Here is a 53,248-nt window from a genome sequence, read left to right on the forward strand (position 1 = left end):
GGCAAGAAGGACCTGACCTTCTCCACCTGGCTCGCCCACAAGGGCGGCACCGGCAACGTCGCCGCCGCGTTCGTCGGAGCGCCCGTCGCCTCCGGCGCCTCGTTCTCCTCCGGCTACTGGCTGCTCAACCCGAGCAACCTCTCCGGCTACACCAAGTCGGTCGTCACCAACTCGGTCAACGCGGGCGCTCCCTACAACACCGAGATCGGCGCCGGAGCGACCGGCGCCCCGACCGTCGGCGCGCGCACCCCCTCGGGCCTCTCGCTCTACACGACCGTCATCGACGGCTCGACCGGCAAGCTCACCGTGTACGTCAACGGCGCGCAGATCTCGCAGAGCACGATCGCCCGCGACGTCTCCTCGTTCGGCCCGTCGCTCGTCGCGTACATCGCGCGCTCGACCTACAACGACCCGGGCTGGAACGGCGAGATGGACGACTTCGCCGTCTACGACAGCGCCCTCAGCAGCAGCTCCGTGCAGGCGCTCTACTCCTCGCAGGCCCTCGACCGCGCCGTCGCGTCGGTCACGGTGCCCACGGAGGCGACCGCCGGCTTCACTGTGCCCACCACCGCCAGCGGCGTCGGCATCACCTGGACGTCGAACAGCGCGGCCGTGGCCATCACCGGCGGCACCGCGATCGTCACGCGCCCCGCCGCGGGACAGCCGGACGCCACCGCCACCCTCACCGCCACCTACAGGGTCGGCACCGAGACCCGCTCGGTCGACTACACGGTGCGCGTCGCCGCGCAGCTGGACGACGCGACGAAGGTCCAGCGCGACCTCGCCGCGATCGCCGTCCCGAACGTCGGCGACATCCGGACGAACGTCTCGGTGCCTACCACCGGCACGCTCGGCTCGAGCATCGCCTGGAGCGTCGTCAGCCCGAGCGGAGCGACCGTCCGCGACGGCAGCACCGCCGGCACCCGCACCATCGACGTCGACCGCCCCGCGACCGGGAGCCCCGCGATCGACGTGGTCGTCCGCGCGACCGCGACCAGCGGATCCACCACCCGGACCCGCGACTTCACCCTCCGGGTGCAGCCGCTCCCCGCCGGCACCGACGACACCGAGGCGTACGTCTGGGCGTTCTTCACCGGAGAGGGCGACGGCGCCGAGCGCATCAGCCTCGCCGCCTCGAAGGGCAACGACGCGCTGAGCTGGAACACGCTGAACGGCGGCAAGCCGGTCTTCACCTCGAACCTGGGGACGATGGGCCTGCGCGACCCGTTCATCATCCGCTCGCACGAGGGCGACAAGTTCTTCATGCTCGCCACCGACCTGAAGATCGACGGCCTCCCCGGCGGCTTCGACACCGCGCAGAAGTCGGGCTCGAAGTACATCGAGGTCTGGGAGTCGACCGACCTGGTGAACTGGTCCGCCCAGCGCCACGTCAAGGTCTCCACCGACTTCGCCGGCAACACCTGGGCCCCCGAGGCGTACTGGGACGACGAGCTCCAGACCTACGTCGTGTTCTGGGCCTCGAACATGTACCCGACCACGAACACGGCCGATCGCGCCTCCGTCACCTACAACCAGATGATGTACGCGACGACCGAGGACTTCACCTCCTTCTCGGAGGCGAAGCCGTGGATCGACGTCAAGCGCGGCGCCGGCAAGGGCACCATCGACTCGACGGTCGCGAAGGACGGCGACACCTACTACCGCTTCACCAAGGACGAGGCGTCGATGACCCTCCGCGAGGAGAAGAGCACCGACCTGCTGGCCACCGTCTCGGGCTCGCTGCCCGGCACCGGCGGACCGGCGGACGAGTGGTCGCTGGTCAAGGAGAAGGTGGCCTCGGGCCTGCCCAACGGCGAGCCCGGGAAGACCTTCACCAGCGGTGAGGGCCCCAACGTCTTCCCCGCCAACGAGGGCGACGTGAACGGCCTCGACTGGTTCCTCTTCATCGACCAGCCGAACTACCACGACGGGCCGAACCACTACATCCCGTTCGGCACCGACGACCTCGCGAACGGCGACTCCTGGCAGCCGCTCGGAGCGAAGCTCCGCACGGGCCTGCCGCAGAACGCCGACGGCGGCAAGCCGCGCCACGGCACGGTCATCCCGGTGACGCGCTCCGAGTACCAGAAGATGCTCGAGGGCTACGCCCCCGGCCTGGCCGTCGCCTCGGTCGCTCCGCTGACCGCGACGACCACGGCCGGCACCGCGCCGGTCCTGCCCCGCGCCACGATCACGACCGCCGCCGGCACCACCAGCACGGTCGACGTGGCCTGGGACGCCGTCGCGCCCGCCGCCTACGCCACGGCCGGGACCTTCACGGTCTCGGGTGTCGCGCAGGACGCGTCGCGCATGCCGGTGCAGGTCACGGTCACGGTGCAGTCCTCGCTGAAGGTGAGCGCGACCGCCACGTCGCGCTGCGTCGCCGGCAAGGTCGTGCTGACGGTCGTCGGCAGGAACGGCGACACGGTGCCCATGGACGTCTCGATCAGCACCCCCGAGGGCGTGAAGACGATCGCCGGCGTGAAGCCCGGCGCCTCCGGCTCCGCCGCGTTCACGGTGCGCTCGACGCAGCTCGCCGCGGGCGAGGCGACGGTCACCGGCACGGCCACGGTCGGCGGCAAGACCGTCACGGCCACGGCCACCGCGCCGTACAGCGCGCGCAGCTGCGGCTGACGCACGGCACTCCCCGGGAGCCCGTCGCACCTCACCGGTGCGGCGGGCTCCCGTCGTCGTGCGGGGGGAGCCGGGAAACCGCCCTGACGCCGAGACGCCGCTCCCTCGGCGGCGCCTCGGCGGACGGCGCGGTGCCGCGGCGCGCGGGCGGACCCGGGACGGCCCGCCCGGCGTCATCCGGTGACGGCTGCCGGTCCGGCTTCGAGCAGGTCGCGGACGCTGCGCGGCTCGCGTCCGAGGAGGCGCCCGAGCTCGGGGCCGGTGCCCGCGAAGAAGCCGCGCTCGGCCGCCTGGTGCATCCCGAGGGTGAAGCGCACGAGGAACTCGGGCTGACCCGCCGCGACGCGCGCGGCGACCCACTCGTCGTCGCCGAGGACGCGCAGCTCGACGGGTCGCCCGCCGACCTCGGCCGCGATCCCGGCGATCTCCTCGAACGTCGGAGCCTCCGTCGCGGTCAGCGTGACCGGCCCGTCGTGCGGGCTCCCCGAGAGGAGGAGCCGGGCGGCCGCCTCCGACTCGTCCTCGCGGGCCGTCCACGAGACGCGGCCGTCGGAGGGGACCTCGATCACTCCGGTCTCCCGCCACGGTCCGAGGAACAGACCCAGGCTGTGCGCGTAGAAGCCGTTGCGGAGCGACGTCCAGGCGAGTCCGGACTCGGCGAGCAGGCGCTCGGTCGCCGCGTGGTCCCGGCCCGGGCCGAAGGGGGTGTCGGCGGCGGCGCCCTGGTGGCTCGTGTAGAGGACCCGTCCGACTCCGGCCGCGACGGCCGCCTCGACGGCGGTGCGGTGCAGGGCGACGGCGTCGGCCCGCGGATCGCTCGAGGAGACGAGGAGCAGCTGATCCGCTCCGTCGAAGGCGCCCGGGAGGGAGGCGGGGTCGGCGTAGTCGCCGACGCGCACCTCCACTCCGCGGTCCGCGAAGCGGGCGGCCTTCGAGGCGTCGCGGGCGGCGACGGCGATCCCGGAGGCGGGGACGGTGTCGAGGAGGTGGTCGACGGTGGCGCCGTTCAGAGCGCCGGTGGCACCGGTCACGATGATCATGGGGAGAGCCTTCCAATGAAGGGGTATCAGCGATACCACGACGAAGATAACCACGGAATTCCCTTGATAGCAACAATGCGCTACCGTCGATACGTGATCAGCCCCACTCCTCCGACCGACACGCGCCTGCGCATCGTCGAGGCGGCCGCCGGCCTCCTCCGCGACGAGGGCCCCGCCGCCGTCACCACGCGAGCGGTCGCCCAGGCGGCCGGGCTGCAGGCCCCGGCGATCTACCGCCTCTTCGGCGACAAGGACGGCCTGCTCGAGGCGGTCGCGGAGCACGTGCTGGCCACCTGGGTCGACTCCAAGGCGCGGACGGTCGAGGCGGCCGTCGCCGGGGGCGTCGACCCGGTCGAGGACCTGCGCGCGGGCTGGGCCGCGCAGGTGGAGTTCGGCCTGGCCAACCCCGCGCTCTTCCGCCTCCTCAGCGATCCGGGCCGCGCCTCCGGATCGCCGGCCGCCCTCTCCGGGCGGCGGGTCCTCGCCGCCCGCGTGCAGCGCGTGGCCGCCGAGGGCCGCCTCCGAGTGCCGGAGGAGCGCGCCGTCGGCCTCATCCAGGCGGCGGGCACCGGCGTGGTCACCACCCTGCTCTCCACCCCCGCCGCCGACCGCGACCCCGGTCTCGCCGACGCCGCGCTCGACAGCGTGCTCGCGGGGATCCTCACCGACCCGCCCTCCCCCGGCGACGGCGGGCGGCTCACCGCCCTCGTCGGCGCCCGGGCCCTCGCACCGGAGCTCGCCGGCCTCACGCCCGCGGAGCGCCTGCTGCTCGCGGACTGGCTCGACCGCGCCCTCGCGGCGGCCGCGCAGGAGTGACGGGCACGCAGGAGTGACGGCCGAGCAGGAGTGACGGCCGCGCTTCCACCACAGGAGTGACGAGCGCCGTCCCGCCGCGGGGACGACTGCGCCTCCGTCCCGCAGAGGCGCGGGCTTCGCGGCTAGGCGCGCCTGCCGTCGGGCGGGAGGATCGACGCCTGGATGAGCGGCACGGGGAAAGGAGGGCATGTTGAAGCTGTGGAGCGCGTCGAACGCGTTCCTCCACCTCGGCAGCGTCAAGGAGTACGACTTCCTGCAGAACGTCTCCGAGCTCGTCGGTGACTACGACCGTGAAACGACCTCCGCCAGCTACAACAAGGGCGTCCGCTCGACCTCGACCGCCTTGAAGCGCGAACGGATCCTGACCGTGGACGAGCTCGGAGCGATGCCCCGCGGCCGCGCCGTAATGCTCTCCACCGGATCGAGGGCCGCGCTGCTGCGCACCGTTCCCTGGTACGAGGGCACGAAGGAGAAGGTCGCAGCGATCAAAGCCTCCATCGCCGCCCACGACCCCGCGACCGCGCCGGTACGCGGCGCCGAGCCGGCTCCTGTCGTAGCGACGGCCGCGCAGCCGGTCGTGACCAGCGCCGAGCCGGTCGTGGCGAGCGTCGAACCGGCTCCGGCGATCGACCTCGCCGCCTCCATGCGGGCTCTGATGGAGAACGAGGACGCCAAGCGGACGGAGGCGCAGCGTGACTGACGACGATCCCCTCGCGGGCGGAGACGTGCAAGAGGCTGCGGGCCTCTCAGCCGCAGTCGACGGAGAGGGCGACACCGCGGCCGCATCGATGCTCGGCGCGTTCGACGTCGACGCGATCGCCGCGCGAGAAGTCTCGGACGTCATCACCGGGATCATCGCCGGGATGACGAAGGAAGCCTTGGAACGAGCACTGACGCCCGAGCGGGTCGAGCTGATGCAGGCCCGCGCCGAAGCGGCCGTGCAGCGCTCGTTCGAAGAGGACTCCGCCCCGACCCTCGTCTACGGATCCGCGGACGAGTGGCTGCGGAAGTACTGGCGCTACACGTACCGCCGCCGCGTCTCCGCCAAAGGTCAGGGAACCGGACGCTGGCGCGCCGACTGGTGGACCGTCGATGAGGCCGCGCAACGCATCGAAGCGCTCTGGCGCAGCTGGGAAGCATCCCGCCTCGACGCAGGACTCGGGATCAGCGCCTGGTGGATCAACCACGCCGAACCACACATGGCCGCCCTGCTATCCACAGACGGACCGTTCACGGGAGCGACAGACGAGAACCTGCCGGGCGAACCGTTGCCTTGCAGGACCCCGCCCGTCGGAATGTTCGACACCGATATTCAGATCTAGTAGAAGCGGTTCCAGCCCCTCCCCGAAGGGCATCGATCTTGGCAATCTGCTCACTTCCGGGCCGGTTCCGGCGCGGGGTGAGCGGGCGCGGCCTGCGCGACGTATCGGAGGCTCACGGCTACCGGACCAGCCACCTCGACATGCATGCGAAGGTGCTGCTCTCCATACGGATCCGTTCGCGACGTCACCGGCCAGTCCTCGCGCCGGGTCGCTGCGCCGGTGGGGCGTCGGTCAGTGGACGGGGCACGCCGAGCGGTGTGCGCTCGGAGACGTGTTCTCGGGCGCGGACCGGCTCGTCGCTGACGAATGTGCTTGTGCTACGCGCTGCGGCGGGAGATGAGCGAGTGCTCGACGACGATCTCGCTCGGGTGCGCCGGAGGGCCGTTCCGGATGCGCTGAGCGAGGAGGTCGACGGCCGTCTTGGCGATCTGGCGGCTGCCGGGATCGATCGTGGTGAGGGCGGGTATCGCGTAGGCGGCGGCGGTGACGTTGTCGAAGCCGACGACCGCGATGTCCTCCGGTACGCGGATGCCGCGAACGTGCAGTGCGTGCAGTGCCCCGAAGGCCAGGGTGTCGTTGAAGCAGAAGACGGCGTCCAGAGGGACGCGGGAGTCGAGCAGCTGCGTCATCGCGACGGCGCCGTCGGCGTGGTGCCACTCGGTGGCGACCGCGACGAGGGCGGGGTCGAACGGGATCGCGTTCGCCTCGAGGGCACCGCGGTATCCGTCCAAGCGGAGTGCTGCGGCGCTGACGGATCCGCCGGCGGGGTTGCTGCCGATCGCGGCGATGCGCCGGTGTTGGCGGTCGATCAGGTACTGCGTGGCGGTGGCCGCGGCGGCTGTGTTCGCCATGGTCACGTGATCGACCGGGCCGTCGAAGATCCTGTCGCCCAGGAGAACGAGTGGGCGGTCCCCGACGAGTACTTTCTCGTCTCCGGGGCCGAGTGCGTGAGGCTGGAAGATCAGTCCGTCCGACAGCTGGCGGCTGGAGCCGGAGAGGACGGCGATCTCGGCGTCTCGGCGCGCTCCGGTCTGCTGGATGATCACGGTCCAGCCGTGCCGCTCGGCCTCCGACATGATGACCGTCGCGAGCTGGCCGAAGTACTCGATCGCGAGATCCGGGATCGCGAGGGTGATGAGCCCGGTCTGGCCGGTGCGCAGTCCGCGCGCGGAGACGTTGAGTTGGTATCCGAGATCGCGGACTGCCTTGAGGACGAGATCGCGGGTCTCGGGTCTGACGTTGGCGTTGCCGCTGAGCACGTTGGAGACCGTGCGAGCGGTGACGCCTGCAGCAGCGCCGACATCGGCCATGGTCACCGGGCGGGTTCGCGATCGCGGCATCGGCATTATTCCTCCCATGAGCGTTCCCCGATCATCCCAGGTCGACGGTCGGCGAGAGGCGCACGGTCACCCAGGCGATGGCGGGGATCCGGAACGAGAGGACGCCGTCGGACAGCGCAACGGCGAGGAGTCGCGGAGTGACGGTGTCGGGGAGCTCCGCCGAGTTCGTCGCGAACGGGTCCTCGTGTCGGAGGATCAGCGCCTCCGTCACGGTGAGGGCGGGGAACGCGGTGAGGTCGACCGTGGTCTCCGTGACGCCGTCGGTCGCGCGGTTGACGATCATCAGGTCGAGGGAGCCGTCGGCGTGTGCCGCTGCGGCGAAGGCGAGGACGGGAGCGGAGTCCTCGCCCTCTCCCGTGCTGTCCGCCTCGACGACGGTCCGGAGCGCGGTCGCGCCGGCGGAACGCCGTGCCTGGGCGAACGGCCAGAAGGTGCTCTGCCGCCAGGCGGGGCCGTCCGGCTCGGTCATGATCGGACCGATGACGTTCACCAGCTGAGCCATGCTCGCTGCACGGACGATGTCGGCTCTGTTGATCATGCTGATGAGCATGTCGCCCACGACGACGGCGTCCGCTGCCGTGTAGCGGTCCTCGAGGAGTCGGGGCGCCTCCTCCCATTCGAGCCCTCCGGCGACGCGCTCGTCGTGGGCGACGAAGTCCCACACGTTCCACTCGTCGAAGGAGATGGCGATCGGACGCTCTGATCGCGTCTGTGCGCGCACCTGTCCGATCGTGTCGGCGATGGCGGTGATGAAGCGATCCATCGCGACGCCGGAGGCGAGGAACGCGGCCAGGTCGCCGTCGTAGCGGAAGTACTGGTGGCAGGACACGAAGTCGACGTGCTCGATCGTGTGCAGCAGTACCTCCTGCTCCCAGGCTCCGAAGGTGGCCATCCGGTCGTTCGAGCTGCCGCAGACGATCAGTTCGAGGCAGGGGTCGAGTGCGCGCATGGCGGCGGCGGTGCGGGCGGCGAGACGCCCGTACTCGTCGGCGCTCAGGTGGCCGATCTGCCACGGCCCGTCCATCTCGTTGCCGATGCACCAGAGACGGATGCCGTGCGCCTCGTCGGCGCCGTTCGCGCGCCGCTCGTCCGAGAGAGTGGTGCCGCCGGGGTGGTTCGCGTACTCCAGCAGGTGCAGGGCCGAGCGGATTCCGTCGGTCCCGAGGTTCAGCGCCATCATCGGCTCGACGCGTGCCGCCCGGCACCAGCGGACGAACTCGTCGACCCCGAAGCGGTTCGGCTCGACGGTGTGCCAGGCAGGATCGAGCCGGACGGGACGGTCCTCGACCGGACCGATGCCGTCGCGCCAGTCGTACGCCGAGACGAAGTTACCGCCCGGGTAGCGGACGGTCGTGACCCCGAGCTCCTCGACGAGCGCGAGGACGTCGGTGCGGAATCCGTCGGCGTCGGCACTCTCGTGCGAAGGATCGAGCAGGCCGCCGTACACGCCTCGGCCCAGGTGCTCCACGAACGATCCGAAGAGCCGCGGATCGATCGTCCCGACCGTGAAGGCGGGGTGCACGATGCCGTGCGCTCGGTGGACGGGGTGCGAGGTCATGGCCATTCCGTTTCATCGATGAACTGGTGCGCACAGTATGCACGCCTCGACCAGCACACCGCGATCCGAAAGGGATGGTGTCGAATGTTGACGGGGTCGGCCCGGCGGCTCTACTATCGCCGACAGCGGTCCTCGATTTCATCGATGAAATGCCTGCACCAGGTGGCCGAGTCAATGAAGACAGTGAAAGCGAGGCACGTCGTGAGGCGTCACAGCACCCGGATCAGCATCGTCGCAGCGGTCACAGCCGCGACTGCGGCCCTTCTTCTCAGCGGCTGCACGCCGTCGTCCGCGGGAGGCGCCTCGGCCGGGAACGGCGGCGACACCTTGACCGTCTGGCACTACTACTCCGTCGACGGCCAGACCGCCGGACTCGAGGAGCTCGCGTCGGACTTCGAAACGACGCACGAGGGGGTCGCGGTCGAGAACGTCTACGTTCCGTTCGACCAGCTGACGAACAAGCTCGTGCAGGCCGCGGGAACGGGCACCGGCCCCGATGTGGTCGTCTACAACGCCGCCGATACCTTCACCCTCACCGAGGCGAAGGCCATCGAGCCGATGAACGAGTGGTGGGACCAGTACGCCGACGCCGGGCAGTTCCCCGACGCCGTCGTGCAGAAGGTCGGCGACGACGTCATGGGCGTGCAGGGCTTCGTGAACCTGATCGGCCTCTGGTACAACCAGGACATCCTCACCGAGCTGGGTGTCGAGGCTCCCACCACGTTCGAGGAGCTCGAGGCGGATCTCGCCTCGGCCACGGCCGCCGGCAAGGACGGCATCACGCTGACCGGCAAGGCGAACTCCGAGGGCGAGTGGCAGGCGTTCCCGTGGCTCTCGCGTGCCGGGTGGGACTACGCCGCACCCGAGCAGCAGCCTCTGCAGGACGCGTTCGCGATGGTGCAGGACTGGACCGCGAAGGGCTACCTGACCAAGGAGGCGGCGACGTGGGACCAGACGGTCCCTTTCCAGCAGTTCGCCGCGGGGAACACGGCCTTCGCCGTCAACGGCAACTGGCAGATCACCTCGGCCGAGAAGGACGCCGCGTTCGAGTACGGGGTCGTGCCGATCCCCGTCGGTGAGGGCGGCTCGGTCTACCTCGGCGGTGAGGTGCAGAACGTGGGCGCCTTCTCCGAGAACAAGGCGCTCGCGCAGGAGTACCTCGAGCAGGAGTTCTTCTCGAAGCAGGGGCAGCTGACGCTGCTCGACGCCTTCGGCTCGATCCCCGCCCGTGCCGATGCAGCTGCCGACGACAAGGTCGGCAGCGACCCGATCCTTTCCCAGTTCGCGGCGATCCTCCAGGACGACGGCCACACCTCGCCTGACCCGGCGATCCCGTCCGAGAACGTCGCGAAGGTGCTGCAGACCGTCGGTGAGTCCTGGAGCGCGGCGGTCGCCGGCAGCGGGACCCCCGAGCAGCTCTCGAGCGACCTGATGACGACCCTGACGCCGCTGCTCCAGCAGTAGCAGACCCCGACGAGAGAATGGAGCGACCGTGAGCAGCACCTCGACCACGACCCGGAGACGATCCGGCGTCGGCGGCGGCCGACTGGGCTTCGCCGCACCGGGAGGAGTGCTGCTCGCGGCGCTGTCGCTCTACCCCATCTACCTGCTGATGAGGATGAGCGTCAGCGAGGTCAGCTCCGGAACCCTCAACGGGGACTGGCCGTTCGTCGGCGTCCAGAACTTCCTCGCGCTGCTCGAGGGCTCCGACCTCGGCGGCGCCACGCTGCGCACCGGGGCCTTCGTGGTCCTGGTCACGGTCGTCGGGGTCGTCGGAGGACTCGGAGCGGCGATCGCCCTCCGGTCCTCCCGACTGGGCAGTGCCTTCCTCCTCGGGATGATGGTGTTCATCTGGGCCATGCCGCCCGTGGTGAACGGCAGCATCTGGAAGTTCCTCCTCGCCGATCAGGGTCTGGTCAACACGCTCGTGCGGGCGACCGGCCTCTCGGCGGAGGGCGTCCCCTTCCTCTACGACGCGAGGTTCGCGCTGCTTTCGGTCGCGATTGTGAACGCCTGGGCCGTCATCCCCTTCAATGCGCTGGTCTTCCGGTCGGCTCTGCTGGGCATCGACCCCGAGATCCTCGAGGCGGCCTCGGTCGACGGCGCGAGCCGCTGGCAGGAGATCCGGAGCATCCTCATCCCCGCGGCGCGGCCGACCGCCGTCATCCTGGCGATCCTGACCGTCGTCTACGCCTTCCGCAGCTTCGACTTCATCTACGTGATGACCGCCGGCGGCCCCGGAGACGCGACGTCCACGCTGCCCTACCTCAGCTACTCCCAGGCCTTCGTCCAGCACGACTACGGACTTGGTTCCGCGACGGGCATCATCGCCCTCGCCATCGTGGCGGTCCTCGCCGTCGTCTACGTCCGATCGACCAGGAGCGAGTCCTGATGAGCACCCTCACCGCCCCCCTGACCCGCCTGCGAGGCGGCGCTGCGACCCGCGTCGCGCGACCGTCCCGCACCCGGGAGCCGGTCGCCTTCACCGTACGCGTGGTGCTCTACGTCCTGTACGGGCTGCCCCTTGTCTGGATCGTGCTCACCTCCCTCAAGCGCCAGGGCGACGTCGTCGGCGGAGCGATCCTCTCGGCGCCCTCCTTCGACGCCTATGCGGAGGCGCTCGCGAACCCCGCCCTCGCGACGGCGCTCGCCCAGTCGGCGCAGATCGCCCTCGGGACCACTGCACTGGTGCTCGCGCTCGGCGTCCCGTTCGCCTACGCGCTGCGCCGCGTCGACGGCGTCGTCGCCGGTCTCGTCCTCGGGCTGCTGATCTTCCTGCAGATGGTGCCGCAGACGGCGAGCATCATCCCTCTGTTCGCGATCTTCAGCAGGCTCGGTCTTCTGGACACCACCGCCGGTCTCGTCCTCGCCGATACGGCGATGTTGCTGCCGTGGGCCGTGCTGCTGCTGCGACCGTTCTTCGCCGCGGTGCCCGACGCCATCGAAGAGGCCGCCTCCATCGACGGGGCCGGTCGGCTGCGCACCTTCTTCGCCGTCGTCGTCCCGATCGTTCGAAACGGCATGGCGACGGTCGGCTCGCTGATCTTCCTCGTCGCCTGGGGTGAGTTCCTCTTCGCGATCAACCTCTTCCTCTCTCCGGTCAACTACCCGATCAGCGCTCTCATCGCGCAGCAGACGTCGGGGTACGGGATCGACTGGCCCGGGCTGATGGCTCTCGCGGTCATCTCCTCGCTGCCGCTGCTGGCCGTCTACGTGCTGTCGTTCCGGCTGCTGCGTGAGGGCCTCGCCGTCGGCAGCGTCAAGTAGCAGTCGTCCTTCCTCTCGTCCCGCGCCACTCGTGAAAGATCCCGTCATGACCTTCTCCCCAGCCCTGCCCGTTGACCCGGCCGCCGGGACCCTGACACCCCTCGCCATCGACCGGGTCCAGCTGGACCCGGAGGGGTTCTGGGGACGTCGGGTCGCCGTCAACGCGACCGCCACCTTCGAGCACAACCTCGGCTGGCTGGAGCGCGCCGGATGGCTCCGGAACTTCGACCTCGCCGTCGAGGGCGGACTCGCCGTAGGCCGTCAGGGACGCGAGTTCGCCGACTCCGAGGTCTACAAGACCCTCGAAGGGCTCTGCTGGCACACCGCCGGACGTGAGGACCCGGAGACCGAATCGATCATCCGCGCTCTCACCGCCCGCATCGTCAGTGCGCAGGAGAGCGACGGCTATCTCGGCACCCGCTTCGGCCGGCACGGTCAGGCTGAGCGTTACAGCGACCTCGAGTGGGGCCATGAGCTGTACAACGCCGGACACCTCCTCCAGGCCGCGGTCGCGCGACTGCGCACCCACGGTGAGGACGGGTTCACGCAGGCCGCGCGCCGTCTCGCCGACCACATCTGCTCGGAGTTCGGGGCGGACGGCCGCCAGACGGTCTGCGGACATCCGGAGATCGAGGTCGCGCTCACGGAGTTCGCCCGCGCCACGGGGGAGGAGCGCTACCTCGAGCAAGCCCGCGTGTTCTTGGACCGCCGCGGTCACCAGAGCCTGGAAGACGTCGAATTCGGTCGCGCCTACTTCCAGGACGACGTCCCGATCCGCGAGGCCAAGGTCCTCCGCGGACACGCGGTGCGCGCCCTCTACCTCACGTCCGCGGTGGTCGACGTCGCCGTGGACACTGATGACGCCGAGCTGCTCGCGATCGTCGAGCGGCAGTGGGAGGCCACAGTCGCACGCCGGACCTACATCACCGGTGGAATGGGCTCGCATCACCAGGACGAGGCGTTCGGCGCCGACTTCGAGCTACCCAACGACCGCGCGTACTGCGAGACCTGCGCCGGCGTGGGCTCGATCATGCTCTCGTGGAGGTTGCTGCTCGCCACCGGCCGCCCGCGCTACGCGGACCTGATCGAACGCACTCTGCACAACATCATCGCCACCGCCGTGTCCGAGGACGGCCGCTCCTTCTTCTACGCGAACACCCTCCACCGGCGCGAGCCGGGCGTCGCGTCCTCCCCGGAGGAGCAGTCCAAGCGCGCGGACTCCAGTCAGCGGGCGGCGTGGTTCGACGTCGCCTGCTGCCCCAACAACCTCGCCCGCACCTTCGCCTCGCTGTCCGGCTACCTCGCCACCACCGATGCGAAGGGTGTGCAGCTGCACCAGTACGCGTCCGCCACGATCTCCGCCGCTCTCCTCCAGGGAGACGTCTCGATGGAGGTCTCCAGCGACCTGCCGGAGCGGGGGCGAGTCGCCGTGACCATCACGCGCACACCCGTCGAGCCGTGGACTCTGACGCTGCGGATCCCGACCTGGGCGACGAACGCGGACGTCGTCGTCGTCTCCGCCGACGGGGATGCTGCCGAGACGCCGACCGGACCGTTCCACGGCACGCTCCACCTCGAACGGCGTTTCCGCGTCGGCGACCGGATCGAACTCGACCTCCCCTTCGAACCCGTCCTCGTGCAGCCCGACGAGAGGATCGATGCCACCCGCGGCACCGTCGCCGTCCAGCACGGACCGGACATCCTCTGCCTCGAGTCCGTCGACCTCCCCGCCGGCGCCCACGTCGACGACATCGCCCTGGACGCCGGAGCGGTCCCGATCGCGCGAGAGGGGCGTGTGACTCTCGCCGGCAGCGTCGCCGAACGCGACGAGCACGAATGGCCCTTCTCCAGAATCCCTCGAACCCCGCACCGACGGCCGTTGACCGTGGCGCTCACCCCGTACCGGTCGTGGGGATCCCGAGGTCCCGTGTCGATGCGCATCTGGCTTCCCGTGAACCACTCCTGATTCCCGGGCGAGCTCCCACCGCCGGGCGGATCCTCGCTCCTCTGCGGCGGCCGCCGGTCACCGTATCCGCACTTCGACGAAGAAGGTAGGACATGTCCCTCCTCTCACGCAGAGCCTCTCGGCTGCTCGCGGCACTCACGATCAGCGTCATCGCCGCAGCAGGATCGGTGGTGGTCGGCCAGACCGCCGACGCCGCCACCAGCTACCCCTACACGCTCGCCTCCGACAAGATCCGCGCGAGCTTCGCCGCGGACGGGTCGATGCAGTCGCTCAAGATCGTCGGCGACCTACACGACACCGAATACCTGATGAACCCGGACAGCGCTCCGGAGCAGGCCCGCGAGACGAACAGCAAGTACCGCCAGTGGTTCGGGAACCTGATGTTCTCCTACGCGAACGGCACGGGAGCAGTGTCGACCACCGGTGTCGGCGCGAACCCCTGGAAGACCGCGTGGACCTCCCAGTCGGCCGACGGCCGCACCGTCTCGGCGACGTCGAGCAGTGTGACGGTCACCCACCAGAACTCCACCAACGCGGAAGGCGTGAAGGGCTTCACCGTCACCGAGACGTACTCTCTCGCCTCCGACGGCTCCCTGGTCTGGAAGCAGGACGTCAAGAACACCGCGGCCACGCAGCTCGTCATCGGCGACTGGGGTGTCCCCGTTCCCGGCAACGAGCTATGGAGGCAGGGCGACTCGATCTACGAGACCCGGGTCCTCACACACTCCTACGTGGGTAAGAACGGCTCCTACGTCACTCTCGAGCGTCCCAGCGGCCAGGGCCCGTTCATCGCCATGACCGCCGACACCGCATCCGGCTCCGGCTTCGAGTACCAGGACCGCTGGCGCACCGAGGAAGTCGGCAACACCTCCTGGGCCTGGAACTCGGCGAACGAGAGCTCGAACATCAAGGGCCTCAACATCTACTACCCGCACTCCACCGCGATCCAGAAGACCAACCGCGGCTACCTCAGCTCCACCAGTGTCGCCATCGCGCCGGGCGCGACGAAGAGCTACACCTATCGCATCGGCAAGGTCGATGACGACGCAGCACTCAAGCAGACGATGTTCGATCGAGGGCTGCTCGACACCACGGTCGTCCCCGGACTCATCGTGCCCATCGACCGGCGCGCAGAGATGGCGTTCCGGATCAAGGGCACCATCACGTCAGTCACCGCGCGCAACCGCAACGACCTCAAGGGGTCAGCGCCCACGAACCCCGTCGTGACGTTCTCCCGGAGCAACGGCGACTACCGGATCTACGGGATGACCTTCGACCGCACGCAGCTGGGCGCCAACGACGTCACCGTCTCGTACACGGACCAGACCGGCGCCGCGCGGCAGTCCGTCCTCCAGTTCTCCGTGATCGACAGTGTCGCGGGACTCCTCGACACGCATGCGAAGTTCATGGTCGAGAAGACCCAGTGGAAGCCGTCCGACGGACTCTCCGCGAGCGACATCCGCAACTACACCTTCGACGACTGGATGATGAACGCCCCCGACGGCAGCCTCGCCACCACGACGAACGCCCCTCAGGGCCGCCGCAACGAGTACGCCGGCTACTACGGGCTCGGCGACGACTGGGGACTCCCGCACGGCCAGTTCCTCGCGGAGAAGCTCGTCGCCCTGCCCGACGCCACCCAGATCAAGGCCCTCGACGACTACCTCCAGAAGGCCGTCTGGGAGAACCTGATGGGGAACACGTCGCCCAGCGCCGCGCCGAAGTACACCGTCTACGACTTCTGGGAGCAGGGGAAGCCCGGCAGCCTGAACACCACGCCCGGCTACCGCGGCTACGCCTACCCGCACGTCTACAACACGTTCTTCGGCATGTACAACATCGCCAAGCAGAACCCCTCCGCGATCGCCTACGCCCACCCCGCTCAGTGGTACCTGACGACGGCCTACGGGATCTTCAAGGAGCTCTACGAGGGACCCGTCGCCTACAACTGGGAGACCGGACTCATGGGTGAGCTCTCGACACCCGATCTCATCGCCGCATTGCGCGCCGAGGGACTGGACACGCAGGCCAACGACATCGAAGCGAAGATGGCGATCAAGTACGCCAACTTCTCCTCCAACGCCTACCCCTACGGCTCCGAGTACAGCTACGACAACACGGGGGAGGAGGCGGTCTACACCCTCGCCAAGCTCAACGTGAACGACGACAAGACGAACGCCCTGCGCGTCATGCGCGACATCGTCGCCAAGACGGAGGCCGCCCGCGGACGCATGCCCGTCTGGTACTGGTACTCCGACCCCACCACCATCACGGGCGAGAACTGGTGGCAGTTCCAGTACAGCGCCTCCCTCGCCGGCTACACGATGGACGACTACATCAACCACACCGCAGCACTCGAGACCGGAACCACGGCCATCACCGCCGCGCGCCGCGCCGAGCTGCAGCGCCTGAACTACGCCGGCAAGGTCGCAGGACTCGCGACCATCAACTCCGGCCAGATCAGCAACGCGCCGGCCAACATCGGAGCCGCATCGTGGTCGTACCAGGCCGAGCGCGGCAACCTCGGCACCCTCGGGGTCGGCGGAGGCGCGAACGTCAAGCTGAACAACGGCTGGCGGGGCATGACCGGCGAGAGCGATCTCGGACTGTGGGGCACCCTGCAGACCCTCAGCGCCGACGTCGTCACCGATGACCCGATCTTCGGAGTCGTCGGATACGGAGCGGACGTCTCGCGGGACGCCTACTCCACCACCGTCATCCCGAAGGACGGCCTGCAGCGCCGCCTCAACCTGGTGACCCAGCAGCTGTCGGTCGACCTCGAGAACGACGCCTACTCGCAGGCGATCGTCGGCTCGAACAGCGCCGACCTGCGCCTGGACATGCTCAACCGCACCGGCACCGCACACTCCGGCATCGCGGAGGTCAGCGGCCTCGCGCAGGGCAGCTACGCGGTCATCGTGAACGGCGTGCGCCAGCGCACCGTCAACGTCTACCGGCCCGCCTCTCTCGCGGGAACGCTTCCCGCGCCGGTCCGCGTCCCGTTCGATGCGCCCGCCGGCAGCACGTACATCGTCCACCTGGTCTCGACCGCCCCGGGCGCGAATGCGGCGCCGACCGTCAACGCCGGACCCGACCAGGCCGGGCTGTCCCTCGGACTCGATCCGATCCAGCTCAGCGGATCCGCCTCCGACGACGGACTCGGCTCGCCGAACGGAACCCTGACGACGCAGTGGAGCGTGCAGTCTGCTCCTGCCGGTGCCACCGCGACCTTCGCGTCGCCGACTGCTCGCCGCACGTCTGCGTCGGTGAGTACCGCCGGCAGCTACGTGTTCGCACTCCGGGCAAGCGACGGCGTCCTTGCGACCACCGACACGGTGTCCGTGACCGTTCAAGCCCTGCAGCCGCTCCCGGCCGACTGGGTGACCTACACCTTCGACTCATCGTCGAACGGCACCGTCCCCGACGCCTCCGGCAACGGCAACGCGCTCGCGCTCAAGGGGACGGCGGCAACCGCCACCGACGGCACGGCGAGCGTGCTGCGGCTGAACGGAAGCGACGGGGCCTTCGCCCAGCTGCCGTCGGACATCCTGTCACGCTCGAAGGACCTGACCATCTCGATGAGGGTGAAGGTCGATTCGATCTCCACCTTCAGCCGGCTGTTCGACTTCGGCAGCAGCACCCAGAAGTACGTGTTCCTCACGCCGAAGTCGACTGACGGGAAGCTAGGGCTCGCCCTCACGACCTCCGGTAATGGAGCGGAGACACGGATCTCGACGAACTTCACGATGCCCGCTGGGCAGTGGACCGACATCAAGGTGACCTTCAAGGCGAATACGAACGGCACGACGACGGGAACGATCTTCGCCAACGGAGTGCAGGTCGGGCAGAACACCGCCATGCCGCTCGCTCCGAAGGACCTAGGCCGCACCAGCGGCAACTTCCTCGGCAAGTCACAGTTCCCCGACCCGTACCTCGCCGGCAGCTTCGACAGCTTCGAGATCGACGGAGTCGTGCGCTAACGACACCCGAAAGACCAGCGCTGAACCGCTCGTCGCCCCCTCCTCACGCGGCGACGAGCGGTTCAGCACCTCTTCCCGCGCACAACTTCTGCGCATCAGCCCTCGCCCGCTGGCGCCACCGAGGGGCGAGCTGGTTGAGGTTGCTCGAGACGTACCCGATCGTGCTGCGGATGTTCGTCAGATCCGCGGCAACTGACTTGAACTCCGCGTCCGTGATGACCGCGTCCTCGGCCGTCGCGGACTCGAATGGGGAAGTGCGACGCCCGCAGCGGGTCGAGCAGGCTGTCGCCGGCGACTACTCGCCGTCCTTCGCCCTCGCGCTGATGCAGAAGGACGCGGGGCTGATCCAGGCCTACGCGGACAGCGTCGGCGCACCCGTCCCTCGCGTCGCGACGGCCCGCCACTACATCGACGAGGCGATGGCCGCCGGCTTCGGCGGGGAGAACGCCTCGGCGCTGATCAAGGCGATCGCCGCGGAGGCCGACGTCGACCTGACCCGGCGCTGACCCTCCGCCCCGGGCTGCCCCTGCCCGGCCGTGACGGCCGCCGCAGGGGCTCCCCCGGCACCCTCCCCGTCCAGGCCGCGCCGCGTGCTTCACTGGAGGGATGACCACGCGTGACGACCACATCGCCGACTTCGCCGAGTTCCTGACCGCCTCCCCCTCCTCGTACCACGCGGCCGCCGAGGCGGCACGGCGCCTCGAGGGAGCCGGATTCACGGGGCTGGACGAGACGCAGGCGTGGCCCGCGGGGCCCGGCCGGTACTACGTCGTCCGCGACGGCGCGATCATCGCCTGGCACCTGCCCGAGGGCTCCGGGGCGACCACGCCCTTCCGCATCCTGGGCGCCCACACCGACTCCCCCGGCTTCATGCTCAAGCCCCGGCCGACGATCGGTTCGAAGGGCTGGCTGCAGGCCGGCGTCGAGATCTACGGCGGCCCGCTGCTCAACTCCTGGCTCGACCGCGAGCTCGAGCTGGCCGGGCGCGTGGTCACCCGCGACGCCTCGACGCGCCTGCTCCGGACCGGCCCGCTGCTGCGGATCCCGCAGCTCGCGATCCACCTCGACCGCACGGCGAACGAGGGCCTCACCCTCGACCGCCAGAAGCACACCGTCCCCGTGTTCGGCATCGGCGACGCCTCCGAGGTCGACCTGCTCCAGCTGCTCGCCGAGCACGCCGGGCTCGACGACGCCTCCGACATCGCCGGCTACGACCTGCTCACCGCCGACACGCAGGCGCCGCGCCGCTTCGGGCTCGACGAGATGTTCCTCGCCGCCGGGCGGATGGACGACCTCAGCTCCGTGCACGCCGGCCTCGTCGCGCTCCTCGCGGCGAGCGCCGATCCCGCGGCGCCGCCCGCGCACATCAGCGTGCTCGCCGCCTTCGACCACGAGGAGCTCGGCTCGGCGAGCCGGTCCGGAGCGAGCGGGCCGTTCCTCGAGGACGTCCTCTCGCGCATCGGCACGGCCCTCGGCGCCGGCGTCGACGAGCGCGCCCGGGCGATCGCCGCCTCCTGGTGCCTCTCGGCCGACGCGGGCCACTCGGTGCACCCCAACTACTCCGAGAAGCACGACCCGGCGAACCAGCCGGTCGCCGGGAAGGGGCCGCTGCTCAAGATCAACGCGACGCAGCGCTACGCGACGGATGCGCGCGGCGCGGCGCTGTGGGCGGGCGTCTGCGAGCGCGCCGGGGTCGGGTACCAGGAGTTCGTCTCGAACAACTCGGTGCCGTGCGGATCCACGATCGGCCCGCTGACCGCGACCCGGCTCGGCATCTCCACGGTCGACGTGGGAGTGCCGCTGCTCTCGATGCACTCGGCGCGCGAGCTCGCCCACGTGGACGACCTGGTCGCCCTGACCGCGGCGATCGAGGCCTTCTTCACTCCCTGAGCCGGGTCCGGCGCGACCGGGGCCCGTGGCTCCGCGCTGCCTGTGGGCGGACCCTGCGACTCCGTGCAACCGCCAGGCGGGCCCTGCGGCTCCGCTCAGTCGCCGGGCGGCCGCCGGCGCTGCTGCTTCGTCTCGGAGCGCTGCTGCTTCGCGGCGAGCCGGCGGCGGGTGGAGCCGCGCGTGGGCCGGGTCGGGCGTCGCGGGGCGGAGGGCGGCGCGAGGGCCGCGGTGATGATCCCGCGGAGCATCTCGAGGGCCGTCTCGCGGTTGCGCAGCTGCGAGCGCTCCTGCGCCACCGTGACGGTGACCGCTCCGGAGACGAGCCGCCGCCCGAGGCGCTCGAGCAGGCGCGAGCGCTGCTCGTCCGAGAGGGCCGTCGACTCCTCGACGCTCCAGGTGAGCTGCACGCGGCTGTCGGAGGTGTTCACGTGCTGCCCGCCGGGCCCGGAGGAGCGCGAGAACCGCCACTGCAGCTCCGATGCGGGGACGACGAGCCCCGGCCGCACCTCGAGATCCATGCGGCAAGCCTGGCACGCGCCCGCCCCGGGGCGGGAGCGCCGGCGATCCACTCCCGGGTGCGGTGTCCTCTTCCGGACGTGTCCGCTACAGGCTCTTGTCCCCGCGGTGGTCACGTCCGGACACTGGAGAGGTGCCCGGGCGGGCGCATCGGCCGACTCCTCACTGCCACCCGAAGGCGTCGAGGGGTCGGCCGCACGGCTCGGTCCCGCGGGAGCTCAATCGCGCGGCACCGTCTCGGCGAGGTCGATCTCGCCGTCGTCCAGCGCTCCCGGTTCGAGCGCCTCCGGATCGTCGAGCACCGGCTCTCCGGCACCGGCGTCGCCGTCGCGGGTGCGCGAGTCCGCCGCCCACGCCGTGCCGAGCGCGAAGAGCGTCGCCACTCCGTAGTGCTCCATCGCGGCGGCCACGCGGCGGCGGCCGGTCCGCGGATTCATGCCGAGCCGGTGCGACGCGGTCTCGAGCGTGACGCCCTGGCGCATCAGCCGGAGCAGCGGCAGCCAGCTCTGGTCGACCGCTCCGATCGGAGCGGCCTGCCGCCACAGCACCTCGAAGTACGACTCGACCAGACCGGCCAGCGCCGCATGGCGCACGCCGAGCACGCTGGTCGGCTTCGTCTCGCCCCACTCGAACGGGACGGCGAGGTGGTCGCCGTCGACCCAGAACCAGCTCGGCGGGCTCTCGAGGAGCCGGTACTCGACGCCCGCCGCCTGGTACGCCTCCACCCGGGCGAGCACCCGGGGGTCGCGCGCGCCGGCGGCCGGCATGATGACGCGCACCCGGTCCTTCGCCGCGAGCGCGTGCCCGAAGCGGATCGCCCGCTCCGTCGGCGGGTCGAGGAACCGCTCCACGTCCGGGAGCACCGCCACGAGCGAGCCGGAGTCGCGGCGCACCAGGTCGAACCAGAGGTCCTCGGAGGCGTGCGGCCCGTGGCGGAGGAGGGTCGGCACGGGATCCGACGTGTCCTCGCCGACCCGCCAGGCGCCGAGCAGCATCGGCAGGCCCGCGACGACGCGCTCGATCCCGTCCAGGGACTCCCTGCCCGCCCGCCGCGCCGACTCCGTGTGCCGGGCGATGGCCGCGGCCGCCCACTCCATCGGCGCCGGGAAGTCGAGCTGCTCGCCCTCGCCGCCCATGAGCCCCCGGCCGCGGAGCCGCTCGATCGCCGCAGCGACCTCGGCCTCGTCGATGTGGGTCAGCTCCGCCGCGTCGGCCAGCGTCGCCGGCCGTCCCCGCAGCAGCGCAGCCAGGAGTCCGTCGTCGTCCATGCGTCTCCTTCGCCGTGGGCCGTCACCCGAGGGTGCCGTCTCCGCGGTCGAGGAGCAAGGGACGCGCGGCGGACGGCGGGGAGCGGCCAGGCGGGGGCGGCGGATGAACTCGTGACGAGCACGGACCTCGGCTCAGCTGAGGACTTCCAGCGGAGACCTCTTCTTCGCTCCCGATCGCACTCTTTCGCAGTGGCGCCTCGTCACCGGGAAGGCGGTGGTCACTGCGGGCGTCCGGGATCGATCAGGAGCGCGGTACTGCGGTCACTCGGACAGCAGCGGGATCGAGCGGCCCAGGCGCCTGCCGTACTCGGCGATGGCGCGGCCGACGGGGAGCCGCTCGGCCTCGTAGCGCTCGAGCGCCTCGTCGACCGGGTGCCGCGCGAGGGAGCCGGCGAGGGCCAGCGCGTCGCCCGCCGCCTTGGCCGCACCCATGGCCGTGTGCGGCCTTACCGTCACGGCGGCGTCACCGAGGAGGGCGACCCGGCCGCGGACCGTCCGCGGCGGGACGTAGTCGACGATCGCCTGCAGGAAGGGCTGCGGCTCGGCCAGGACGGCGGCCGCGAGGGGCGGCGGCAGGCGGTCGAGCGCGTCTTCCTCGAGCCGGCGGCGGAGGTCGTGGGCGAGATCGCCGGGCGCGAGGGACACGCTCTCCGGCGGACGGCCGGACGCCGTCATCACTCCGCGGAGGGCGTCCTCGGAGAGGGGCCGGTACCAGACCCAGTTGTAGCGCCGTCGGCCGGGCTCCACCTCGCCGGCGGGTCCGGGGACGAGGTAGCCGAGCATGTGCTCGCCGGGCGCGGTGTAGAAGGCGAAACGCCCGAGGAGAGTCGCCGCGGCCTGGGCGGGGAGCGCCGACTCCGGGATCAGCCCGCGCCAGGTCGAGTAGCCGACATAGCGGTTCCCCGGTGCCTCGGGCGCGACCGCCGCGCGCATGACGGATCCGAGGCCGTCGGCTCCGATGACGATCGAACTCCAGGCCGCTCCCGTCGCGCAGCTCGACGACGACCGGGTCCGTCCCGGTCGAGGGGCGCACCCCGGCGACGGCGTGACCGAGGAGGTAGCGGTCGGCGGGGATCCGCGAGCGGAGCGTGTCGTAGAGGTGGTCCCACGACACCTGCGTCTGCGGGGAGGGGTCGCGGCCGATCACGCGCCCGGAGCGGTCGAGGGTGATCCGCTCGTGCGCGACGACGCCGACCCGCGCCTCGTCGTCGCGGCCGATCGCGTGCAGGAGGTCGATCAGGTCCTGCTGGGCCACCAGCCCGGCTCCCCGCCGCGACAGGCCCGTCGCCAACCGCTCGAGGACCGTCGCGCGGTGCCCGTCGCGGACGAGCAGGGCCGCGGCGAACAGTCCGCCGATCGAGCCGCCGACGATCCCGACGTCGAGCGGGCGCACCGCTCCTCCTGCTGCCATGAGCGCGACCGTACCGGCGAGCGCGCGGCGCCCGTTCCTACAGACGGCGGAACAGCGCGGCCTCAGGTGCGGTCGTCCGCGCGCAGCGACCGGATCATTCCGCGGAGCAGGCGCGCCGCCGCCTGCCGCTCCTCCTCCGCGAGCCCCTCCAGCATCCGCAGCTCCACCCCGCGGACGGCGGCGGACGCCTCGGCCAGGCTCCGGCGTCCGCGCTCGGTGAGCCGGGCGGGGAGCACCTTTCCGACCGGAGCCGCGTCGGGGCGGGTGACGACGCCGTCGCGCTCCAGAGTCTTCAGCAGGACGTTCATCGACTGCCGGGTGACGAAGGCGCCCCGCGCGAGCTCCGAGTTCGAGAGGCCCGGCCGCTGGGCGAGGAGCTCGAGGCAGGAGTAGTGGGTGACCGTCATCCCGAGCGGGCGGAGCACGGCCTCCATCGCCGCGCGCAGGGCGCTCGACGCCTCCTTGAGGAGGTAGCCGAGCGAGGTCTCGAGGTCGATGCCGTCTTGACTCATGTCAGTATTCTGACATACGCTCCTGTGTGTCAGAAATCTGACACAACCGAGGAGGAACCCCATGCCCGTCACCGGCCCCGACTTCGTCTCGCTCCAGGTCCGCGACCTCGCGGCGTCCCAGGCGTTCTACGAGCAGTACCTCGGCCTGGTCCGCTCGCCCGCCGGCCCGCCGCACGCCGTCGTCTTCGCGACGACTCCGATCGCCTTCGCCCTGCGCGACCTCGCGCCCGGCACCGACCTCGACTCCGCCTCCCGCCCCGGTGTGGGCGCCGCGATCTGGCTGCACGCGACCGGCGTGCAGGAGATCCACGACGCGCTCGTCGCCGACGGGCACCCCGTCGTCGCGGCTCCGATCGACGGCCCGTTCGGGCGCACCTTCACCTTCGCCGACCCGGACGGCTACCACGTCACCCTGCACGACCGCGCCTGAGCGGGACGGTGCGGACCGCGCCTGAGCTGAGCGGGGCAGAGCGGGACGGGACGGGGCAGGGCGCCTCAGCCCATCGCGCGCAGCTGAGCCGCGAAGAGGTGCAGCGACCGGTCGACCTCGGGCAGCGCCGGCGTCCGGTTGAGGTGCCCGTGGGGCACGCCGGCGGCCAGGTGCCCGGTCACGGCGACGCCCGCCTCCGCGAGCTGGCGCAGGAGCAGCTCGGCCGACCCCCGCAGCTCGTCGTACTCGTTCACGAGGACCGTGACCGGAGGCAGACCCGCCAGCGGCGCGGAGCCGGGCAGCGCCTCGACGGGGAGGTCGGAGATCCGCCCGAGGTAGGTGCGCACCATGCCCTCGATGCTCGACGGAGGGAAGCGGAGGACCGGCGGCAGCTCGCGCAGCTCGGCCGCGATCGCATCGTCGACGGCGGGGTTGGGGAAGTGGGCGAAGGGGTAGGCCAGGAGCACGTGCTCCGGCAGCCGCGCACCGGCGTCGCGCTCGCGGAGGACCGCGCCGAGGGCCAGGGCCGCTCCCGCGCTCGCGCCGCCGATCGCGACGGGCGTGGATCCGGACTCCGTGCTGCGGAGGTGCCGCCAGGCGGCGTGCACGTCGTCGAGCGGGACGGGGTAGCGGACGTCGGGGCCGGCGAGCCGGTAGTCGACGGAGACGACCCGGGCCCGCGCCCGGTGCGCGAGCTCCGCCGCGACGACGTGCGACTCGCGCATGTCGACGCTGCCGGCGGCGAATCCTCCTCCGTGCACCCAGAGCAGAGCGCGCTCGGGCGCGGCGGGCGAGTACACGCGCAGCGGGACCGGTCCGTGCGGGCCGGACGCCGTCTCCGCGACGACGTCGATCCCCTCCGGCAGCGACCAGGGCCCCGGATCCTCCTCGAACGCGGCCATGCGGGCGGCCTGCTCGGCGTCGAGCGGATACGCGAGGCCGGCCAGGAGAGGCAGCCGAGCGGCGAGGTACGGATCGAGCGGCATCGGCGCCTCCTGCGGGGTCGGGATCGCGGACCACGCTAGCCCGGCCGCGGGTCCTCGAGCGGCGCGTGCTCAGCCGCGTCGCCGCAGGAGCAGCACGCCGTCCAGGAGCACGGCGGCCGCGCCGTCGGGAGCGGTCACGGCGCGCTCCCGCGTCTCGACGAGCTCCGCGGTCCACTCGGCCGGGTCGAGGGCCAGCTCGGCGAGCTCCTCCTCGGGGCCGACGAGGTGCATCGCTCCGTGGCGGTGGTCGTCGCCGCTCGCCCACGGCGGGGGCGCGGCGTGCGAGACGACGGCGAGGCGGCCGCCGGGAGCGACGACGGAGGCCGCCCGCCGCAGCACGTCGATCCGCGGGAACTCGGCCATCGAGTGCAGGAAGCTCGCCGTCACCAGATCGAACTCCCCCACGACCGGCCAGTCCTCGGCGAGGTCGGCCTGCACGAAGTCCACGTCGGCGGCCCGCTCGGCCGCGGCCGCGCGCGCCCGGCCCAGCGCCGTCTCGGAGAGGTCGAGCCCGGTCACGCTCCAGCCGAGCGACGCCAGCCACAGCGCGTCCGCCCCCTCGCCGGCGCCGAGGTCGAGGGCGCGGCCCGGCGGCAGCGAGCCGACCAGCCCGACCAGCGTCGCGTTCGGCCGGCCCGACCAGATCCGATCGGAGTCGGCGTAGCGCGCCTCCCACTGCTCGCGTGCGGTGCTCATGCTGCTCCTCGTCCCCGGGCGCAGGGGCACCCGCGTCGAGGATGCCGCGCCGCCGCTCCGGCCGCCAGCCGTCGTGCCGAACCGGCACGGGCACCCGTCCCGCGGACGACACGGCCGGACGGAGCCGCGGCGCCGCGCGGACCCGCCGGACGCACTTCCCCGACACGCCCCGCGCCGATTAGCGTCGGTGCATGGCCCTCCGACTCGAAGAGATCATCGTCGACTGCACCGACTTCCGGACCCTCGGGCACTGGTGGCAGGAGGCGCTCGGCTGGGACGTCGTGGACGAGGACGAGGACGGCATCGAGCTGCTCGCCCCGTCGGGCCGCGGGCCGAGCCTCCTCTTCCTCGACGTACCCGAGCGCAAGACCGTGAAGAACCGCCTGCACCTGGATTTCGTGCCGGACGACCAGGAGGCGGAGGTCGCGCGGCTGGTCGGCCTGGGGGCGACGCGGTCCGACGTCGGGCAGGGCGAGCAGTCCTGGGTCGTGCTCGCCGACCCGGAGGGCAACGAGTTCTGCATCCTCTCGGCGCGGGAGTGAGAGCGCTTCCACTTTCCAGGACGGTTGTCGGGAAAGCGCTTCCATGCGCATGCATCGAAAAAGATTCTGAAATGTCAAGGGTAGAACGATCGTTCTCGACTCCCTAGCATCGCCTCCGACGCGTTTCCCGACCGGGAGCGCGCGGAGCCGAGGAGTCACCGTGACCACCTACGACAGACCCGTCGCCGCCGTCGGCATGACGCAGTCGCAGCAGCAGGGCGAGCTGCTCGCCGGCCGCGCCCTCGAGAACCGCGCCTTCGGCCTCTACGCGTACGCCTACCGCCTCACGCTGTCGGACTCCGCGGCGAGCGCCGCCCTCCGCCACGCGGCGGTCACCGTCCGCAGCGGACGGCCGCAGGGACTCGACGACACGGGCGCCCTCGACCTGATGCGCTCCGAGGTCGGGCGCGCGAGCGTGCAGCGCGGCGGCTCCGCGATGGAGCGCGCCGAGCAGGCCCCCGCGGCGATCCGCGAGGACGACCTGCTGCGCTCGGGCTTCCACCGCCGCCTGCACGCCCTGCCGACGCTCGAGCGCCAGGCCTGGCTGCTCCGGCACACCGGCGGCCACGACGTCGACGCGATCGCGGCGATGCTGCAGGAGCCGGCGGAGCGCATCCGCTCGGCCCTCGCCTCGGCCGCCCGCACGCTGGTCGAGGGCGAGCTGGCCGAGAGCGAGTCCGCGGAGTAGCGCGGCACGAGGTGCCCGAGAGACGCCGGGTCCAGCCGGCGGCGCCCCTCAGGCGTCTGGGACCCGGCCGCGACTCGGCGCGACCGGGAGGACGGGGTCAGTCGAGGTAGTCGATGTCGTCCCACGGCTGGTGGACGTCACCGGTGTCGCGGTCGTCGTCCGGTACCTCGAGCTCCTCGAAGATCACCGGAACACCCGTCGAGATCAGGACGCTGACCTGGCGGTTGCCCACGATCACGAAGTCGACGAGGCCTCCTCCGGCCTGCGTCGCCTCGGTCGCCGACCGCTTCAGCTCGGCGACGTCGGTCCCCTGGGACAGCCCGTAGGTCTTGCCCTCGATGGTGACGGTGGTGCGGATCATGTGGCGCTGCTGCTCCTCGGCTCGATGGGTTCAGCGTACGAATCGCGACAGAGCGCTGCCAGGCCTTGCGGTGGAGGCCCGCGGCTGCCACGGGTGAAGGGGCCGGCTGAGGCGAGCGGCGTCCGGAGCCGAGGCCGGAAGCAGCGTGACGGGCCGCTCGGGCGGATCCGCCGCTCCTGACCTCGGTTCCGGACACCGGGCGGCGGAGTCGACCGGGCGCGCTCCACGGAGCTCCCGCCGTAGCGTGGAACCTGTCCGCACGTTCCGCATCCGGCGACAAGGAGGATCCGATGACCGAGAAGAACACTCCCGAGGACCCGCAGACCACCGACCCCGAGCACGTCGACCCCGAGACGGCCACCGACCCCGAGGGCGACCCGGTCGAGAACCCGTCGGGCTGACGCCCGCACCGGAACGGCCCGCGGCCACCGGGACACCGCTGAGAAGGCGGAGTCCCGGTGGCCGCGGGCCGTTCCGGTGTCCGGCGCCGCCATACTGACGGAGTGCAGGCCGAGGACGATGAGCGCAGGGATCTCGAGCGGATCCTGTCGGCCCGACCCCGCGACGACGGCGCCGACCGGGACGAGCGGCGCGAGGCGCTGCGACGGCTCGGCGAGCTGGAGGCGGAGGACGCTCCTCCCGGAGTGACGGGATCCGGCGCTCAGACCGGCGCCGCGCCGTCCGGAGCGCAGCCGGGCGCGGCGCATCCCGCGACGGCGACCGACTCGCGTGCCCCCCTGCCGGCGGCCGCACTTCCGCTGTCGGCGACCGTCGGCTCCGAGACTGCGGAGTCGCCCGCCGAGCACCCCGACGGGCCGGCCCCGCGGACGCCGCACCCGCGCCGCCGCCGCCTCGTGCTCGCTGCCGCGATCGTCGGCGGAGCCGCGGTCGGCGCGATCGTCCCCACCGCGCTCCTCCTCCCTCCGCCCGCGGACCCCGTCGCCCCGCCGACCGCCTCCGCGGATCCCGCCGACCCCTTCGCCGCGCTCGTCGAGGGCTGGGAGCCGACCACCGACGTCCCGCCGGGCCTCGCTCTGCTCGCCGGGGAGGCCACGGTCTACGGCTCCGGGTTCGACACCGCCGAGAACGACCGCCTGCTGATCACCGAGCCGAACGGCACCACGGTGTGCCTCGCCGTGCAGCGCCCGGACGCGTCCTTCTTCGCCGGCTGCACCGGCTCGGAGGCGTTCTTCGCCGGGGAGCCCCTCCGGGTCAGCGGCACGACGCTCCGCAGCGGCGCCCCGGTGTACACGCAGATCCTGCTCCGCCCGGACGGGACGATCGAGGGCGGCTACCAGCTGGTGCCGGAGCCGCCGCAGCCTGAGGCGGAGGAGTCCGGAACGGTGGAGTCCGGGTCACCGGACCCCGCGACCAGCGAGCCCTGAACCGCCGGGCCCGCGACCAGCGAGCCGTGAGCCCGCGACCAGCGAGCCGCTAGGCGCGCGTCGCCTCCGCCGCGTCCGCGATCACCTGGGCCGCGGACGCCGTCCGCTCCCACACCGCGCGCTGCCGCTCGGCGCCCGTGCCCCGCGCCAGGACCCGCTCGACACCGCACGCCGCGACCTCCTCGTCGCCCGACTCCGCCAGCGCCCGACCCGCGTGGTCGAGCAGGCGCGCCAGTACCGCGGAGGCGGGGGCCGGGCAGTCGTCGACCGGATCGATCAGGTCGCCGGTCGTGCCGTGGCGGCTCGCCAGCCAGGAGGAGACGGCGATCACCGGAGTCGGCAGCGCCACGGGCGGGACCCCGGCGTCCGCGTCGCGCACGGCCGTCTCGGCGAGCGCCCGGATCAGGACGGCGATCAACGCCGAGTCCTCGGCGTGCAGCGGGACGTCGGCGATGCGCACCTCGACGGTCGGGTGCGCACGGGAGAGACGGGCGTCGAAGTAGAGCATGCCCTCGTCCAGCAGCACGCCGCAGGAGGTGAGGGAGGCGACGACGCTCCGGTACTGCTCGACGTCGCCCCAGATCCCGACCGGGCCGGCGGTGGGCCAGCGCCCCCAGGACTGGTAGCGCCAGCTGGCGAACCCGGTGTCGGCGCCGGCGCTCAGCGGGGAGTTGGTGCTCAGGGCGAGGAGGGCGGGCAGCCAGCCGCGCAGCCGGTCGAGGACCGCGATCCCCTCCTCCGGCGACCCGATCCCGACATGGACGTGCAGGCCGCAGGTGAACTGCTCGCGGGCGACGAGGCCGAAGCGCTCGGCCATCCGGTCGTAGCGCTCGTCGGCCGAGAGGTGCGGCTCGAACGCGGCGGGGCTGGTCGCGACCGCGACGGCGCGGGCACCGACCTCGCGGGCGGAGTCGTCGGCCAGGCGGCGGCCCTCGCGCAGTCCGGCCAGCAGCGCGTCGTACGTGCGGGCGGGCGAGCCGACCGCCTCGATCTGCTCCGCCTTGAGCTCGGCGGCCAGGGCGACCGCCGCGGAGCCGCGCACGGAGCCGAGCAGCAGCGGCGCCGCGGGCGTCGGGAGGAACGTACCGGCGTCGACGAGGAGGTACTCCTCCTCCACCCCGAAGGTGCGGGCGCTCACCGGAGCGCCTTCCGCTCGAGTCCCCCGCCGCAGCCCACCCGGTCATCCCACCGTGCCGGGCGCCCGCCGGGCAACCGTCCTCGGCCGATGTTCAGCGTCGGGACGCCCGCGGCGCCGGTCCGCGGGCGGGCTGTCAAGGCCGGGTGCTGCCGGGCGCGGAGCGGCAGGATCGGAGCACACCCAGAACCGGAGGTCCCCGTGCCCGACAGCACTCCCGAGCAGACCGAGTACGACGTCGCCGTCATCGGCGCAGGACCCGCGGGGACGGCCGCCGCCCTCCGCGCCGCGGAGCTGGGAGCGCGCGTCGTCGTGCTCGAGGCCGCGCGCGTCGGCGGCACCTGCGTCAACACCGGCTGCGTGCCCACCCGCGTCCTCGCGAAGACGGCGCGGATGATGCGCGAGACCCGCTCCGCCGGCGACTACGGGATCGAGATCGGCACTCCCGTCCTCGACTGGGCAGCGACCGTGCGCCACGTGCACGAGCGCGTCGACCTGGTGCGCTCGATCAAGCGCGAGGCGCAGCGGTTCGAGGAGGCGGGGGTCGACCTGATCCACGAGGGCCGCGCCCGCTTCGTCGACGAGAGCACCCTCGTGCTCGACAGCGGGCGGCGGATCCGCGCGCGCTCGATCATGGTCTGCGTCGGCGGGCACTCGCGGCGGCTGCCGATCCCGGGCGCCGAGCTCGCGACCGTGCCGGAGGACGTGCTCGGGCTGACCGAGCTGCCGCGCCGCGTCGCCGTGATCGGCGGCGGCAACACGGGCGCCCAGCTCGTCACCGTCTTCAACGCCTTCGGCTCCGAGGTGACGCTCCTCGACGTCGCCCCGCGGATCCTGATGACCTCCGACTCCAGCATCTCCGAGCACGTCGGCGCCGCCTTCGAGCGCCAGGGAGTCCGCGTCCGCACCGGGATCGAGACGGTGTCGGGCATCGAGCGGCAGGACGACGGCTCGCTCGCGATCGCGTGGCGCGAGGGCGGCGAGGACCGCACGGCCGAGGTCGACGTGGTGATCATGGCCACCGGCTGGCCCGCCGACGTCGAGGACCTCGGACTCGAGAACGCGGGCATCGAGGTCGTCCGCTCGGCGATCCCCGCCGATCAGTACTTCCGCACGGTGGTGCCGCACATCTTCGCGGTCGGCGACGCGAACGGGCGCGACATGCTCGTGCAGGCGGCGCAGTTCGAGGCGGAGGCCGCCGCCGAGAACGCGGTGCTCGGCGCGAACCGGCGCACGCCCCAGTTCCTCCTGCCCGCGGGCGGATTCACGGACCCGGACTACGCGGGCGTCGGCTTCACGCAGGAGCAGGCCCGCGAGCGCGACCCGCAGTGCGTCGTCGCCTCGGTGCCGTTCTCGCACCTGGACCGCGCCGTCATCGACGACCGCGAGAACGGGTTCCTCACGCTGATCGCCGACCGGCGCCGCGAGCTGCTGCTCGGCGCGCACGCGGTCGGCGAGAACGCGATCGAGGTCGTGCAGTCGGTGACCACGGCGATGGCGGCCGGAGTCGACCTCGCGACCCTCGCGAACGTCCGCTTCGCCTACCCCACCTACAGCGCGGTGATCGGGATGGCGGCGCGCGCCCTGCTGGCCGAGCCGGCGCGCCCGACCGAGCTGGACTGACGCGCTACCCGATCCTCGGAGGCGGCGCCAGCCCCGAACCGGCGGCCCGCCGCCTCCGAACAACTGGAGACGGGCACTCCGCCCGCCCCGCCGAGAGGAACCCCTGTGCCGATCCCCGCTGTCGACTACAACCACGTCCGACTCACCGTCCGCGACATCGCCGTCTCGCGCCCCTTCTACGACTCCGTCTTCGGCTTCGACGTCGCCTTCGAGGCGCCGCCGGCCGACGCGTCGCCGGAGGAGAAGGAGCAGCTGGCGTTCGTGTTCGGCGGGGTGATCTACCAGTTCCCGGGCGGACTGCTCGGCCTGCGCCCCGTCGCGCCCGGCGACGACCGCTTCGACGAGGACCGGGTCGGGCTCGACCACGTCAGCTTCACCGTCCCCGACCTCGACGCGCTGAAGGCGGCCGCGGCCGTGCTCGACGACCTCGGCATCGCCCACGAGCCGATCAAGGACGCCGGCGGCATGAGCCTCCTCGAGTTCCGCGACCCCGACAACATCGCGCTCGAGATCACGTCCCCGAGCTGATCGGAGCAGCGCGCGCACGATCGGGCGGGTCTCACCAGGCCTCCACGCTGATCGAGTAGCGCGCGTATCGAGATCCCCCACGCTCGAAGGGGCGGGTCTCGATCCGCCGTTGCGCCGCTACTCGACCAGCAAGGGTCCCCGCCGTGCTGATCGAGTAGCGCGCTCAGCGCGCGTCTCGGGATCCCCGCGAACCCACGGAGCGCGGATTACGGACGACGTCGACGGTACGGAGTCGTCGTCGACACCCGGACCAGGCCCGCGCGCTCCAGGATGGGCCGCGAGTACTCGGTCGAGTCGCTGTGCACGAGGGTCTTCCCGAGTGCCTGTGCGGAGGCGGCGCGGGCGGCCGTGACCAGGCCGTAGAGCCCGCGTCCGCGGTACTCCGGCAGCGTCGCTCCGCCCCAGATGCCGGCGAAGGCGGTGCCCGGGACGGGCTCGAGCCGGCCGCCGGACGCCATCCGCCCGTCGACCTCGGCGACCCACAGCTCCATGCCGTCGCCGCGCGCCAGGCGGGCGACGAGCGAATCGGCGATCGACACGTCGACCTCCTCCTCGAAGGCGGCGTCGATCATGGCGCTGAACGCGCGGACGTCCGGCTCGTCGACGACCCGCCGCAGCACGACCCCCTCCGGGACCGGCCGGTCCGAGAGCAGCGCCTCGACCGGGCCGATCATGATCGACTCGGCCTCGTCCGGCGCGAAGCCGTTCGCGACGAGGGCGTCGTGCAGGCCGGGGGCCTCGTCGTGGCTGCGGGTCTTCCACTCGACGCGGGTGATGCCGGGATCGGCGTCGAAGTGCGCGCAGGCCGCGGCGACCAGGCGGGCGATCTCCGCGGAGGAGGCGCCGGCGAGGTCGCGGTAGGTGACGAAGCCGCGTCCGCCGGCGAAGGTCACCAGACGCAGAGGCCCCTCGCGCGTCACGGAGACGGCGCTCGGGGTCTCGGCGTCGGAGCGGAGATGGTCGTCGTAGGCGCGGAGGTAGTCGGAGCTCATCGCCCCGACGCTACCCCCGGACCCGGTCGATCAGGTCCTGGATGAAGGGGATGACGTCCTTCGCCTGGTCGACGCTGGCGAATCCGGTGGCGACGAGCGGCCAGATCGAGCCGATGAGCGTCGCGATCACGGCGGCCACCGCGGCGACCCAGGCGAGGGCCGCGTTGCGGGAGAGGAACGCGACCGCGAGGCAGGCCAGGCCGACCGCGTAGCTGAGGACGATCGAGAGGACGATCGCGCCGACCGGGACGTCGAGCGCCCCGGCCGTGGTGCCGTCCGCCGCGCCGATCAGCCCGAGGACGGGCAGCAGCACGGCGACGACGACCACGAACGAGAGCACGACGCCCGTGCCGAGCGCGATCCAGGCCGCACGCGGCTTGCGTCGCGCGCCGTACGAGCGGGTGCGCACGGGACTACTCCCGACCGGCGGCGGACGACGCGCGGTCGTCCTCGGAGCGGTGGGCGTCGGCGTCGTCGGACGCGTCGTCGCGATCGGCCGCGGCCTCGTCGCGCTCGACGTGCTCGGGCTCCTCCGCCGGAGCGACCTCGACGGTCGCGGTGCGGGGGTCGCCGTCGTCGTCGACCGGCTCGACCTGGACGCGGACCACGAACTCCGCGGTCTCGACGACGGCCGGGGCCGCGTGCGTCTCGACGCGGGGGTCGTCCTCGTCGCGCTCGGCGGCGCGCTCGGCGTCGGCCGTCTTCTGGGCGGCTGCGCGCTCGTCGCGCTCGTCGGCCGCACGGTCCATCGCGTCCGCGGCGTCGTCGGCGGCGTCCGCCAGGCGTCCGCGGGCGGAGTCGACGGCACCGGAGACGGCGTCGCGGGCGTTCCCGGCGGCCTCCTTGGCGGAGTCGCGGGCATCGGACGCGGCGCGCTTGGCGGTGTCGACGAGCGGCTCCTTATCCTCCTCCGGCTTCTCGATCGGGTCGAACGGGCCGTGGACGTCGGTCGCCTCGACGTTGACGACGACGTGACCGCCGGCGACCGGCTCCGCCACGCGCTGCACCTGATCGCGCACGGCGTCCAGGACCTCGCGGACGGGGTGGGGGTACTCGACGACGAGGTCGATGTCGACGGTGGTGACGCCGTCGGCCTTCGAGACCGTGACTCCGGGGACGGTGCTGGTGCCCAGCACGCGGCGAGAGGCGCGGTCGAGGCCGCGGGCGACGGCTCCACCGAGGTGGTGGACGCCGGACACGCGCTGGGCGCTCTCGCCGGCGGCGGTCGCGACCCGGCTCTCGGTCGACTCGGGCTCGGACGGCTTCCCGTCGCGGCGAGCGGACTCGCGCCGGCTCTGCTCGTTCGGGGTCGGCTGCTCATGGGTGCGGATGCGCTCGACGGTGCCGGGCTCCATCGGATCGGACATGGGTGCTCCTTCAGAAAGACTTCCATCCCGCCTGAGCGGGGCTCTCCGGCCCTCCCGATCGGGAGGGCCGGACGGTGGTGCCGGCGGCTACTGCACGCGGGCGGTGCCGCTCATCTTCGTCCGCAGACCGCTGACGATCTGGATGACGACGGGCGTCTCCTCGCCGAGGAGGGCGTCCCACTGGCGGACGGCCTGGTCGACCGTCTGCCGGGTGCGGGCGGGCGAGGCGCCGCGGCGGGTGTGCGCGGTGACGCGCAGCACCTTCTGGTGCTTGATCTCGAACGCGGTCACGTCGACCGCGACGATGGACGGCTCCTGCGACAGGGCCTCCTCGAGGACCTGCTCGGCGACCTTCGCGTCGATGGTGACGGAGCCGCCCGTGGGCGTCCCCGCTCCCTCTCCGGAGCCGACGCGCAGCAGCGTGGAGGTGCGGCCGCGGCCCTGGCGCACGATGAAGCGCACCAGAAGCAGGATGAGGACGAGCGCGACGACCGCGATGACCCAGAGGATCCACGGGGTGCCGCCCGAGAGGGCCTGGCTCGTGGGGTCGGCCGCGTCCTGCGCGGCGGTGGACACGTTCTCCTGGACCTGCGGGAGCAGCGACCCCACCGCGACGGCGCCGCCGGCGAGGAGGAGGACGAGGCCCACGACGAACAGGAGCAGCCGGTTGAGGAATCGGTTCGTGGTGGTCATCAGCGGACCGTTCCCTTCTCGGACAGGCGCACCTTGGAGCGCAGGCGCGGGGTGCAGTCGAACGTGGCGAGCTCGGCGTCGACGGCCTCGCGGATCGGCGTGACGTCGACGCTGCGGCCGGAGGTGCGGGAGACCGTCACGTCGACGACGCGGGATCCGACCGACACCGACACGTCGTCCGGGTCGACGTCACCGGCGTAGCCGGCGGTGCGGGCGACGGCCTGCGCGATGACACGGTCGTCGACGATCGCCGCGGTGCGGTCGGTGCTGACGGCGCGACGGCCGCGACGGCCGGGCTTGAGCGACACGACGATCAGGACGAGCCCGATCAGCGCGAGCACGGCGCCGGCGGCGGCGGTCAGCGCGATGGGCGCTGCGGCCGCGTTGAGCAGCGAGGACGCTCCGTCCTGCGGGGCCACGAGCAGCGCGGGCTGGCCGAGGACGGCGAGGACCGCCTCCGTGCCCAGCCACGCGAACAGGAGGATGAGCAGGACGGCGAGGACGATCGCCGATCCAGAGCGGGACGAGTGCGTCTCGCGCCGCACCAGGCGCGGGTAGAGCGCCCGGCCGGCAGTGGTGGGAGTCGTCACGACACCCTCCTTCGTTCTCGGAGGTCGGCACCGGTGATCCGGAGGTCGACCCGGCCGATCGTGGAGCCCGTCAGTTCGAGGCAGCGCGAGCGGATGGTCGTCTGCGCCCGGCTGAGTCGGTCCAGCAGCGTCCCGGAGGAGCGGCGGCCCGTCTCGCCCAGGGGCGTGACGTGGATGGGGGCGTGCGCGACGACGTGGAGGCGTCCTCCCTCGTCGTCGAGCTCGACGGACACGTCGGACGAGTTCACGTCCAGCGCCTCCGCGGTGACGGCCGACACGACCCGGCGCACGGCGCGCGAGCTGATCGTCGTGCGGCCGTGGCTGGCCTCGTCGGCCATCACCGCCGCGGTCACGAGGACCGCCGCCCGCGGAGGGTGTCGCCGAGGGAGCGCAGGTCGAGCTTGCCCTCGACGACCCGCCCGACGCCGTAGCCGATCGCCATGGCGAGCGCGACCCAGAGGAGCGCCCAGAAGCCGAAGACGAGAGCGGTCAGCGCGAGGACCGCGCCGAGGACCAGGCCGATGTGGGACGGAGTCACTTGACGCGGCTCTCGGTCTCGTCGTCCTTGTCGTCCGAGGGGATGAAGACGTCGGAGATGGTGACGTTCACCTCGGCGACCTCCATGCCGACGACCGAGGAGATGGCCTCGGAGACGGCGGAGCGGATGCTGTCGGCGAGCTTCTGCAACGCGACGGGGTACTCGGCGACGACGGTGATGTCGGCGGCGACCTGCTTCTCGCCGACCTCGACGGAGATGCCCTGGCCGCGGTCCTGCGCGTTGATCGCGTTGCGGATGGCGCCGATGGCGCGGGCGGCGCCGTTGCCCAGGTCGTGCACGCCGGGGACCTCGCGGGCCGCGATGCCGGCGACCTTCTCGACGACGCCGTCGGCGATCGTGTTCTTGCCGGCCGAGGTGGCGGTGCCGTGCTTGGCCGAGGAGGCGTTGGCGAGGCTGGTGGGGGTGACGTTGGTCATGATCTTCTCCAGATGGTCAGAGGTCGTGGCCGGGGCCGCGGTGCTCACGATCCGTGGCACATGATGAAGACGTGGCCCGGGACTCGGACGTCCCGGTGGCTCAGCCAAGGTGCAGGGAACGTCGAGCGGAGATGCGTTTCGCGGCCACCGGCGTCCACAGGCTCCTTCGGCGCACTCGCTGAGCGGCCAGCGGAGTGCACAGCCGCGTCAGGCCGCGGTCGCCGTCCCCGCCGGGAGCCGGCGGTCGCGCCGGCGGGTGAGGGCGCGGCGCCAGGCGGGGCTCCACCGCTCCTCGGCGACCGCGTTGAGGCCCCAGGACAGCAGGAGGACGACGACGAAGGCGACGAGTCCTGCTCCGTCGCGGCCGATCAGCGGCCAGAGCGCGCTGACGATCGCGCTGCCCACGACCAGATGGAGGATGTAGAGCGAGTAGCTGATCCGCCCGAGCCAGAGCAGCGGCGCCCATCTCAGCACGGCGGTCCGGCGCCGCATCGCGACGACCGTGACGGCCGCGCAGACGCCGAGGACGACCGCTCCGTCCGGCCCGCCGTGGAGGAGCTGGGCGTTCAGGGCCGCGATCAGAGCCGCCGGCACGGCGAGGAGCTCGAAGCGCCCCTGCCGTCGCGAGAGGAACAGCAGCATGCCGACGCAGAAGAGGGGTCCGTACTCGGCCAGCGTCAGGTTCGCCAGGACCCGGACGGCGACCGGCGCCGAGACGACGTCGACGCCTCCCGAGACGAGGTGGGCGGCGACGGAGGCGGTCGCGGCGACGCCGAGCCAGACGACCACCAGCACGCGGACCAGCCGATCCGTGAACCGGCACTTCGTGAGGACGAGCACGAGCAGCACCAGCAGGTAGAACTGCATCTCGACGGCCAGCGTCCAGAACGCGCCGTTCACGTTGGGCACCAGCAGCAGCCGCTGCACCATCGTGAAGTTGAGCAGCAGCTCCAGCGGCGTGAGGTCGGTGCCGGGGACGCGGGCGAGAGCGCCGACGACGATCGAGACGACCACCGCGATCCAGTAGGCCGGGTAGAGGCGGCTGACGCGGGAGATCGCGAAGTCCGACGGCCGCCGCGCGCGGTCCGCGGACATCAGGATCACGAAACCGCTGATGACGAAGAAGAGCTGGACGCCGAACTCGCCGAACGGGAGCGCGACGGATCCCGGCGGTGCATCCGGATGATCGAGCGAGAACGCGGTGGTGAAGTGGTAGACGACCACGCCGAGGGCGGCGAGGCCGCGCAGACCGTCGAGCTCGACGAAGCGTGACGCCACGGCTCCCCCGCTCCGGAGCCCCCGCCCCTCGCTCGAGTGTTCCAGAGCGCTCCGGTCGCCCGCGCGTCGGCCGTCCGTCGTTCCGCGCCGCGCCCGGCACCCGCCTCGACCCGCATCCCGGCGGCGGAGGCGCGGGGAGGGCGGCGCTACGCTCTCGGGATGGATGCGGAGCGCGCGGGCGAGGGCATGCCGAGCTGACCGAGCGGTTCGTCGCGGATGCGATCGCGTCGGCCTCGCGCATGACCGAGCGCGGGCTCCTCCCCGCGGAGGAGCAGCGCGTCAGGCCGAGTGCAGGTGGCGGTCGAGCGTCATCCAGTTCTCCCGGCTGAGGCGGGCGGCGCCGTCCGTGTCGCCCGCACGGAGGGACTCCACGATCGCGCGGTGCTGCTCCACGGATCCGCGGGCCGCGAGGGAGGCGAAGCGCTGGCGCTCGGCACGGCGGATGAGCGGAGTGGCCTGCTCGAGCACGTCCTCGATCATCCCGTTGCCGCTGAGCCCGGTGAGCACCGCGTGGAACGCGTCGTCGGAGCGCAGCGCCAACTCGACGTCGCCGTCTGCCAGCGCCCGCGCGAAGTCGTCGTTCGCCGACTCCATCGCGGCGAGCGCCTCCGGAGTGACGGCCGGGCCGGCGAGGCGCGTGGCGAGCTCGTGCATGGCGGCGGCGATCTGCTGGGCGTCACTGATGCTCTCGGCCGTGGCGGGGGTCACGATCGTCGCCCGGCCGGGCTTGGCCGAGACGAGGCCGACGCGGGCCAGCCGGAGCAGCGCCTCCCGGATCGGCGTCCGGCTGACCCCGAGCCAGGCCTCGAGCTCCTGGTCGCGGAGGCGCTCCCCCGGCTCGAACGTCCCGTCGACGATCGCGTCGCGGAGGGCGCGGTAGACGTCGTCGCGGAGGAGGGACCGGGGGGTGACGGCGGTCGTCTTCGGGATGGGCATACGGCGACGATAGCACCGCGCGATATATTGCATACGCCACTCGACCGCCGCCACCGGCGTCACTCCACCGACACCGCGCCCGCTCCGCTCACCGCGAGCCGGGTGTCGAGCGGGAGCGGCTCCCACCGGTCGCCCGAGCAGAAGTCGACGCGGTCCCGGTCCAGTCCGCTCGTCGTCACGACCTCGCCGCCGTCGAGCACGACCAGCGTCTGCACCCCCTCGTCCTCGGACCGGTCGGGCACGGACCAGGAGATCCCGGTCCGCTCCTCGACCGACTCCGGCGACTCGTAGGGGCAGACGACGAGGAAGTCAGAGCCGTCGACGCCGTCCACCTCCGCGAGGGCGAACGATCCGCCCGCCGCGGCCTCGGCGGCGTCCTCGACGGCGGGGCCGGGATCCGCCGCGCCCGCGCAGCCGACGAGCAGCAGCGCCGACGAGAGGACGACCGCGGCAGCCCGGGTCCGGCGGCCGGAGGCAGCTCCTCGGCCCGCCGGCCCCGTCACCGCGTCGCCCGCACCGCGTCGAGGATCAGCTCCGCGACCGCGTCCGGCTCCGAGACCGTCACGGCGTGCGACGCGTCGATCTCGACCGCGGTGGAGCGGGCGCGCTCGGCCATGAACCGCTGCGACTCGGCGGGGACGGCGAGGTCCTGACGGGTGATCAGGGTCCAGGACGGGATGCTCCTCCACCCGGCGGCCGTGGCCGAGTCCTCGAGCGCGGCGGCCGCGATCGGCCGCTGAGTCGCGGCCATCAGAGCGGCGGTGGGCTCATCGACGTCGGCCGCGAAGACCTCGCGGAACCGGTCCTGCTGGATGTAGAGGTCGTCGCCGGAGAACCCGCCGGACGCGAAGGGGACGGGGGTCAGGGCGGGGCCGAGCTCGCCGCCCGGGAACCTCCCGGCCAGCTCCCCGGTGCTCTCGCCCGGCTCCAGGAGGAAGCTGGCGACGTAGACGAGCGCGCGGACGTTCGCGGCGCCCTCCGCCGCCTCGCTCGCGACGGAGCCTCCGTAGGAGTGGCCGGCGACGACGACGGGTCCGTCGATCCCGTCGAGGACGCTGCGGAGGTACTCGGCGTCGGGGGCGAGCCCGCGGAGGGGGTTGGCGACCGCGAGGACGGGCAGGCCCTCGGCGAGGAGCCGGGTGGCGACTCCGTTCCAGCCGGACGACTCGGCGAACGCGCCGTGGACGAGGACGACGGTGGGCCGATCGCCCTCAGGGGTGAACGCGGACGTGGACATGGCTGCTCCTTCGGGATGAGGTGGTCGGACGACTGCATGCAATATATTGCATGTAGGTAGAAGAAGGCGAGAGAGTGGCGGGAAATTCCCGAGGCGGATGAACGGAGTGGTCCGGTCGCCTGGTCGGGGCCTCCCACCCTCCCGGCGAGCCGAGCGGTCGGCTCCCGTCGTCATCGATCTGCGCACGACGGAGTGGACGCCTCCTGCCGGGCCGTTCCTGCGTGGAGGCGCGCGGACACGATGCCCCCGCCGGCGCCGGAGAAGCCTCGCGCTCCTCGATGAGCGAGAGGACATAAGCTCGCACACGTGGCAGCCGGCGCAGTGATGTACAACTTCGCGATACAGCTGGCTGATGTGGACCGCGGCGTCTACGAGGACATCACGTTGCGGGCCGCTCGGCACCCCTCCGAGACCGACGCGTACATGATGACGCGCGTGCTCGCGTACTGCCTCGAATACGTGGAGGGGATCACCTTCAGCGAGGGGATCTCGTCGACAGCGACCGAGCCGGCGGTGCTGGTCCGCGATCTCACCGGCAGGCTGACCACGTGGATCGAGGTGGGCGCGCCGGACGCCGAGCGACTGCACTTCGGGAGCAAGCTGGCCGACCGCACGACGGTCTACACGCATCGCAACCCGGAGAAGGTGATCGCGGCGTGGTCCGGCAAGCGCGTCCACCAGCTCGAGCAGATCACCGTGCAGAGCTTCGACCAGGGGTTCCTGGATGCCGCGGTCGCGGTACTCGAGCGCCGCAACACGCTGACCGTGTCGGTCGTCGAGGGGCAGCTGTATCTCGAGTTCAACGGCGTGACGTCGAGCAGCGACATCCACGTGCATCAGCCGGGCTGAGCCGGCGCCGAGTGTCACGAGGTCCGTGTCCGGAAGACCGGTCGGAGGACACGATGAAGCATCCTCCGAAACGGCCCCTCGGGACGCACCCGGAGACGACGAGTTCCCGGCACCGTCCTGAGACGGTTCGGGCCCTCGGGCTCGCCGGGGCTGCGCGTCAGCGGCGCAGCGTGTGGCTCGGCTTCTCGTCGAAGCGCACCTGGTACGCGCTCGCGAAGCGGCCGAGGTTGCCGAAGCCCCACTCGCGGGCGACCGCGGCGACAGTGGTCGAGCAGGGGTCGCCGGCGACCAGGTCGGAGTGGGCGCGGTCCAGGCGCACGTCGCGCAGGTAGACCGACGGCGACACCCCGAGGTGCCGCTTCGTCGCCTGCTGCAGTGTGCGGGTGTGCAGACCGGCCGCGCGGGCGGCGTCGGCCGGGGTGATCGGCTCGTGGGCGTGGTGCTGGAGGAAGTCGAGCGCCACCCGGGTGCGGGAGGCGGACGGGCGCCGCAGCACGGCCGGCACGTCCCACGCGCGCCACGGGAACAGCAGGAGCAGCACGCGGGCGAGGTCGAGCTCGGCGGTGAAGCGCACGAGCGGAGTGATCGCGGCCGTCGCGAGCGCGGCGCTCGCCTCCGTCACCGCGGCGCGCCAGCGGGCGAGGACGCCGGGGTCGGCGTCCGCCGCGTGGTCGAAGGAGACGGGCTGGCGGGGGCCGGCGTGCGTCTCGGTCGCGACGTCCTCGAGGAACCCGGGGGCGAAGTGGATGAGGTTCTGCCGGTGCGGCTCGAACTCGAGCCCGAACTGGCGCTCCGCGGGGAACAGGAACGGGGCCGAGAGCGCGCCGGTCCGGGTGAACGGCGGCAGGTTCAGGCGTCCGCCTCCGGCGCGGAACCAGCCGACGACGTACTCCTTCAGGTGGGGGACCTGGCCGGTGAGGGCGCCGGAGCAGTCGGAGGTGCGCAGGGTCACCCGGTCGCTGCCGCGGACGGCGTAGCGGTAGGAGAAGCTTCGCTGCGACGGAGCGACGCGGAACTCGCCTCCGCCGTACGCCTCGGAGTAGACGGCGGACGCGGCGGACGGATCGTCGCCGGAGGCTTCGTAGCGCCGGTCGGCCCGCTCGTCGCCCGCGAACGGGCTGCCGAGGGTGAAGGTCGACTCGCTCATGACGTCCGCCCGGGGCGGCGGCGGAGGGAGCAGTGCATGGGGGGGGCTTCTTCCGGGTTCGGGGTCTGTGCGCTCGGGGGGACGCACGAGGGGTACGGAATCAAGACGTGTCGAGGAGCCGGAATGTCACGAATCCCGTCTCGAGGCGTCCCCCATCGGCGGCACTCGCAATCCGGCCAGCGGATTCGGCGGCCCGTTGTCAAGGCTGGTAGTCATGCCGGACGGCGCCCCACACTGAGGGCATCGGCGCGCGGGACACCGCGCGCGGGACCGCGGAGGAGGCGCTCATCGACGACGACCCCCTCCTGAACGCGTCCGACGCGACCCTCGCCGCGCGCGCCGTCGACGGCGACGTGCAGGCGTTCGAGCAGCTCGCCCGCCGCCACGGCGCCCTCATGCGCGTCTACGCCGCGAAGCTCCTCGGCTCCGAGGCGGAGTCCGAGGACGTGGTGCAGGAGGCGTTCCTCACCGGCTGGCGGCGTCTGGCCGATCTCGACAGCCCGGCGCACATCCGCAACTGGCTGATGCGCATCGTCACCCACAAGGCGATCGACCGGATCCGCGTCCGCCGCCGCCACGACGACATCGACGACTGGGACCCGCCCGCGCCGCCCGAGCACTCCCCCGAGCGCATCGTCGAGGCGCGACTCCAGCTGGACGCGGTCTGGGAAGCGCTGGACCGATTGCCTGCTGATCAGCGACGCTGTTGGCTACTCCGCGAGACCGCCGGCTACAGCTACCAGGAGATCGCCGACGCTCTCGAACTCCCCGTCTCGACGGTCCGTGGCCTCCTCGCCCGGGCCCGTCGATTCCTGCTCCACGAATTGGAGGCATGGCGATGACCGACGACGCCGCCGTGCCCGAGGACGACCTCGACGGCCACACGCTCGAGGAGCTGGGCGAGTACCTCGACCGCGGCCGCGAGCCGCGCGACCCCTCGATCGAGAACTCCGCCGCGTGCCGGCTCGCTCTCGCGAACCTCACCCGCCTCACCGAGCTCTCGGCGCGGGCGCTGCGGCAGGAGGCCGACCGCGAGCCCGACCGCGACGAGGTCTGGATCGCCGGCCTGCTCGACGCGATCCGCTCCGAGGTGCGCTCCGGCCGCGACATCCCCGTCCGCCACCCCGACCCGACCCTCCGCCTGGCGCTCACCGAGGCGGCCGTGCGCGGGATGATCCGCCGCGCCGGCGACACGATGGGCGGCGTCATCATGGGCCGCTGCACCCTCGACGGCGACGTCTCGGCTCCCGGCGCCGTGGTGCGGATCGACGTGACCTGCGCCCTCGAGTTCGGCCTGCCGGTCGCCGTGGCCGCCGACCGCCTGCGCGAGCGCATCCGCTACGCCCTCGAGCGCCACACCGAGCTGACCGTCGGCGCGATCGACGTGACCGTCGACGACGTGTACCCCCACCGGGAGGAGCGGGAATGACCGACGACACCGAGCTCTCGCAGCGGCTGACCGCCGAGATCCGCGACATCGAGGGCGTCGCGGGGGTCTACCCCGCCCAGCCGATCGTCGAGGCCGCGGCCGACGCGCTCGCCGTGAAGCTGGACCTGCGGCAGCCCGACGTGCTGGTCGACATCGACCGGTCGGAGGGGTTCACCACGGTGAGTGCGCACATCGCCGCGTCCGCCGCACTGCCGGCCCCCGAGACGCTCCGCCTCGTGGGCGAGCGGATGCACGCACTGCTCGCCGCCGACCCGTCGGTCTCGGGGCCGCTCGCCGTGAACGTGAAGGTCCGCCTCATCGAGGACTCGGGGCGCGCCGAGCACTGAGCGGGGCGGCCGCCGTCCCCCTCCCGCGGGAAGCCGCTCGGGTACGCCGCGTATGGCGTGCCGCGTAGCGGAGCGGTATCCCGCGGAAGGGATCAGGGGCAGCCCGACCGGGTCAGCAGGAGACGAGGCGGTCGAAGCGGGATGCGACGCCCGAGCTGTCGCTGAACTTGCGGTTGATGACGCTCATCGTGTTGCAGCCGCTGTCCGGGCCGTTCTTCCAGATGACCTTGACGTTGCCCGCCTGGTCGCAGTGCCACCACACCGTGACCTGCGCGCGACCCAGGGAGTCGCGCTGCGAGCGGACCTCGTAGCAGTTGCCCGGGCCGCCGTTCTGGTAGACGAGCTGCCCGGCGGAGGCGGGGGTCGCGACGGCGACGGCCCCTCCGAGGGCGAGGGCGATCGCGGCGAGCGTGGCCGTGAGACGACGGTGCATGGCGTTCTCCTTCGAACGGGCGATCGGAGGCGACGGCGGCCGCCCCTCTGCCAGCACCCTGGACCCGGCCCGGCCGAGCCCGGTCGTGAGCTTTCGTGCCGGAGATCACCCCGCCTGGAGGGTGGGGGGAGAGCGAGTACTCCTCACTAGCGTCGAGGCGCGTGCAGCTGCGCGCCCCTTCGACGCAGAGGACTCGCCATGCCTTCACGACTCCTCGACCGGCCGCGACTCGCCCTCGCCCTCGCGGCCCTGTGCCTCGGAGTGCTGGCGGCGACACCCCCGCAGGCGGTCGCCGCCCTCGCACCGGCGTCCACGACTCCGACCGCCTCGTCCGCCGGCCAGGCCGTCACGGCGGCACCCGCCGACGCCCCGGGCTGGACCACGCTCCTGCGCGACGACTTCACCGGGCCGGCGGGGGCGCCGGTCGGGAGCCAGTGGGAGCACGAGGTCGGCACCTGGGGCACCGGGGCGGTCGACCGCACGACCGCGTCGACGGCGAACGTCTTCCTCACGGGCGGCGGCGCTCTGGGGATCCGCGCCCTCCGCGACTCCGCCGGAGCATGGACCTCCGGACGGATCGTCACCGCCGACAAGTCGTTCTCGGCGCCGGCGGGCGGCCGACTGCTGATGACCGCCTCGATCCAGCTGCCGGACGTCGCGCAGGCCACCGGGTACTGGCCCGCCTTCTGGGCTCTCGGGCGGGACGCGAACGCCGTCATCGACTGGCCCGCGACCGGCGAGTTCGACATGCTCGAGGCCGTCAACGGCACCGCCCAGGTGATCCAGACGCTGCACTGCGGAGTGCCGGACGGCGGCCCCTGCGACGAGCCCGCCGGCCGGACGAGCGGGATGCTGGACTGCGCGTCCTGCGTGACGGGGTTCCACCGCTACTCCGCCCTGCTCGACCGGACCGTGCCCGGCGACGAGCGCGTGGAGTTCCTCGTCGACGGCGTCACCCGGCACGTGGTGCGGGAGTCGGAGGTGGGGACGGCCGCATGGCAGGCCGCGGTCCCGAACGACGTGCTGCTGATCCTGAACCTCGCCATCGGGGGCGGGCTGCCGAACGGCGTGTGCGGGTGCGACAGTGCAGCCGCTCCGAAGAGCTCCGGCGGGACGATGCTCGTCGACCACGTCGCGGTCTACCGGTCCGACGCGGCGCCGGCTCCGGTCGTCGTCGGAACCGCCGCGGTGGGCGCGACACTGTCCTCCTCCGCCGGTCTGACGGGACCGCTCATGCACCGCTGGGCGGCGGGAGGCGTCGACATCGCGGGTGTGACGGGTCCGGATCTCGTGGTCCCCTCCTCCGCGGTCGGCAAGCGGGTGACCGTGACGGTGAGCGCCGCCGACGGCTCCGGCCCGACGACCTCGCAGCCGACCGCACCGGTCGCCGCCGGCACCCTCGGCACCGCGACGCCGACCGTCACGGGCACGGCCCGGGTCGGAGCGGTGCTCACGGCAGCCCCGGGTCCGTGGACGCCGACTCCCGTCAACCTCACCTACCGGTGGAAGGCGGACGGCGCGGCCATCGCGGGAGCGACGTCGCCGCGGTTCACGCTCACGAAGGCTCAGGCGGGGAAGCGGATCACGCTGACCGTCACCGGGACGAAGACCGGCTACTCCACCGCGAGCCGGACCTCCGCGGCGACGGCGGTCGTGGGACGGTGACGGGCGCGGGCTGTCCCCCGCCCGCCACCGTGTCTCAGACCTCGCGCTTGCGGCGAGGAGCGATGCGCAGGACGGCGGTCCCCGCAGCGATGAGGGCGAAGGCCGCGAGTGCCAGCCAGACCGAGTCGAACCCGGTCATGGCGAGCGTTCCGGCACCGACTCCGGCTCCGGCGGCTGTTCCGATGTGGTTGTACATGTCTCTCTCTCTGTTTCACCAGTCGCGCCGACGGCGTGTCAGCGCATCCAGGTAGGCCTTGGTGTGGACGACCTGCAGGAACAGGTCGACGACGAGCTCGTACATCGACGCGGCGGCGAGCATGTACCGCCAGCCGCGGTCGCGGACCGTCACGATCCGCTCGACGACGAAGATCGCGGTGACGGCCAGCCAGAACGGCTGGAGGCTCAGCTCGCCCCAGCCGACGGCGTAGACGATCGTGGCCAGGTAGACGTAGGTGATGATGCAGCCGAGCATCGTGAGCAGCTGGCGCCCCCAGTAGGGAGCCGTGACCCGCGTGAAGCCGTACTGCACGCAGTTCTCGACCGCTCCGCGCTTCCAGCGCAGGCGCTGACGCCACAGGTCTCCCCAGGTCGGCATGACCTCGGTGACGAGGGTGCAGCCGGCGGGGCTCAGCACGTCGTAGCCGAGGTGGCGGATCGCGAACGTGAGCTCGTTGTCCTCGGTGAGGACCGTGGTGTCGTAGATGCCGCCGATGCCGTCTCCGGAGGGGAGGGAGCCGGCCAGGCGGGCCGCGCTGATGCGGCGCATCACGGCGACCTGGAGCACGGCCGCGGTGCCCGTGACGACCAGGCACTTCCCGTTCAGGCGGCGCACGTCGCGGGCGTAGCGCGCGTACTCGTTGCGCTGGAGGTGGCCGACGAAGCCGCCGCCCTCGCCGCCGCGGAACACTCCTCCGACCGCGCCGATGCCGCCGTGCAGCCTGCCGCGGGCGATCTCGAGGAACCCGGGGTCGAGCGCGGAGTCGGCGTCCTGCACGAGCACCAGGTCGTCGTCCTGCAGCCCCGGGAGGACCTCGGCGAGGAACTGGTTGAGGCCGCCCGCCTTCTTGTGGCTGTTCCCGACGGTGACGAAGACCTCGGCGCCGTGCGCGAGAGCGATCTCGACCGTGGCGTCGGTGCAGTTGTCGGCGATGACGACGATCCGGTCCGGCGGCCAGGTCTGCCGGCGCAGGCCCTCGATCGCCGCGGCGATCCCGGCCTCCTCGTTGTGGGCGGGGAGGGCGGCGACCAGGTCGCCGATGCGCGACGAAGCGCGGCGGCCGCTGCGGGGGCGGGTGCCGGCGATCGGGGTGGATGCCGGAGGGAGCCGGTCGGCGTCGACGGCGGGGAGCACGGTGCGCTCGAGGACTGCAGTGGGGGCCGGCGGACGCTCGAGCAGCGCGGTCGCGGCGGCCGGACGCTCCAGGAGCGCGGTCGCGGCGGTCGGACGCTCCGGGACGGCGGTCGCGGCGGCCGGATACTCCAGGACAGCGGCCGTCGCGGCCGGAAACGCGGTCGGCGCAGCCCGACACTCCAGGACAGCGGCCGGCACGACCGGTCGCTCGACCACCGCGGACGGGGCGGCCGGACGCTCCAGCACCGCGGTCGGGGCGGCGGGAACCGTCACCGCTCCGGCAGGCGTCGCGGACGCGAGGCGGCGCGGAGCGGAGACCCGTTCGCGCCCGGAGCGGGCGGCACGGCGTCCCGAGAGCGGGCGCGAGGCCGTCTCGTCGTGCGCCTCCCAGGTCGCCCGGCGACGGGGAGCCGTCGGCTCGTCCGCGCCGTGGCCGGGCTGTGTCGTCATGACTGTTCCTCTCCGCGGCCGGGGGCCGATGTGCGCTGATGAGCGCCCGCGCGGAACGGAGGTCGTCGCCGGGGTGGGCGCGACCCGAGTGAGGAACGGCGTCCGACGGGGGGATCGGAGCAGGGCCTGACAGAGGACAGCATCGGGGGGTGCTGCGATCAACCTAGGGGCACGGAGATGATGGAAGCAAGTGAATTTTGTCACCCTAAAGGGGCCATGCAAGGTCCTTGCGGCTCCGTCGTCTTCGTCGTAACAGGTCAGTCGGCTCGCCGAGCCTCCTCCACACCCGGCGCACCCCTCTCCGCTCGGCCCCGCGGCGGGCCGTTCGGGGGTCGGCGGCGCTCTTGTGCGCCGAGCCGCCGGGGTCCACCATCGAGCGACGGCCCCCCGCCCGGGGCGGCCGCACCCGACGGGTCAGGGGCGCCATGCGGTCGCGAGGTCTGCTCTTCTGCCTGATCCCGCCGATCCTCTGGGGCGGCATGCTGCCGGTCGCGGACAGCATCGCGGCGACGGTCGACTCCTTCTTCATGACCCTCATCCGCTACACCGCCGCCGCGGTCGTCCTGGCCGCGCTGCTCGCCCGGGCGGAGGGGCTCCGCGCCTTCCGGCTCGACGGCCGCGGGTGGCGGCTGGCGCTGCTCGGCGCCTCCGGATTCGCCGGCTTCGGCCTGCTCGCCTTCACGGCTCTGCGGTTCACCTCGGCCCCGAACGTCAGCCTGATGATGGGGATGATGCCCGCGATCGGCGCGGTGCTCGCGAGCATCGGCGCGCGTCGCCTGCCGCCGGCCGCCACCGTCGGCTGCATCCTGCTCGCGCTCGCCGGAGTCGCGCTCGTCGTCACCCGCGGCGACGTCGCCCTCCTCCTCGACGGCGAGCTGGGGTTCGGCGAGCTGCTCGCCCTGCTCGGAGCGATCTGCTGGGTCGTCTACACGCGCGGAGCCGCGGCGTTCCCCGGCTGGTCGGCGCTGCGGTACTCGACGCTCACCACCGCGCTCGGCTGCCCCTCGATCGCCGTCGCGGTCGCCGTGGCGACGGCCACCGGCTCCGCGCACCCGCCGACCGGTGCCGAGGTGCTCGCGGCCTGGCCGCAGCTGGCCTACCTGATCCTGCTGGCCGGAGTCGTCGCCGTGCTGCTGTGGAACACGGGCATCAAGCTGCTCGGCGCCCTCAACGGCACGCTCTTCCAGAACCTCGTCCCGGTCACGACCTTCGCGATCAGCATGGCGGGCGGCTACCGGCCGGGGCCCGTCGCCCTGCTCGGCGCGGCCATCGTCGTGACGGCGCTGCTGCTCAACAACTGGGCGACGCGGCGCGCGGCCGCGGTCGCCGCGCGCCCCGCGGCGGTGCCGGCTCCGGTGCGCTGAGCGCACCGCGAGAGCCTCCCGCTCGGGGCGGTCACTGGTCGGAGTTGCCGGCCCAGCGGACGGAGCCCTGCGCCTCCTCCTTGCTGATCGGAGACACCGTGCCGCAGTGCGAGCACTCGAGCAGGTAGCGGGTCGAGACGGTCAGGACGGGGACGAAGAAGAGCGAGAGGCGCGTCCGGCGGCGGAGGATCCGCTGCTCGTCGCGCTGCCCGCAGACGCGGCAGACGAAGACGAGCGTCCGGAGGAGGTCCTCGACGGCTCGGGTCCCGAAGATGAGGAGCATGCGTCCGAGCGTAGGGAGCAGGGCGCGCTCGGCGGAGGGGGTTGCCGGGGCGCCGTCGCCGCGTAGCGCCGGGCGCAGACGACCACGGCGAGCGCCGTCTCGAGCAGGTCGCCTCCGTAGAACAGCAGGAGCGCCGCCTGGCGTCCGGTCTCGTCCGGCGCCTCCGCGTAGAGCACGGTCGCGAGCAGCGCGTGCGCGGCGATGCCCGCTCCGAGCACCCCCAGGCGCAGGCCGAACGGGGCGCGGTGCGGGTTCGGATCGACTCCGGCGAGCGCCGCCGTCAGCAGGCAGCCGCTGAGGAGGAAGTGCACGCTGAGCGCGAGGTGCAGCAGCGGATCGGCGTGCGCGGTAGTGAGCAGTCCGGTCGCGTGCACGAGCCAGAGGGAGCCCGTCGAGAGCAGGAGCGCCGTCACGGGGTGGGCGAGGAGACGGGCCGGGCGGCTCCGGAGCAGCCGCGAGAGCCGCCGGGCAGCCGTGACGTCGAGCGCGCGCAGGGCCAGGGTGACGGGGGCCGAGAGCACCAGGAGGAGCGGCGCGAGCATCCCGAGGACCAGGTGCGTCAGCATCGCCCCGCGCGGATCCGCGTGCGACCACTCCGCGAGCGGACCCGCGAAGCAGAGCGCCGCGGTCGCGAGCCCGCCGAGGAGCAGGGCGGTGCGGTGCAGCGGCCACGGCCGTCCGCGCCGCCACTCGAGTGCCGCGGCGCCCCCTCCGAGCGCCGCCGCCGCGGCCAGCGGGGCCAGGAGCAGCAGGCCCGGGTCGAGCAGGGTGTGGTCGGCGTGCGGGGTCACGCCGTCGCGCGCCGTCGCCGAGGCAGGAGGAGGAGGCCCGCCGCGAGCAGTACCGCTCCCGAGGCGATCCAGGCGGAGTCGTAGAGCAGCAGGTCGACGTCGTAGCGGACCTGGTGCACGCGGAGCAGCTTGTGGTCGACGACTCCGTCCCACAGCTGGAACAGTCCCGCCCCCGTGAGCCCCGCGGCCCACGCCGTGCGCGGACGCAGAGCGGATCGGCGCCGGGCGTCGGCGAGCAGGAAGCCGCCCCCGACGAGCGCGAGGAGCTCGGCCGCGTGCAGCAGCCCGTCCGAGAGCAGGCCGATCGCCGGGGTGGAGCGGTCGTAGAAGTGGTGCCAGGCGAGGATCTGGTGGAAGACGATCTCGTCGACGGCCGCCATGAGGCCGACTCCGATCAGGAAGGCGCCCTGGAACGCCCTGTCGCCGCGGAGTCCCCGGCCGCTCCGCCGCATCAGGTCCCCTCCCGATCGAGTGCCGGGGCCCCGGGATCCCGAGACCCCCGCGCCTCCTCCCGAGGCCCCGCCACCAGGGAAGCGGACGCCCGGATCGCGGCCTAGAGGGTTGACTCCTCGCGCCCGCGCCGGTCGTGCTCCCCCTCCGCTACGGGCTGGGCCGACGAGGCGCAACCCCGCGCGAGGGGCGCTCCCGTTCGGGAGAGTGGAGGCATGCAGCAGCTGACCTACGCCTCCAAGAGCTTCGTGACGACCGACGCCGTGACCGAGGCCCTCCTCGACCTGGTGACCGCGATCGACCGCCAGGAGCACTCCGAAGCGGTCACGGTCCCGGCGTTCACCGAGGACGGCGAGCTCATCGAGGCGAAGATGACCCTCGACGCGAGCAGCGAGCTCGTCGCCGTCCCCGTCGAGGTCTCCATCAAGGACGAGGAGTCGACCACCGGCGCCGTCGAGGCCGCCGTCGAGGACATCCGCTCCCGCATCAAGAGCAACCGCGCCACGATCGCGCGCCCCGTGATCGACGAGGACCCGGAGCCCTACAACTACGAGGAGTTCTGAGCCGCGCCTGCGGGCCTTCACGCCTCCGCGGCTCCGCACTGAGGTGCCCGGATCTGCTCACGACACGCCGGAGCGGCCGGCCGATCCGAGCACCACAGCGGCCGCCCTCCCACATCAGTCGAAGAAGTCCGCATCAATCTCGACCGCTGTGTACGTCTCCTTCACCTGGACGCCCACTCGGTACTTGATCATCAGCCCCACGAGACGCTCTCCGTCGATGAGGACGACGCGGGACTGGACTGCGTTGGCGTAGCTGGTTGCAGCCGGGGTGAATGCGGACGTAGTCAGGAATACTCCCCTTGAAGCACCAAAACCGTGCAGAGCTCCGACGAAAGCCTGAATCGTCTCCCGGCTGATATTGCTCCCAGCCCGGTATCTCTTCGCTTGAACGTAGACGCGTTCCAAGCCAAGAGCATCCTGGTCGATGACGCCGTCTACTCCACCGTCCCCGGTACCGCCGATGCGCTTGCCTCGCTGCTCAGCCCCTCCGTAGCCCATCGCAAGCAGCAGATCGACGACAGCCTGCTCGAAAAAGTCAGGGTGACTATCGCGAAGCCGGGCGAGAAGCTCCTCACCGACCTCTGCCTCGATACGCGAGATCGCGTCCTCGATCTGCTCGACGGGATCCAGCACCTGCGTGTCCAGCGGGTGATCGACCGCTTCGCTCTCGCTGACCCGCTGCTTCTCTACATCCTTCGGCCAGAAGGGGGCGAAGATCTGACGCGCACTCGCGTAGTCGAACCCACCGGCGTGGCGAGCGAGGGCCTCACGACCGTCGGCCGTTATTGAGTAGTGGCCTCTCAGCGGACGCTCGATCCATCGGGCTTTCATCAAGTTCGAGAGGGCCCAGCCGATCCGTTGGGTATACCGAAGGCCACCCGTCCGCAGGGTTTCCGCACGGGCCCTCGGTGTGAGCGCCAGAACATCTGCCGCTCTTCCGAACACGTCCTTCCGATGGAGCACATCGCCCGACTCCAATATCTGGAGTACCGGAACCACGAATACGGGCCAGATCGGAACATCCGAGCCTGGTTCTTCTTCCAGTGCAGTCATCCGTTCATGGTGCACCACTCTGCCCCCGACAGTCGCATCGTCGACGGTTGAGGCGGTCTTGCTCCAACTGCTGGCCGCCCACTCAGAGGGCCGCGCTTCAGGCGGCTTTGCCTTCCTGTCGCACCCCGGAGGCCGCGCAGAACTTTCTAAGCCTGAACTGATCTCTCCGCACAGCAGAGCTCAGGGTCGCTCGGCACTCGTTCTAACTTCAACGAGGACCCCTGAACAAGCTGCGCCTCTTGACCGGGGGCGCCGCAGGGAGTCGGATGAGGGCGTGCGCGCGCTGGTCCCCGTCTCCGATCCGTGGTCCGTCGACGGGAGCGGGCGGACGGACGACGGGCCCGTCGACGACCTCTCGGTCCGCGCCGAGCGGGACGGCGGCTCGTACTCGGTCCGGACGCTGCGGCTGACCGGTGTCCGCCTCGGGCCGCGCGGCTCGGTGCACGGAGTGGTCACCGACCCGGTCGCGACGGCCGCGCTCGCGATCGGCTCGCTCCTCCTCTCGGTGATCCCCGCCGGCCTGCCCGGGGACCGGACGCGAGCGGCGATGGTGGCGGCGGAGGCGCGGGCTCAGGAGCTGGCCGCCGACCGGCCCGCGTGGGACGTGAGCCCCCTCCCCCTCGACGGGATCGACTACGCGCTCTTCACCCGGACCCTGCCCGAGGGCGCCGTCGCGCACGCCGACCTCGGCTGGGCCGTCGTCGCGCTGTGGAGCACAGGCCCGCTCCCCCGGGGCCCCTTCCACCTGCTCGAGATCCCCGACGAGCCCGTCCAGCGCTGAGTCGCCCGGATCGGCCCGCGGCACGCCGCAGCGGGGAGCCGATCCGGGCGACTCAGCGAACGGGTCAGCGCACTCAGCTCAGGGTCACGCGCCCGCGACCGTGGAGCCGCGCACCAGCAGCTCGGTCGGCAGCAGCGTCACGCGCTGCACCTCCTCGCCGGCCAGGAGGCGCACCAGCACGTCCGCCATCGCCTCGCCGAGGCCCGTGGAGGGCTGGCGCACCGTGGTGAGGCGCGGCTCGCTCGCCTCGGCGAAGTAGTCGCCGTCGAATCCCGCGAGCGCGATGTCGCCCGGCACCGTGAGGCCGCGCTCGCGCAGCGCCGTCAGGGC

At 72.3% G+C, this 53,248-nt stretch carries 57 protein-coding genes and 1 pseudogene; 25 read left to right on the top strand and 33 right to left on the bottom strand.

The features are described from left to right. Nucleotides 1-2,634: immunoglobulin-like domain-containing protein (locus C5D04_RS07230; protein WP_104347479.1), on the top strand; the 2,634-nt coding region annotated here is incomplete at its 5' end. Nucleotides 2,635-2,807: 173 nt separating this feature from the next. Here C5D04_RS07230 and C5D04_RS07235 read toward each other — a convergent pair. Beyond that, complete coding sequence (locus tag C5D04_RS07235; protein WP_104347480.1) at nucleotides 2,808-3,674, bottom strand: NAD(P)H-binding protein; 867 nt, start codon at nucleotides 3,672-3,674, stop codon at nucleotides 2,808-2,810. 93 nt (nucleotides 3,675-3,767) lie between these two features. Here C5D04_RS07235 and C5D04_RS07240 point away from each other — a divergent pair, with 93 nt between their 5' ends. The 3 genes from C5D04_RS07240 to C5D04_RS07250 all read left to right on the top strand — a co-directional run bounded on the left by C5D04_RS07240 (nucleotide 3,768) and on the right by C5D04_RS07250 (nucleotide 5,812). Next, nucleotides 3,768-4,490 carry a TetR/AcrR family transcriptional regulator gene (locus tag C5D04_RS07240; protein WP_219815012.1) on the top strand — a complete coding sequence of 241 codons (723 nt, stop codon included), beginning with the start codon at nucleotides 3,768-3,770 and terminating at the stop codon, nucleotides 4,488-4,490. Nucleotides 4,491-4,677: 187 nt separating this feature from the next. After that, complete coding sequence (locus tag C5D04_RS07245; RefSeq protein WP_104347482.1) at nucleotides 4,678-5,190, top strand: TraM recognition domain-containing protein; 513 nt, start codon at nucleotides 4,678-4,680, stop codon at nucleotides 5,188-5,190. Continuing rightward, the gene (locus tag C5D04_RS07250; RefSeq protein WP_104347483.1) at nucleotides 5,183-5,812 is read left to right on the top strand and encodes a DUF4913 domain-containing protein; all 630 of its coding nucleotides are present in this window, start codon (nucleotides 5,183-5,185) and stop codon (nucleotides 5,810-5,812) included. The genes C5D04_RS07245 and C5D04_RS07250 overlap by 8 nt, the downstream gene beginning before the upstream one ends. A 317-nt stretch (nucleotides 5,813-6,129) precedes the next feature. Here C5D04_RS07250 and C5D04_RS07255 read toward each other — a convergent pair whose 3' ends face one another. Both C5D04_RS07255 and C5D04_RS07260 read right to left on the bottom strand, forming a co-directional pair. Next, a complete protein-coding gene (locus C5D04_RS07255) occupies nucleotides 6,130-7,152 on the bottom strand; it encodes a LacI family DNA-binding transcriptional regulator (RefSeq protein ID WP_104224058.1) in 1,023 nt (340 codons plus the stop codon). A 31-nt stretch (nucleotides 7,153-7,183) separates the two neighbouring features. After that, nucleotides 7,184-8,710 carry an alpha-N-arabinofuranosidase gene (locus tag C5D04_RS07260; RefSeq protein WP_104291970.1) on the bottom strand — a complete coding sequence of 509 codons (1,527 nt, stop codon included), beginning with the start codon at nucleotides 8,708-8,710 and terminating at the stop codon, nucleotides 7,184-7,186. Nucleotides 8,711-8,911: 201 nt separating this feature from the next. Between C5D04_RS07260 and C5D04_RS07265 the strand changes: the two genes are divergently transcribed. The 7 genes from C5D04_RS07265 (at nucleotide 8,912) to C5D04_RS07295 (ending at nucleotide 19,813) form a co-directional block, all read left to right on the top strand. Further along, the gene (locus tag C5D04_RS07265) at nucleotides 8,912-10,174 is read left to right on the top strand and encodes an extracellular solute-binding protein (protein ID WP_181137681.1); all 1,263 of its coding nucleotides are present in this window, start codon (nucleotides 8,912-8,914) and stop codon (nucleotides 10,172-10,174) included. 28 nt (nucleotides 10,175-10,202) lie between these two features. After that, entirely contained in the window at nucleotides 10,203-11,102 is a 900-nt protein-coding gene (locus C5D04_RS07270) for a carbohydrate ABC transporter permease (protein WP_104269559.1), read from the top strand. Beyond that, a complete protein-coding gene (locus tag C5D04_RS07275) occupies nucleotides 11,102-11,977 on the top strand; it encodes a carbohydrate ABC transporter permease (RefSeq protein ID WP_104224039.1) in 876 nt (291 codons plus the stop codon). Before C5D04_RS07270 ends, C5D04_RS07275 begins: the two co-directional genes overlap by 1 nt. 46 nt (nucleotides 11,978-12,023) lie before the next feature. Beyond that, nucleotides 12,024-13,943 carry a glycoside hydrolase family 127 protein gene (locus C5D04_RS07280; RefSeq protein ID WP_104347485.1) on the top strand — a complete coding sequence of 640 codons (1,920 nt, stop codon included), beginning with the start codon at nucleotides 12,024-12,026 and terminating at the stop codon, nucleotides 13,941-13,943. A gap of 92 nt (nucleotides 13,944-14,035) precedes the next feature. Continuing rightward, nucleotides 14,036-17,923 carry a DUF5695 domain-containing protein gene (locus tag C5D04_RS07285; protein WP_104347486.1) on the top strand — a complete coding sequence of 1,296 codons (3,888 nt, stop codon included), beginning with the start codon at nucleotides 14,036-14,038 and terminating at the stop codon, nucleotides 17,921-17,923. Between the two features lie 254 nt (nucleotides 17,924-18,177). Beyond that, entirely contained in the window at nucleotides 18,178-18,429 is a 252-nt protein-coding gene (locus C5D04_RS07290; protein ID WP_374954377.1) for an NAD-binding protein, read from the top strand. A 100-nt stretch (nucleotides 18,430-18,529) separates the two neighbouring features. Next, a complete protein-coding gene (locus C5D04_RS07295) occupies nucleotides 18,530-19,813 on the top strand; it encodes a M18 family aminopeptidase (RefSeq protein ID WP_104347488.1) in 1,284 nt (427 codons plus the stop codon). Nucleotides 19,814-19,908: 95 nt separating this feature from the next. Here C5D04_RS07295 and arfB read toward each other — a convergent pair whose 3' ends face one another. From arfB to C5D04_RS07315, 5 genes and pseudogenes are all read right to left on the bottom strand, one after another. Beyond that, nucleotides 19,909-20,331: an alternative ribosome rescue aminoacyl-tRNA hydrolase ArfB gene (gene arfB / locus C5D04_RS07300; protein ID WP_104257473.1), complete on the bottom strand. Its 423-nt coding sequence runs from the start codon at nucleotides 20,329-20,331 to the stop codon at nucleotides 19,909-19,911. A 216-nt stretch (nucleotides 20,332-20,547) separates the two neighbouring features. Continuing rightward, nucleotides 20,548-21,597: a hypothetical protein gene (locus C5D04_RS07305; protein ID WP_104347489.1), complete on the bottom strand. Its 1,050-nt coding sequence runs from the start codon at nucleotides 21,595-21,597 to the stop codon at nucleotides 20,548-20,550. A gap of 261 nt (nucleotides 21,598-21,858) precedes the next feature. Next, nucleotides 21,859-22,530 carry an FAD-dependent monooxygenase gene (locus C5D04_RS18640; protein ID WP_258068858.1) on the bottom strand — a complete coding sequence of 224 codons (672 nt, stop codon included), beginning with the start codon at nucleotides 22,528-22,530 and terminating at the stop codon, nucleotides 21,859-21,861. A gap of 40 nt (nucleotides 22,531-22,570) precedes the next feature. Then, nucleotides 22,571-23,008: pseudogene (locus C5D04_RS18865) on the bottom strand (FAD-dependent monooxygenase); the annotation flags it as partial. A gap of 62 nt (nucleotides 23,009-23,070) precedes the next feature. After that, complete coding sequence (locus tag C5D04_RS07315; protein ID WP_104347490.1) at nucleotides 23,071-23,520, bottom strand: MarR family winged helix-turn-helix transcriptional regulator; 450 nt, start codon at nucleotides 23,518-23,520, stop codon at nucleotides 23,071-23,073. A 61-nt stretch (nucleotides 23,521-23,581) separates the two neighbouring features. On the opposite strand from C5D04_RS07315, the gene C5D04_RS07320 reads away from it, so the two are divergent. Then, nucleotides 23,582-23,950, top strand: coding sequence for a VOC family protein (locus C5D04_RS07320; RefSeq protein WP_104238135.1), 369 nt, complete (start codon nucleotides 23,582-23,584; stop codon nucleotides 23,948-23,950). Nucleotides 23,951-24,015: 65 nt separating this feature from the next. Here C5D04_RS07320 and C5D04_RS07325 read toward each other — a convergent pair whose 3' ends face one another. Both C5D04_RS07325 and C5D04_RS07330 read right to left on the bottom strand, forming a co-directional pair. Then, entirely contained in the window at nucleotides 24,016-24,936 is a 921-nt protein-coding gene (locus C5D04_RS07325) for an alpha/beta hydrolase fold domain-containing protein (RefSeq protein WP_104347491.1), read from the bottom strand. A 69-nt stretch (nucleotides 24,937-25,005) separates the two neighbouring features. Next, complete coding sequence (locus tag C5D04_RS07330) at nucleotides 25,006-25,632, bottom strand: class I SAM-dependent methyltransferase (protein ID WP_104347492.1); 627 nt, start codon at nucleotides 25,630-25,632, stop codon at nucleotides 25,006-25,008. 191 nt (nucleotides 25,633-25,823) lie between these two features. Between C5D04_RS07330 and C5D04_RS07335 the strand changes: the two genes are divergently transcribed. Then, nucleotides 25,824-26,174: a VOC family protein gene (locus tag C5D04_RS07335; protein ID WP_104224051.1), complete on the top strand. Its 351-nt coding sequence runs from the start codon at nucleotides 25,824-25,826 to the stop codon at nucleotides 26,172-26,174. A gap of 160 nt (nucleotides 26,175-26,334) precedes the next feature. Further along, complete coding sequence (locus C5D04_RS07340) at nucleotides 26,335-26,862, top strand: hypothetical protein (protein WP_104232920.1); 528 nt, start codon at nucleotides 26,335-26,337, stop codon at nucleotides 26,860-26,862. Nucleotides 26,863-26,959: 97 nt separating this feature from the next. On the opposite strand, the gene C5D04_RS07345 is transcribed toward C5D04_RS07340, so the two are convergent. Beyond that, nucleotides 26,960-27,223 (bottom strand): hypothetical protein, encoded by a 264-nt coding sequence (locus C5D04_RS07345; RefSeq protein ID WP_104224053.1) that lies wholly within the window; start codon nucleotides 27,221-27,223, stop codon nucleotides 26,960-26,962. Between the two features lie 503 nt (nucleotides 27,224-27,726). On the opposite strand from C5D04_RS07345, the gene C5D04_RS07350 reads away from it, so the two are divergent. Continuing rightward, nucleotides 27,727-28,608, top strand: coding sequence for a hypothetical protein (locus C5D04_RS07350; RefSeq protein WP_104347493.1), 882 nt, complete (start codon nucleotides 27,727-27,729; stop codon nucleotides 28,606-28,608). Nucleotides 28,609-28,657: 49 nt separating this feature from the next. Here the strand turns inward: C5D04_RS07350 and C5D04_RS07355 are convergent, their stop codons facing one another. Further along, nucleotides 28,658-29,746, bottom strand: a complete 1,089-nt coding sequence (locus C5D04_RS07355) for a glutamate--cysteine ligase (RefSeq protein ID WP_181137683.1) — start codon at nucleotides 29,744-29,746, stop codon at nucleotides 28,658-28,660. Between the two features lie 198 nt (nucleotides 29,747-29,944). Here C5D04_RS07355 and C5D04_RS07360 point away from each other — a divergent pair, with 198 nt between their 5' ends. Continuing rightward, on the top strand, nucleotides 29,945-31,366 hold the full coding sequence (locus C5D04_RS07360; protein WP_258068859.1) for an NAD(P)/FAD-dependent oxidoreductase: 1,422 nt from the start codon (nucleotides 29,945-29,947) through the stop codon (nucleotides 31,364-31,366). Nucleotides 31,367-31,471: 105 nt separating this feature from the next. Then, complete coding sequence (locus C5D04_RS07365; RefSeq protein WP_104223996.1) at nucleotides 31,472-31,894, top strand: VOC family protein; 423 nt, start codon at nucleotides 31,472-31,474, stop codon at nucleotides 31,892-31,894. A gap of 206 nt (nucleotides 31,895-32,100) precedes the next feature. Here C5D04_RS07365 and C5D04_RS07370 read toward each other — a convergent pair whose 3' ends face one another. The 12 genes from C5D04_RS07370 to C5D04_RS07425 all read right to left on the bottom strand — a co-directional run bounded on the left by C5D04_RS07370 (nucleotide 32,101) and on the right by C5D04_RS07425 (nucleotide 39,962). Further along, on the bottom strand, nucleotides 32,101-32,886 hold the full coding sequence (locus tag C5D04_RS07370) for a GNAT family N-acetyltransferase (protein ID WP_104347496.1): 786 nt from the start codon (nucleotides 32,884-32,886) through the stop codon (nucleotides 32,101-32,103). A gap of 10 nt (nucleotides 32,887-32,896) precedes the next feature. Next, complete coding sequence (locus tag C5D04_RS07375) at nucleotides 32,897-33,295, bottom strand: hypothetical protein (RefSeq protein ID WP_104347497.1); 399 nt, start codon at nucleotides 33,293-33,295, stop codon at nucleotides 32,897-32,899. 4 nt (nucleotides 33,296-33,299) lie between these two features. Continuing rightward, nucleotides 33,300-34,253: an Asp23/Gls24 family envelope stress response protein gene (locus C5D04_RS07380; protein ID WP_104295122.1), complete on the bottom strand. Its 954-nt coding sequence runs from the start codon at nucleotides 34,251-34,253 to the stop codon at nucleotides 33,300-33,302. A gap of 87 nt (nucleotides 34,254-34,340) precedes the next feature. Next, a complete protein-coding gene (locus C5D04_RS07385; RefSeq protein WP_104238125.1) occupies nucleotides 34,341-34,946 on the bottom strand; it encodes a hypothetical protein in 606 nt (201 codons plus the stop codon). Further along, nucleotides 34,946-35,536: a DUF6286 domain-containing protein gene (locus C5D04_RS07390; protein WP_104347498.1), complete on the bottom strand. Its 591-nt coding sequence runs from the start codon at nucleotides 35,534-35,536 to the stop codon at nucleotides 34,946-34,948. Before C5D04_RS07390 ends, C5D04_RS07385 begins: the two co-directional genes overlap by 1 nt. Then, on the bottom strand, nucleotides 35,533-35,889 hold the full coding sequence (locus tag C5D04_RS07395) for a hypothetical protein (RefSeq protein ID WP_244230558.1): 357 nt from the start codon (nucleotides 35,887-35,889) through the stop codon (nucleotides 35,533-35,535). Before C5D04_RS07395 ends, C5D04_RS07390 begins: the two co-directional genes overlap by 4 nt. Next, on the bottom strand, nucleotides 35,886-36,074 hold the full coding sequence (locus tag C5D04_RS07400; protein WP_104223990.1) for a DUF2273 domain-containing protein: 189 nt from the start codon (nucleotides 36,072-36,074) through the stop codon (nucleotides 35,886-35,888). Before C5D04_RS07400 ends, C5D04_RS07395 begins: the two co-directional genes overlap by 4 nt. Beyond that, complete coding sequence (locus C5D04_RS07405) at nucleotides 36,071-36,511, bottom strand: Asp23/Gls24 family envelope stress response protein (protein ID WP_104223989.1); 441 nt, start codon at nucleotides 36,509-36,511, stop codon at nucleotides 36,071-36,073. Before C5D04_RS07405 ends, C5D04_RS07400 begins: the two co-directional genes overlap by 4 nt. A 207-nt stretch (nucleotides 36,512-36,718) precedes the next feature. Continuing rightward, on the bottom strand, nucleotides 36,719-37,789 hold the full coding sequence (locus tag C5D04_RS07410) for an acyltransferase (RefSeq protein ID WP_181137684.1): 1,071 nt from the start codon (nucleotides 37,787-37,789) through the stop codon (nucleotides 36,719-36,721). A gap of 279 nt (nucleotides 37,790-38,068) precedes the next feature. After that, nucleotides 38,069-38,725, bottom strand: coding sequence for a GntR family transcriptional regulator (locus C5D04_RS07415; RefSeq protein ID WP_104347500.1), 657 nt, complete (start codon nucleotides 38,723-38,725; stop codon nucleotides 38,069-38,071). A gap of 59 nt (nucleotides 38,726-38,784) precedes the next feature. Beyond that, entirely contained in the window at nucleotides 38,785-39,228 is a 444-nt protein-coding gene (locus tag C5D04_RS07420; RefSeq protein WP_104347501.1) for a hypothetical protein, read from the bottom strand. Next, nucleotides 39,225-39,962, bottom strand: a complete 738-nt coding sequence (locus tag C5D04_RS07425; protein ID WP_104347502.1) for an alpha/beta fold hydrolase — start codon at nucleotides 39,960-39,962, stop codon at nucleotides 39,225-39,227. The genes C5D04_RS07420 and C5D04_RS07425 overlap by 4 nt, the downstream gene beginning before the upstream one ends. Before the next feature lie 306 nt (nucleotides 39,963-40,268). Between C5D04_RS07425 and C5D04_RS07430 the strand changes: the two genes are divergently transcribed. Further along, nucleotides 40,269-40,811, top strand: a complete 543-nt coding sequence (locus C5D04_RS07430; protein ID WP_104250497.1) for a YaeQ family protein — start codon at nucleotides 40,269-40,271, stop codon at nucleotides 40,809-40,811. Nucleotides 40,812-40,968: 157 nt separating this feature from the next. Here C5D04_RS07430 and C5D04_RS07435 read toward each other — a convergent pair whose 3' ends face one another. Further along, nucleotides 40,969-41,958 carry a helix-turn-helix transcriptional regulator gene (locus tag C5D04_RS07435; protein WP_104347503.1) on the bottom strand — a complete coding sequence of 330 codons (990 nt, stop codon included), beginning with the start codon at nucleotides 41,956-41,958 and terminating at the stop codon, nucleotides 40,969-40,971. Between the two features lie 353 nt (nucleotides 41,959-42,311). Here C5D04_RS07435 and C5D04_RS07440 point away from each other — a divergent pair, with 353 nt between their 5' ends. The 3 genes from C5D04_RS07440 to C5D04_RS07450 are packed head-to-tail and all read left to right on the top strand — an operon-like array spanning nucleotide 42,312 to nucleotide 43,734. Then, nucleotides 42,312-42,800 (top strand): RNA polymerase sigma factor, encoded by a 489-nt coding sequence (locus C5D04_RS07440; protein WP_244248147.1) that lies wholly within the window; start codon nucleotides 42,312-42,314, stop codon nucleotides 42,798-42,800. Further along, nucleotides 42,791-43,387 carry an Asp23/Gls24 family envelope stress response protein gene (locus tag C5D04_RS07445; RefSeq protein WP_104223973.1) on the top strand — a complete coding sequence of 199 codons (597 nt, stop codon included), beginning with the start codon at nucleotides 42,791-42,793 and terminating at the stop codon, nucleotides 43,385-43,387. The genes C5D04_RS07440 and C5D04_RS07445 overlap by 10 nt, the downstream gene beginning before the upstream one ends. Continuing rightward, nucleotides 43,384-43,734 carry a hypothetical protein gene (locus tag C5D04_RS07450; RefSeq protein WP_104223972.1) on the top strand — a complete coding sequence of 117 codons (351 nt, stop codon included), beginning with the start codon at nucleotides 43,384-43,386 and terminating at the stop codon, nucleotides 43,732-43,734. Before C5D04_RS07445 ends, C5D04_RS07450 begins: the two co-directional genes overlap by 4 nt. Nucleotides 43,735-43,846: 112 nt before the next feature. Here the strand turns inward: C5D04_RS07450 and C5D04_RS07455 are convergent, their stop codons facing one another. Beyond that, entirely contained in the window at nucleotides 43,847-44,167 is a 321-nt protein-coding gene (locus C5D04_RS07455) for a hypothetical protein (RefSeq protein WP_104347504.1), read from the bottom strand. Nucleotides 44,168-44,365: 198 nt separating this feature from the next. Here C5D04_RS07455 and C5D04_RS07460 point away from each other — a divergent pair, with 198 nt between their 5' ends. After that, on the top strand, nucleotides 44,366-45,832 hold the full coding sequence (locus C5D04_RS07460) for a family 16 glycosylhydrolase (protein WP_104250499.1): 1,467 nt from the start codon (nucleotides 44,366-44,368) through the stop codon (nucleotides 45,830-45,832). Nucleotides 45,833-45,866: 34 nt separating this feature from the next. Here C5D04_RS07460 and C5D04_RS18165 read toward each other — a convergent pair whose 3' ends face one another. After that, complete coding sequence (locus C5D04_RS18165) at nucleotides 45,867-46,028, bottom strand: hypothetical protein (RefSeq protein ID WP_167305255.1); 162 nt, start codon at nucleotides 46,026-46,028, stop codon at nucleotides 45,867-45,869. A 15-nt stretch (nucleotides 46,029-46,043) separates the two neighbouring features. Beyond that, nucleotides 46,044-47,633, bottom strand: coding sequence for a glycosyltransferase family 2 protein (locus C5D04_RS07465; protein ID WP_104347505.1), 1,590 nt, complete (start codon nucleotides 47,631-47,633; stop codon nucleotides 46,044-46,046). Nucleotides 47,634-48,058: 425 nt separating this feature from the next. Between C5D04_RS07465 and C5D04_RS07470 the strand changes: the two genes are divergently transcribed. Continuing rightward, nucleotides 48,059-48,997: a DMT family transporter gene (locus C5D04_RS07470; protein ID WP_104347506.1), complete on the top strand. Its 939-nt coding sequence runs from the start codon at nucleotides 48,059-48,061 to the stop codon at nucleotides 48,995-48,997. A 31-nt stretch (nucleotides 48,998-49,028) separates the two neighbouring features. Here the strand turns inward: C5D04_RS07470 and C5D04_RS18870 are convergent, their stop codons facing one another. Genes C5D04_RS18870 through C5D04_RS07485 form a run of 3 tightly spaced genes read right to left on the bottom strand, consistent with a single transcriptional unit; the run spans nucleotide 49,029 to nucleotide 50,523 of the window. Continuing rightward, nucleotides 49,029-49,187 (bottom strand): hypothetical protein, encoded by a 159-nt coding sequence (locus C5D04_RS18870; RefSeq protein WP_374953265.1) that lies wholly within the window; start codon nucleotides 49,185-49,187, stop codon nucleotides 49,029-49,031. After that, nucleotides 49,139-50,071, bottom strand: coding sequence for a cytochrome c oxidase assembly protein (locus tag C5D04_RS07480; RefSeq protein ID WP_181137685.1), 933 nt, complete (start codon nucleotides 50,069-50,071; stop codon nucleotides 49,139-49,141). The genes C5D04_RS18870 and C5D04_RS07480 overlap by 49 nt, the downstream gene beginning before the upstream one ends. Next, nucleotides 50,068-50,523, bottom strand: a complete 456-nt coding sequence (locus C5D04_RS07485; RefSeq protein WP_104223966.1) for a DUF2243 domain-containing protein — start codon at nucleotides 50,521-50,523, stop codon at nucleotides 50,068-50,070. Before C5D04_RS07485 ends, C5D04_RS07480 begins: the two co-directional genes overlap by 4 nt. Before the next feature lie 213 nt (nucleotides 50,524-50,736). Between C5D04_RS07485 and C5D04_RS07490 the strand changes: the two genes are divergently transcribed. After that, complete coding sequence (locus tag C5D04_RS07490) at nucleotides 50,737-51,084, top strand: hypothetical protein (protein WP_104223965.1); 348 nt, start codon at nucleotides 50,737-50,739, stop codon at nucleotides 51,082-51,084. A 114-nt stretch (nucleotides 51,085-51,198) separates the two neighbouring features. Here C5D04_RS07490 and C5D04_RS07495 read toward each other — a convergent pair whose 3' ends face one another. Next, entirely contained in the window at nucleotides 51,199-52,137 is a 939-nt protein-coding gene (locus C5D04_RS07495; protein ID WP_104333159.1) for a restriction endonuclease, read from the bottom strand. Nucleotides 52,138-52,411: 274 nt separating this feature from the next. On the opposite strand from C5D04_RS07495, the gene C5D04_RS07500 reads away from it, so the two are divergent. Then, nucleotides 52,412-52,918 carry a hypothetical protein gene (locus C5D04_RS07500; RefSeq protein WP_104347508.1) on the top strand — a complete coding sequence of 169 codons (507 nt, stop codon included), beginning with the start codon at nucleotides 52,412-52,414 and terminating at the stop codon, nucleotides 52,916-52,918. An 84-nt stretch (nucleotides 52,919-53,002) separates the two neighbouring features. Here the strand turns inward: C5D04_RS07500 and C5D04_RS07505 are convergent. Further along, the coding region (locus C5D04_RS07505) for a substrate-binding domain-containing protein (RefSeq protein WP_181137686.1) at nucleotides 53,003-53,248 on the bottom strand (246 nt) is incomplete at its 5' end.

The organism is Rathayibacter sp. AY1D2 (genome assembly GCF_002932695.1).
Classification (GTDB): Bacteria; Actinomycetota; Actinomycetes; order Actinomycetales; family Microbacteriaceae; genus Rathayibacter.

Excerpts from the sequence above, each read along its gene's own strand:
- C5D04_RS07260 (WP_104291970.1), bottom strand. The coding sequence starts at position 8,710 with ATGACCTCGCACCCCGTCCACCGAGCGCACGGCATCGTGCACCCCGCC.
- C5D04_RS07405 (WP_104223989.1), bottom strand. The coding sequence starts at position 36,511 with ATGACCAACGTCACCCCCACCAGCCTCGCCAACGCCTCCTCGGCCAAG.
- C5D04_RS18165 (WP_167305255.1), bottom strand. The coding sequence starts at position 46,028 with ATGTACAACCACATCGGAACAGCCGCCGGAGCCGGAGTCGGTGCCGGA.
- arfB (WP_104257473.1), bottom strand. The coding sequence starts at position 20,331 with ATGGATCTCGAGGTGCGGCCGGGGCTCGTCGTCCCCGCATCGGAGCTG.
- C5D04_RS07285 (WP_104347486.1), top strand. The coding sequence starts at position 14,036 with ATGTCCCTCCTCTCACGCAGAGCCTCTCGGCTGCTCGCGGCACTCACG.
- C5D04_RS07435 (WP_104347503.1), bottom strand. The coding sequence starts at position 41,958 with ATGAGCGAGTCGACCTTCACCCTCGGCAGCCCGTTCGCGGGCGACGAG.
- C5D04_RS07255 (WP_104224058.1), bottom strand. The coding sequence starts at position 7,152 with ATGCCGCGATCGCGAACCCGCCCGGTGACCATGGCCGATGTCGGCGCT.
- C5D04_RS07450 (WP_104223972.1), top strand. The coding sequence starts at position 43,384 with ATGACCGACGACACCGAGCTCTCGCAGCGGCTGACCGCCGAGATCCGC.
- C5D04_RS07295 (WP_104347488.1), top strand. The coding sequence starts at position 18,530 with ATGACCACGCGTGACGACCACATCGCCGACTTCGCCGAGTTCCTGACC.
- C5D04_RS07490 (WP_104223965.1), top strand. The coding sequence starts at position 50,737 with ATGCAGCAGCTGACCTACGCCTCCAAGAGCTTCGTGACGACCGACGCC.
- C5D04_RS07370 (WP_104347496.1), bottom strand. The coding sequence starts at position 32,886 with ATGAGCTCCGACTACCTCCGCGCCTACGACGACCATCTCCGCTCCGAC.
- C5D04_RS07245 (WP_104347482.1), top strand. The coding sequence starts at position 4,678 with ATGTTGAAGCTGTGGAGCGCGTCGAACGCGTTCCTCCACCTCGGCAGC.
- C5D04_RS07415 (WP_104347500.1), bottom strand. The coding sequence starts at position 38,725 with ATGCCCATCCCGAAGACGACCGCCGTCACCCCCCGGTCCCTCCTCCGC.
- C5D04_RS07325 (WP_104347491.1), bottom strand. The coding sequence starts at position 24,936 with ATGCCGCTCGATCCGTACCTCGCCGCTCGGCTGCCTCTCCTGGCCGGC.
- C5D04_RS07275 (WP_104224039.1), top strand. The coding sequence starts at position 11,102 with ATGAGCACCCTCACCGCCCCCCTGACCCGCCTGCGAGGCGGCGCTGCG.
- C5D04_RS07425 (WP_104347502.1), bottom strand. The coding sequence starts at position 39,962 with ATGTCCACGTCCGCGTTCACCCCTGAGGGCGATCGGCCCACCGTCGTC.
- C5D04_RS07485 (WP_104223966.1), bottom strand. The coding sequence starts at position 50,523 with ATGCGGCGGAGCGGCCGGGGACTCCGCGGCGACAGGGCGTTCCAGGGC.
- C5D04_RS07445 (WP_104223973.1), top strand. The coding sequence starts at position 42,791 with ATGGCGATGACCGACGACGCCGCCGTGCCCGAGGACGACCTCGACGGC.
- C5D04_RS07470 (WP_104347506.1), top strand. The coding sequence starts at position 48,059 with ATGCGGTCGCGAGGTCTGCTCTTCTGCCTGATCCCGCCGATCCTCTGG.
- C5D04_RS07335 (WP_104224051.1), top strand. The coding sequence starts at position 25,824 with ATGGCCCTCCGACTCGAAGAGATCATCGTCGACTGCACCGACTTCCGG.
- C5D04_RS07460 (WP_104250499.1), top strand. The coding sequence starts at position 44,366 with ATGCCTTCACGACTCCTCGACCGGCCGCGACTCGCCCTCGCCCTCGCG.
- C5D04_RS07465 (WP_104347505.1), bottom strand. The coding sequence starts at position 47,633 with ATGACGACACAGCCCGGCCACGGCGCGGACGAGCCGACGGCTCCCCGT.
- C5D04_RS07380 (WP_104295122.1), bottom strand. The coding sequence starts at position 34,253 with ATGTCCGATCCGATGGAGCCCGGCACCGTCGAGCGCATCCGCACCCAT.
- C5D04_RS07320 (WP_104238135.1), top strand. The coding sequence starts at position 23,582 with ATGCCCGTCACCGGCCCCGACTTCGTCTCGCTCCAGGTCCGCGACCTC.
- C5D04_RS07495 (WP_104333159.1), bottom strand. The coding sequence starts at position 52,137 with ATGACTGCACTGGAAGAAGAACCAGGCTCGGATGTTCCGATCTGGCCC.
- C5D04_RS07235 (WP_104347480.1), bottom strand. The coding sequence starts at position 3,674 with ATGATCATCGTGACCGGTGCCACCGGCGCTCTGAACGGCGCCACCGTC.
- C5D04_RS07330 (WP_104347492.1), bottom strand. The coding sequence starts at position 25,632 with ATGAGCACCGCACGCGAGCAGTGGGAGGCGCGCTACGCCGACTCCGAT.
- C5D04_RS18640 (WP_258068858.1), bottom strand. The coding sequence starts at position 22,530 with ATGCGCGCGGCGGTCGCGCCCGAGGCACCGGGGAACCGCTATGTCGGC.
- C5D04_RS07280 (WP_104347485.1), top strand. The coding sequence starts at position 12,024 with ATGACCTTCTCCCCAGCCCTGCCCGTTGACCCGGCCGCCGGGACCCTG.
- C5D04_RS07385 (WP_104238125.1), bottom strand. The coding sequence starts at position 34,946 with ATGACCACCACGAACCGATTCCTCAACCGGCTGCTCCTGTTCGTCGTG.
- C5D04_RS07345 (WP_104224053.1), bottom strand. The coding sequence starts at position 27,223 with ATGATCCGCACCACCGTCACCATCGAGGGCAAGACCTACGGGCTGTCC.
- C5D04_RS07315 (WP_104347490.1), bottom strand. The coding sequence starts at position 23,520 with ATGAGTCAAGACGGCATCGACCTCGAGACCTCGCTCGGCTACCTCCTC.
- C5D04_RS07455 (WP_104347504.1), bottom strand. The coding sequence starts at position 44,167 with ATGCACCGTCGTCTCACGGCCACGCTCGCCGCGATCGCCCTCGCCCTC.
- C5D04_RS07305 (WP_104347489.1), bottom strand. The coding sequence starts at position 21,597 with ATGGACGACGACGGACTCCTGGCTGCGCTGCTGCGGGGACGGCCGGCG.